Here is a 57,671-nt window from a genome sequence, read left to right on the forward strand (position 1 = left end):
GCGAGCATCTTTGTTGTAAGTAATGAAGAGCGTACGGTGGATGCCTTGGCACCAGGAGCCGATGAAGGACGTAGGAGGCTGCGATAAGCCTCGGGGAGCTGTCAACCGAGCTGTGATCCGAGGATGTCCGAATGGGGAAACCCAGCACGAGTGATGTCGTGTTACCCGCGCCTGAATATATAGGGCGTGTGGAGGGAACGTGGGGAAGTGAAACATCTCAGTACCCACAGGAAGAGAAAACAACCGTGATTCCGTGAGTAGTGGCGAGCGAAAGCGGAAGAGGCTAAACCATGGGTGTGTGATAGCCGGCAGGTGTTGCATTCGTGGGGTTGTGGGGTTCATTTTGTCTGTTCTGCCGAGCAGGCCAACAGTAAGAAATCACAGGGTTAGTGGAAGTGGTCTGGAACGGCCTGTCGTAGAGGGTGAGAATCCCGTACACGAAAACTTTGTGACTGTTGTAATGGAAACCCAAGTAGCACCGGGCCCGTGAAATCTGGTGTGAATCTGTCGGGACCACCCGATAAGCCTGAATACTCCCTGGTGACCGATAGCGGACTAGTACCGTGAGGGAAAGGTGAAAAGTACCCCGGGAGGGGAGTGAAATAGTACCTGAAACCGTGCGCTTACAATCCGTCAGAGCCTTCGAACAGTTTACTGTTGGGGGTGATGGCGTGCCTTTTGAAGAATGAGCCTGCGAGTTAGTGGCATGTCGCGAGGTTAACCCGTGTGGGGTAGCCGTAGCGAAAGCGAGTCCGAATAGGGCGATCGTAGTGGCATGCTCTAGACCCGAAGCGGAGTGATCTACCCATGGCCAGGTTGAAGCGACGGTAAGACGTCGTGGAGGACCGAACCCACTTAGGTTGAAAACTGAGGGGATGAGTTGTGGGTAGGGGTGAAAGGCCAATCAAACTCCGTGATAGCTGGTTCTCCCCGAAATGCATTTAGGTGCAGCGTCGCGTGTTTCTCACCGGAGGTAGAGCTACTGGATGGTCTAGGGGGCCCACAAGCTTACCGAAATCAGCCAAACTCCGAATGCCGGTGAGTGAGAGCGCGGCAGTGAGACTGCGGGCGATAAGGTTCGTAGTCGAGAGGGAAACAGCCCAGATCGCCAGCTAAGGTCCCTAAGCGTGTACTAAGTGGAAAAGGATGTGGGGTCGCGAAGACAACCAGGAGGTTGGCTTAGAAGCAGCCACCCTTGAAAGAGTGCGTAATAGCTCACTGGTCAAGTGATCCTGCGCCGACAATGTAGCGGGGCTCAAGTACACCACCGAAGCTGCGGCATTCACGCAATAGCCCCCAGTTGATCCAAGGATTTTCTGGCAGGTGTGTGGATGGGTAGGGGAGCGTCGTGTGGCCATGGAAGCGGCAGGGTGACCTAGCCGTGGAGGCCACACGAGTGAGAATGCAGGCATGAGTAGCGAAAGACGAGTGAGAAACTCGTCCGCCGAATGACCAAGGGTTCCTGGGCCAGGTTAATCCGCCCAGGGTGAGTCGGGACCTAAGACGAGGCCGACAGGCGTAGCCGATGGACAACGGGTTGATATTCCCGTACCCGTGTGAACGCGCCCATGGTGAATCAGTGATACTAACCATCCTGAAGCCACGAGAAGACCTTCGGGTCTCGAGTTGGTGGATGCATGGGACCTGATCTGGTAGTAGCCAAGCGATGGGGTGACGCAGGAAGGTAGCTGAGCCAGTCAGTGGTAATACTGGTGTAAGCGTGTAGGGCGTGACCTAGGCAAATCCGGGTCACACATAGCCTGAGACGTGATGCGTAGCCGATTGAGGCGAATTCAGTGATCCTATGCTGCCGAGAAAAGCCTCTAGCGAGCTTTCACACGGCCCGTACCCCAAACCGACACAGGTGGTCAGGTAGAGAATACTAAGGCGATCGAGATAACTATGGTTAAGGAACTCGGCAAAATGCCCCCGTAACTTCGGGAGAAGGGGGGCCCTGTCTGGTGACGACATTTACTGTCTGAGCTGGGTGGGGCCGCAGAGACCAGTGAGAAGCGACTGTTTACTAAAAACACAGGTCCGTGCGAAGTCGTAAGACGATGTATACGGACTGACGCCTGCCCGGTGCTGGAAGGTTAAGAGGACCGGTTAGTTCCTTCGGGAGCGAAGCTGAGAATTTAAGCCCCAGTAAACGGCGGTGGTAACTATAACCATCCTAAGGTAGCGAAATTCCTTGTCGGGTAAGTTCCGACCTGCACGAATGGCGTAACGACTTCTCAGCTGTCTCAACCGTAGACTCGGCGAAATTGCATTACGAGTAAAGATGCTCGTTACGCGCGGCAGGACGAAAAGACCCCGGGACCTTCACTACAGCTTGGTATTGGTGTTCGGTTCGGTTTGTGTAGGATAGGTGGGAGACTGTGAAACGGTGACGCCAGTTATCGTGGAGTCGTTGTTGAAATACCACTCTGATCGAATTGGACCTCTAACCTCGGACCATGATCTGGTTCAGGGACAGTGCCTGGTGGGTAGTTTAACTGGGGCGGTTGCCTCCCAAAATGTAACGGAGGCGCCCAAAGGTTCCCTCAGCCTGGTTGGCAATCAGGTGTCGAGTGCAAGTGCACAAGGGAGCTTGACTGTGAGACTGACAGGTCGAGCAGGGACGAAAGTCGGGACTAGTGATCCGGCACCGGCAAGTGGAAGCGGTGTCGCTCAACGGATAAAAGGTACCCCGGGGATAACAGGCTGATCTTCCCCAAGAGTCCATATCGACGGGATGGTTTGGCACCTCGATGTCGGCTCGTCGCATCCTGGGGCTGGAGTAGGTCCCAAGGGTTGGGCTGTTCGCCCATTAAAGCGGCACGCGAGCTGGGTTTAGAACGTCGTGAGACAGTTCGGTCTCTATCCGCCGCGCGCGTTAGAAACTTGAGGAAGGCTGTCCCTAGTACGAGAGGACCGGGACGGACGAACCTCTGGTGTGCCAGTTGTTCCGCCAGGAGCACCGCTGGTTAGCTACGTTCGGAAGGGATAACCGCTGAAAGCATCTAAGCGGGAAGCCTGTTCCAAGATGAGGTTTCTCACCCCCTCGAGGGGGTAAGGCCCCCGGCAGACCACCGGGTTGATAGGCCAGAACTGGAAGTGCAGTAATGCATGCAGGTGACTGGTACTAATAGGCCGAGGACTTACCACAAAGAAGCTACGCGTCCACTGTGCGGTATCTGAAACAACACACAGATACTGATGAGAAACTCTGTTTTCTCCGTCATCCATCCACCCGGTAACGGGTTCGGGTTGGTGCACGGTGAAACCAGGTGATCAGAAGTTGGTTACTGTGACAGTTTCATAGAGTTACGGCGGTCATAGCGAAGGGGAAACGCCCGGTCCCATTCCGAACCCGGAAGCTAAGCCCTTCAGCGCCGATGGTACTGCACTCGACAGGGTGTGGGAGAGTAGGACACCGCCGAACACAAATTAAGAGAAGCCCCCCAACCAGTGATGGTTGGGGGGCTTTCTCGTACCCAAAACACCCCACCCCGCATCGAGTGAACGACACACTCACCCTCTCAGACGAGGGGAACGATACGTTCACGCCATTGGGGGCGGGAGCACGACTGACGACGACAGGCGCTCTGCCCGGATCAGCCGATGCCGTCGGCGGTGGCAGTTGCATACTTCGGCCGGCCAATCGGCACATACCGCTGGATCGTCACGCCCTTTGGTGTGGCTCGAGATTCGGCCAGTTCGAGTGCGATATCCGGTCCGGTGTCGGGAAAGAGTCGCGTGCCCTGGCCTACGACCACCGGAACGATCAGCAGGATCATCTCGTCGACGAGATCGTTCGCCAGAAGCCAGCGGCACAATTCGCCACTGCCGTGCACCTGAAGCTCGCCGCCGGGTCTGGCTTTCAGTTCGCCGATCGCTGCGGCGGTGTCACCTGAAAGGGCCGTGGTGTTCTTCCATTGCGGATAGGTGACCGTTGTCGAGGCAAGATACTTGGGCCGCGTATTCAAGGCGCTTGCGATCGGGTTGACCTCTGGATTCTCGAACGCGCCCCAATAACCGGCGAAGATGCCATAGGTCCGCCGACCGAACAGGAAGGCGTCGGCGCGCTGGTAGACCTGGACGAGGTAAGACATGGCTTCTGTGTCCACCAGTGGCGCGGACCATCCGCCACGTTCGAATCCGCCGCGTCGATCTTCATCCGGCCCACCGAGTCCTTGCATCACCCCGTCGAGAGTGACGATGGTAAATGTCGTCAGTTTCATAGTCGTACCCATCTCCCCGGCATCGTCGGATTTCCGCTGTTTCGATATAGACCGTCGGGAAGCGGGAAAGTCATCGAGCGAACGTGGCGTTCATCGCCTTGGATCGACCGAACGTGCCGTTCGCTCAAGGTGGGCGGTGAGATCAGGGCTGAACGGGCACAGAGTCTGCCGGGATGGTCTCGGACTCCAAGGCGTCGCAGGGAACCGCGAGCTCGGTCTGTTCGAGGCGGCCACGAAGGGTGATGTTCTCGGTGATCGACCACTGTGCGGCTTCGGCGCTGTCAGCGGCGGCTACAGCCCGTCCGGACGCGGCGAGGTTACCCGGGACCGTCTTGGCGACCTCGGACAGTCGCGCTGCTTCGTTGACGGGATCACCGATGACGGTGTACTCGAACCTTTCTCGCGCACCGACGTTTCCGGCAACGGCAATTCCCGCAGCGACGCCGATACCCGCGCTCACTTCCGGAACTTCGGCACGCAGGCGCTGCTGAATCTTGCGGGCGGCGGCGAGTGCACTGCCGGCGTGATCGTCGAGTGTCGTCGGCGCTCCGAAAATCGCCAGCGCTGCGTCGCCCTCGAACTTGTTGACGAATCCGCCGTGTGCATCTACCTCGTCGACGATGACGTCGAAGAATCGATTGAGTAGAGCGACCACCGCGGTAGGGGAGTTGGTGGCCGCGATCGTGGTCGAACCGATGACGTCGACGAAGAGAACGGCAACGTCGCGTTCTTCACCGCCGAGTTCCGGGTTTCGGCGAACCGCGTTTGCGGCAACCTCGTGTCCGACGTGGCGCCCGAAGAGGTCGCGAATCCTCTCGCGCTCGCGCAGGCCCTCGGCCATGCGATTGAAGCCGGTCTGCAGCAGTCCCAGTTCGGTCCCGTCGTACACGACGACGGACGCGGTGAGGTCGCCACGGGTGACTTGTTCCATGCCTCGGCGTACGGACCGAATGGGGGCCGCGGCTGATCGGATGTTGATGTACGTCAGCCCGAGTCCGACGCACAGAGTGATCCCGCCGATGACGAGGATCGCGGTCGCGAGGGCTTGCCACGAAGCAGGTCGGATGAAGCTGAAGACCGCTACGAGCATCAAGCCGGTGACGGGGACCCCGCTTCCGAGCAGCCAGACGAGGATTGTCCGGCCGGTCAGTCCGAGAACGGCAGCCTTGCGGGGTGCTCCGGATTCGAGTGCACGCGCAGCAATCGGGCGGAGTGCGAACTCGCTGAGCAGGTAGCAGAAAGCGCAGGTGGTGATACCGCTGAAAGCCACGGTGAACAGAACTTTCGGAATGGTGTCGGGGTCGACGATTCCGTACATGGTCGTGAAGGTGATGAGCGCGGCCGTCCACAGGACGGCTTGCACTCGGGTCAGTCGCCACGGCCCGCGCAACGCCGCGCGTTGATTCTGCTCGGTTGGCCGGTGATCCTCGGTGGCCCACCGGAGATCCCTCATGAGGCGTTTGGTGCCCCACAGAAGTCCGATGAGAAAGACACACCCGATGAAGACGGGCACGGCAAGAAAGTTGATCCACGCGAATTCGGGGTGGATGATCTCGGGTCCGGGAACCACGAATCCGACGAGCACGATCGCCAGCACCGCTCCGATCAGGTTGGTGACCAGGAGAGGGGCGGTGAGTAGTGCCTGGACGCGGATTCGGCGGCGCCTGGGGCTTTCGTCGGTGGATCCGAGCAGCCACGACCCCAGGGGCGCACTCGGGACACGGCTTCGCTGCATAGTGTGTCGAGAGTAGTCGTAATGATCGCTTAGGGTGGTCCGGTGCGCCTAGTTATTGCTCGTTGCCGTGTCGATTATGTGGGACGCCTGACCTCCCACCTCCCTACCGCAAGACGACTGCTGTTGGTGAAGGCCGACGGCTCGGTCAGCATTCATGCCGACGATCGGGCGTACAAGCCGCTGAACTGGATGAGTCCGCCGTGCTGGTTGGTCGAGACCACCGGCGACAGCGACGACATCTTGTGGGTCGTCACCAACAAGGCGGGCGAGGAGCTTCGGATCACTCTCGAAGAGGTCGAGCACGATTCGTCGTATGAACTCGGTCTCGATCCGGGATTGATCAAGGACGGAGTCGAGGCACACCTTCAAGAACTTCTGGCGGAGCATGTCGAGACACTCGGCCCCGGCTACACATTGGTACGACGCGAGTACATGACGGCCATCGGGCCGGTCGACCTTCTGGTCCGTGACGCGGACGGTGCATCGGTGGCGGTGGAGATCAAGCGCCGCGGCGAGATCGACGGCGTCGAGCAGTTGACGCGGTACCTGGAGTTGCTCAACCGCGATCCTCTGCTCGCGCCGGTCACGGGAGTTTTTGCAGCGCAACAGATCAAGCCGCAGGCAAAGACTTTGGCCAACGACCGTGGGATCCGTTGCCTGGTCTTGGACTACGAGGCCTTGCGTGGTACAGAAAGCACCGAGTTCCGACTTTTCTGACGCTGTTTAGACTCGAACCATGCCGCGCCGCAAACCTTCGCCGAAGCAATCCCGTCGAACGGATACTCGGCGTGCTCGGAATTCGGGCGCGGAATCGCAGTCACCCAGTGGTGTGTTGTTCGGCGGGGCGCTGGTCCGGGAGGAACCGGGGCCGGGCGGTGAAATGTACATGGTGAGGCCGATACCCGGCTCCAACGCGACGAAGTTCTATCGGTGCCCCGGTTGTGATCACGACATCAGGCCCGGTGTCGCCCATGTAGTGACGTGGCCTTCGGAACCGGGCGGCGCGAACGAACGTCGACACTGGCACACCGGATGCTGGTCAGGCCGCGGAACTCGCAGCCTGACCAGACGGTGGTCCTGAGCGTCGATCAGTTCCGGGACTGGGCTCGCTGCTCGACGGCGCGGGTGTCGATCTCGGCGGTGTTGGTCTCGTCCGAGTCCTCGAGAACATCGTCTTCGTCGATACTCGGTTCTGAGTCGACCGGATCGGAGTCGGCCTTCTTGTCTTCGATCTCGAGATTTTCCTCGGCTTCGACGATGACCGGAGCGGGCGGTGCATCGAGGAGTTCGCTCTCCCGGTTGACCGATGCGAGCATGGCCGGAACCGAATCGAGTTGTCCCCGAATGCCCAAGAGCTGAGCCAGGATTCGACCACGGAGAACACGCAGTTCTTCGGTGAGTTCCTTCGCGTGAGCGATCTTGCGCTCGGACTGATCGGTGGCGGCCTGCAGCCTGCGCTGAGCCTCGTGCGACGCATCGGAGAGTCGACGCTCGGCCTCTGCCTTGCTCGACGACTCCAGGTCGTTGACGGCGGCGACGACCTTGGCGCGACGCTCGGACATCGAGATGTCGAAGTCTTCGCGGATCTGAGTGCGCTTGGCCTCGGACTCGGCAGCCAGGCGATCCCGCTCGGCCTGTGCGGCTTCGACGATCCGGGCGGCTTCGGTACGGGCCTGCGCCATGGTCTGCTCGTGCATGGTTTCCATCGCATTGCGACGGTCCTCGAGTTCGGCGATCAGCGACTCGTAGTGTCCGCGCAGTCGGGCGCCGTCCTGTTCGGCGATGGAGGTCATCTCGGCTGCGTCGGCCTCGGCCTTCGCGCGCACCTCGGAAGCCTCGTCGGAGGCAAGGCGCAGCATGCGGCTGATGCGATCGCTCATGCCCTCCGCAGTGGTGGGCGGTACCGAGAGGCGGTCGACGTCCTTGCGGAGGTCGTCGATGTCGTCGCGTGCATCGTCGAGCTGCTTGGCAAGGTCGCGGGCCTGCGCAGCGGCAGCATCACGATCGGCCGCGGTAACTCGCAGCTCCGCGTCGAATCGCTCGAAGTAGTTACGTACCTCGTCGCGGTCGTATCCCTTCCGTGCGATCTGGAACGGAAGTTGGATCGAACCGCGGTCCTGCTCGTATGCCATGGCGACAATCTACCTGGCATACGAGCTGGAGTCGGGTCTGCTAGTGGCTCGCGTCGGGTTCGACCAGTTCCACCAGGACGCCGCCGGCGTCCTTCGGGTGAATGAAGTTGATGCGCGAGTTGGCCGTACCGCGCCGGGGAGCGTCGTACAGCAACCGAACGCCGCGCTCGCGAAGCTCGGCGGAGATGGCGTCGATGTCGGTGACCCGGTAGGCGAGCTGCTGCAGTCCGGGGCCGCTTCGGTCGATGAACTTGGCGATGGTCGAGTTCTCGTCCAGTGGTGCGAGCAGCTGAACGGCAGTGGATCCGGCGGGGGAGCCGACGACGGAGAGCATGGCTTCGCGCACGCCCTGCGATTCGTTGATTTCCTCGTGGGTCGACACCATGCCCAGGTGCTGCGTGTACCACGCGATTGCCGCGTCGAGATCGGGCACCGCGATTCCGACGTGATCGATCGCGACGACGAGGTCGGACGACAAAGGTGCGAGTGCAGAACTGGGGGAGGTCTGTGTCATACCTTTCACGGTAGCGCTACCGTTTGAGGAGTACACGTCGGGATGTGACTTGGCTCTTAGGCCGCACGGAACCGACGACTATGTCTCTTTTGCAGCCGGAGGAAATCGTGACCAGTTCTGTGATTGTTGCGGGAGCTCGTACCCCGATGGGTCGACTCCTCGGATCGTTGAAAGACCTCTCCGGGTCCGACCTCGGCGGCATCGCCATCAAAGGCGCCCTCGACAAGTCCGGAGTCGCCCCCGAACAAGTCGACTACGTCATCATGGGACAGGTCCTCACCGCCGGCGCCGGCCAGATGCCCGCCCGCCAAGCCGCCGTCGCCGCCGGCATCCCCATGAACGTCCCCGCCCTGAGCATCAACAAAGTGTGCCTCTCCGGCATCGACGCCATCGCCCTCGCCGACCAACTCATCCGCGCCGGCGAATTCGACATCGTCGTCGCCGGCGGGCAGGAATCGATGTCCCGCGCACCCCACATGCTCGAAAAAAGCCGCGAAGGCTTCAAATACGGCGACGTCACCCTCCGCGACCACATGGCCTACGACGGCCTCCACGACATCTTCACCGACCAGGCCATGGGCCTGCTCACCGAACAAGTCAACCAACAAGAAACCGCCCACATCACCCGCGCCGAGCAGGACGCCTTCGCCGCCGCCTCACACCAGAACGCGGCCCGCGCCTGGAAAGACGGCTACTTCGACAACGAAGTAGTCCCCGTCTCCATCCCCCAACGCAAGGGCGAGCCGATCGTCTTCGCGCAGGACGAAGGCATCCGCGCCGACACCACCACCGAATCCCTCGGCAAACTGCGTCCCGCGTTCAGCAAGGACGGCACCATCACCGCCGGCTCCGCCTCCCCGATCTCCGACGGCGCCGCCGCCGTGATCGTGATGAGCAAAACCAAAGCCGAAGAGCTCGGCCTGACCTGGATCGCGGAAATCGGCGCCCACGGCGTCGTCGCCGGACCCGACTCCACCCTCCAGTCCCAACCCGCCCGCGCCATCGCCAAGGCCTGCGCCAAGGAAGGCATCGACCCCACCGACCTCGACCTCGTCGAAATCAACGAAGCGTTCGCCGCCGTCGGGATCGCATCCACCCGCGAACTCGGCCTCGACCCCGCCAAGGTCAACGTCAACGGCGGCGCCATCGCCGTCGGACACCCCCTCGGCATGTCCGGCGCCCGCATTGCCCTGCACCTCGCCCTCGAACTGCAACGCCGCGGCGGCGGCATCGGCGCAGCCGCACTCTGCGGCGGCGGCGGACAAGGCGACGCACTCATCATCCGCGTCCCCAAGGCGTGAGTGTCTAAATACACCTGAACGAGCGCTCTCGCTCTGCGACGCCCCGTGGTTTTGCTCACACAACTACGGGGCGTCGTAGTTGTTCGGGCACAATGGCCTCATGGCGAACATCTTTGACGTATCCACTCCCGCGAAACGCTTCCGTCTGGTGGCGTGGTGGGAAGCTGTGACCTGGGCGGCCTTGCTGGTTGCCATGTTCTTCAAGTGGGTCCTCGGACACGAAGAAGCGATTCGCATCCCCGGAATGGTCCACGGCACCGCGGGCTTCCTGGTGTTCATCGTTGTTGCTCTGCTGACTGCGTGGTCGCTCAAGTGGGATATCAAGACCACGATCCTTGCGCTGATCTCGAGCGTTCCCCCGTTCGGCACCGTGATATTCGAACGCTGGGCAGTGCGAAACGGCAAGCTCGGTGAGCTGTCCACGGAGTTCGAGGCGTCCAAGGGCAACGCGGCGCTCGTCTGAGTGCTGCATCCCTCTACGTAGCTTCGCGCAACTCGTGACAAACTGGGAGTCGTGACTCGACCAGGTTCCAGGCCCCCCGCGCGTTCGTCCGCAGTTGCTGCCGCCATGAGCGGCGCAGTCGACTTGTCCGCCTTCAAAGAGCGGGCCACGGCCCCACCACCGCCGCGTAACACCAGCGGCGACGGGGCCGTTTCTGCTGTCTCCGGGGCAGTGATCGAGGTGACCGAGGAGAACTTCGAAAGCGAAGTCCTGCTGAAGTCGAGCCAGGTGCCGGTCATCGTCAACATCGGTGGCCGCGCATACGAGCCCTCGGTCGTGTTCACCGAAGTTCTCGAATCATTGGCGGCGCGCGCCGGCGGCAAGTGGATTCTTGCCAACGTCGACGTCGACGTGAGTCCTCGCATCGCGCAGGCATTCGGTGTCCAGTCGGTGCCGACGGTTGTTGCCGTCGCAGCTGGTCAGCCGTTGGCCGATTTTCAGGGCGCTCAGCCAGAGGCGCAGCTCAGTCAGTGGTTCGACGCAGTGCTCCAAGCTGTCGAGGGCAAGTTGAGTGGGCCGGTGTCCGACGGGGACGAACCGGTGGAGGAGGTCGAGGATCCTCGCTTCGTGGCCGCTGAAACCGCGCTGGACGAGGGCGATCTCGACGCCGCCATCGCTGCGTACCAGGTGATTCTCGACGCCGAACCCAACAACGCGGAGGCCAAGAGCGCTGTCCGCCAGGTGAAGTTCATGGCTCGGGTTCAGGGCGTCGATCCCGAGTCGATTGCGGCTGCGGATGCTGATCCGTCCAATCTCGAACTGCAGTTCGCTGCGGCCGACCTGGAAATGTTCGCCCAGCAACCCGAGGCTGCGTTCGCTCGCTTGATCTCGGTGGTATCGCGAACTGCCGGCGACGACAAGGCCGCAGCGCGGACGCGCCTGCTCGAGCTGTTCGAACTGTTCGACCCGGCAGAACCGATCGTCATCGCGGCCCGGCGTAAGTTGGCTTCCGCTCTCTACTGACGTGTGGACCGGCAGCCGCTACTCCGTGTAGCGGCTGTCGCACACTTCCCGGCCACCCAGTACACCGGTCCGGAACGCGTCTACGCGTGCAAACCCGCTCGGCACCGTCTCACCATTGACGTCACTGGCGGCGAGGCCGTCGGTCAGCAGCCCCGATACGGCTTCGTCGAGGTCGCCGGGGGAGAGTGTGACTTGAGCTCCGGACGCCGCAGCGTTGGTGGGACTGAGCGCTGCGGTGATGACGCCGGACAGGCAGGCGGCGCGCAAGGCAGTCTGCGGAGTGTCGAGCGATTGGCCGTTCTCCTTCTGCATCGCGAGGGTGTACCTCGACGCGAGCAGGACGTAGGCGTTGTAGTCGCCGGTGATGTTGGTCTGGATCAACTCACGTCGACCGACGCGACCCGGCGTGCCGCGCTCGGCCAGGTCGTCGACGCTGATTCCGATGGTGTTCGTCGACGGGCAGTACGAGACGGGCTCGGTCGCAACGGCGTCGCTGCACCCGGTGTCTGCGCCGGTGAACACGACCTTCGGCGGCTCGGGTAGATCGAAGATTGCTTGGAATGTCTTCACGAACTCGTCGAGCGTTGCCTCGGTGACAGGCAGTTCTCCGGAGTCGTTGCCTTCGGCGAACTGTTGCGGGAGGTCTGCGCGTCGTGACTCGATTTCGTCGGCGTCCATCTTCGCGCAGGCGCCGGCGCCGTCGGTGAAGCCGATCTGAGTGGCGGTGACGCGCTCGAACGCCGAACCATGGTGGCTCTCAGGATCATTAGGGTCTTCGTCGCGGATGGCGACCGCCGAGGCCAACACCTTGTTGAGGCCGTCGGAGGTGTTCATCGTGAAGTGTGCGGCCTTGTCCTCCGCGACGTGCCGCAAGAAGGCACCACCGAAACAGTCGGCTTGCTGTTCTCGCACCAGGGCCGCATCTCGTTTGCCGCCGACGATCCCGGCTTTGCGTTGAACCGCGTGGCCGTACTCGTGCGCGAAGATGAAGGCGACGGCCACTTCACCGAACTTCTCTCGTACCTCGGGCAGCAGCAGTTCGCGATCCCAACCGATTGTGTGATCGATGCTGCAGTACCCGGCGTTGATGAGTTCTTCGGTGGTCTCCTCGCAGAAGTCCGGGCCGTTCGATTCGGTGGGGTCCCACGAGATCAGCTCGTCGACCGGTTCGAAGGGCTTGTCGAACAGAGCCGGGTACTCGGCGGCCCAGTAGGTTTCGATGTCGGTGATGGCGTTGGCCGCCAGGGCGTCGATGTCCCCGCCGTCGGTGCCGGTGATTGCTCGGTCGGCATTGGGGGCTCCGGGGCGCAATCCGCTGGGGCCTGCTGTTGCGTCGAGTCCGGCGACGCGGAACGGATCGTGATAGATCGAGACGGCGTGCCCGTTCGTTCCGCTGGCACAACCGGCGAGCAGTGCGGCCACTGCGAACAGTGACGACGTGACAATGACTACTCGCCGGCCGACCATCAACGCTCCAGACTTATCCAAATCGCTCCAGCAGCTGGCAGCGCCACCTGTGCGGAGGCTGGCCGACCGTGCCACGAACGCGACGTTGCCGTGACCGCTCCGAGGTTCCCGACTCCGGAGCCGCCATACACCTCGGCATCGGTGTTGAGAATTTCCACCCATCGGCCGGGCTCTGGTAGCCCGACGCGGTAGCTCGAGTGCTCGCTGCCCGAAAAGTTGAACAGGCAGGCGACAATCGAACCGTCAGTACCGTAACGCAGAAAACTGAGGACGTTGTTCTCGGTGTCGTTGGCGTCGATCCAGGAGTATCCGCCGGGGGAGGTGTCGAGGGTCCACATCGCCGGATGGCGTCGGTACGCGGAGTTGAGATCTCCGACCAGTCGCTGGACGCCGCGGTGGAGAGTGCCGGTGTACTGATCGTCGAGTTGCCACCAGTCGAGGCCGCGTTCTTCGGACCATTCCGCGCTCTGACCGAACTCCTGTCCCATGAACAGCAGTTGCTTGCCCGGATGCGCCCACATGTACGCAAGCAGTGAGCGCAGGCCGGAAGCCTTGGCGAAGTCGTTGCCGGGCATCCGGGTCCACAGAGTTCCCTTGCCGTGCACCACTTCGTCATGGCTGATCGGTAGCAGGTAGTTCTCACTCCACGCGTACATCAGCGAGAAAGTGATCTCGTGATGGTGGTAAGTCCGGTGCACCGGGTCGTGACCGAGGAATCCGAGGGTGTCGTGCATCCACCCCATGTTCCATTTCATGTTGAACCCGAGGCCACCGACATTGGTCGCCCGAGTGACTCCGGGCCACGCCGTCGACTCCTCGGCGACGGTGACGACTCCTCGGTGGTTCTTGTGGACGGTGGCGTTCATCTCCTGCAGGAACGCAACAGCTTCGAGATTCTCGCGGCCACCGTGAATGTTGGGAGTCCATCCACCTTCCGGACGTGAGTAGTCCAGGTACAGCATCGATGCGACGGCGTCGACGCGCAGTCCGTCGATGTGGAACTCCTCGAGCCAGAAGAGCGCGTTGGCGACGAGGAAGTTTCGGACCTCGCGGCGACCGAAGTCGAATACGTATGTGCCCCAGTCCAACTGCTCGCCGCGACGCGGATCGGCGTGCTCGTACAACGGCGTTCCGTCGAAACGGGCAAGCGCCCATTCGTCTTTGGGGAAGTGTGCAGGAACCCAGTCGACGATGACGCCTATCCCTGCGGCGTGCAGGTGGTCGACGAACCAGCGGAAGTCGTCCGGGGTGCCGAAGCGGGAGGTCGGTGCGTAGTACGAGGTGACCTGGTACCCCCACGATCCACCGAACGGATGCTCGGAGACGGGCAGCAGTTCGACGTGGGTGAATCCGGTTTCGGTGACGTATACGGCGAGTTGCTCGGCCATCTGCCGGTAGTCGAGTCCCGGACGCCACGATCCGAGGTGCACCTCGTACACGCTCATCGGGGACTGCGAAGGGTCGACACCAGCGCGGGTTTCCAGCCAGGCCGCGTCGTTCCATTCGTGCGAACTGGTGGTCACTCGCGACGCCGTCGCCGGCGGTACCTCGGTACCGAAGGCCATGGGATCGGCCTTGTCGCGAACCGAGCCGTCGTGGCCGTGGACCCGGAACTTGTAGAGCGAACCGACTGCGATGTCGGGCAGGAAGAGTTCCCAGACCCCGGTGGAGCCGAGGACTCGCATGGGGGCGAATTGCCCACTCCACCCGTCGAAGTCGCCGACGACGGTCACGCCGCGGGCGGCCGGAGCCCAGACGGCGAACGAGGTGCCGTCGACGGGTCCGTCCGGTGTCTCGTACGAACGCGGATGTGCGCCGAGGATGTCCCACAGTCGTTCGTGCCGACCTTCGCCGAACAGGTGAAGGTCGAGTTCACCGAGAGTCGGCAGGAATCGGTAAGGGTCGGCTGCGAGAACTGTGTGGCCACCCGGGTACGTCACGGAATAGCGATAGTCGATCAGGTCGGGGTGGGGGACCAGGGCCGCGAATATTCCGTGCGAAACATGTTCGAGAGGAAAGGTTTTGCCGCCGATGACGGCGCTGACGGACTCGGCGTTGGGACGCAACGCTCGGAGAACGGTGCCGTCGGCGTGGGGATGGGCGCCGAGGACACTGTGCGGATCGTGATGTTCACCGCGCGCCAACAGTTCCAGATCGTGATTGTCCGGCGCGATACCCGAAGGGGACTTTTCGGTTGGCATCACTTGCCTCCACCTGCGCGGTGCGCATTGCGAGCTTGGTAGGCCAGAGAGATCCGGGCCGGATACGGAACGGGTGGGAGCGCGAGGATGTGCGCCACCGAACGCCAGGGCTCGAGCCGGACGAAATTGGCCTGGCCCCAATTGAACTGCTCGCCGGTAACCTCGTCGAGCACGGTCATGTGGTCGTGCCATTCGCGTCCGAGCGCCGGCATGTCCAACCAGACGGTGCCCTCTTCTGCCGCGAACGGGTTGAGGTTGATCACCGTCAGGACGGCGTCACCGGTCGAGGCGTCGAACTTCGAGTAGGCGATCAACGCGTCGTTGTCGATGTGGTGAAAGTGCAGGTTCCGCAACTGCTGCAGGGCCGGGTGTGCACGCCGGATGCGATTGAGTGCGGTGATCCACGGCTCGAGAGATTCGCCTCGCGCTGCCGCTTCGGCGAAACGGCGCGGACGAAGTTCGTACTTCTCGGAGTCGAGGTATTCCTCGCTGCCGGGGCGAACGGCTTGATGTTCGTAGAGTTCGTAACCGGAGTAGACGCCCCACGTCGGCGCCAGGGTGGCGGCGAGAGCTGCTCGCAGTGCAAACATTCCGGGCCCACCGTGCTGGAGGGACTCGTGCAGGATGTCCGGTGTGTTCACGAAGAGGTTCGGTCGGGCCTCGTCGGCCTTTGCCGCCAGCTCGTTACCGAATTCGGTGAGCTCCCACTTTGCAACTCGCCAGGTGAAGTACGTGTACGACTGCGTGAACCCGCGCCTGGCAAGGCCGTACATGCGCGCCGGACGAGTGAAAGCCTCGGCGAGGAACAAGACGTCGGGGTCGGTTTTCTTGACCTCCGAGATGAGTGTTTCCCAGAAGTTGGGCGGCTTGGTGTGCGGGTTGTCGACACGAAAGATCTTGACTCCGGCGTTGATCCAGTGACGGACCACGCGCAGGATTTCCTTGTCCAGACCGCGAGGATCGGTGTCGAAGTTGATCGGGTAGATGTCCTGATACTTCTTGGGCGGGTTCTCGGCGTAGGCGATGGTGCCGTCGGGAAGGACGTTGAACCACTCCGGATGCTTCTGAGCCCATGGATGATCCGGGGCGCACTGCAGCGCGAGATCCAGTGCCACTTCGAGATCCAGCTTGCGGGCCGCAGCGACGAAGGCCTTGAAGTCCTTGAGCGTGCCGAGTTGGGGGTGAACAGCGTCGTGCCCGCCGTCGGCAGAGCCGATCGCCCACGGCGAACCAACGTCGCCGGGTTCGGGGGTGAGGGTGTTGTTGCGTCCCTTGCGGTTGATCTCGCCGATGGGATGGATCGGAGGAAGGTAGACGACGTCGAAACCCATTGCGGCGATGCGGGGCAGGTCTTCGGCAGAGGTACGGAACGTGCCGTGCTGCGGTACTCCGTTCTCGTCCCATCCACCGGTCGAGCGGGGGAAGAACTCGTACCAGGAGCCGAACAGTGCACGGTTGCGATCAACGACGACGGGGTGGGACTCGCCCTTGGTGACCAGTTCGCGAAGCGGAGTGGCGCGGAGCAGTTCGGCGACGTCGGAGGCGAAGGCCGGAGCGACGCGAGCAGTCAGCGCCTGATCGCTGCGCAGCGACGCCGTGACGGCCTCGAGCCTGGACCTGTTGCCCCGCGGCACTTCGTGCGCGGCCTTTTCGAACAGGCGCGCACCGATTTCCAGGTCGTTGGCCAACTCGGCCGCCCCTTGCCCGACGGCGAGCTTTGCTTCCACGGCGTGCTTCCAGGTGGCGATGGGATCGCTCCACGCCTCGATCCGGAACGACCACATACCTTCGGCGGACGGCGTGAACACCGCGTCGACGGTGTCCGGTTCGGTCCCGGGATCCATCGGAATGCGCAGCGGCTTGGTACCGCGCGGACCACGCACGACAAGAGTGGCGGAAATGGCGTCGTGGCCTTCTCGCCACACGGTGGCGTGCACCGGGAAGACTTCACCGACCACGGCCTTTGCCGGATAGTTACCCGAGATCTCGGGTACCACGTCGTCGATACCGAGGCGTCCTGACACGGGAAGCTCCATTTCTGATGATGGATCGCGGTAAAACTTTCTTTCGCCGGGTTCAACCGTAGTGGGTGCGACGCTGGAGTGCTGATAACGACGAATTCGGGTCTGTCGGTGGTCAGGTCGGCTCGGGCGTTCGGTTCCACCGGACAGAGTGCAAGGAACTCGACTAGGGTTCGCGGGGTGAAAGCCTTGCGTCGGTTCACTGTCCGAGCCCACATTCCGGAGCGCCTTGCCGCGCTCGGCCCCCTGTCCACCAACCTTCGGTGGTCGTGGCATCCCGAGACACAGGATCTGTTCTCGCGACTCGACCCCGAACTCTGGCAAGCAGTCCAGTTCGATCCGGTCCGCATGCTCGGGGAAGTCAACCCCACCCGTCTCGACGAACTCAGCAGTGACGAGGCATTTCTCGGTGACCTCGACACTGCAGCAGCCGATCTCGATGCCTATCTGAGCACGCCGCGCTGGTATCAGTCCCAGCAGGCCAAGGGCACATCGTTGGCTGGCGGAATTGCGTACTTCTCCATGGAGTTCGGAGTCAGCGAAGTTCTGCCCAACTACTCCGGCGGATTGGGCATCCTCGCGGGCGATCACCTCAAGGCCGCGTCCGACCTCGGGCTGCCGCTCATCGGCGTCGGACTGCTCTACCGATCCGGCTACTTCCGCCAGTCGCTGACCGCCGACGGTTGGCAGGCCGAGCACTACCCGCCGCACGACCCTCAAGGGTTGCCTCTTCGTTTGCTGACGGACGCAGGCCCGACTTCCGACGACGGATCACCGGTTGTCATTCACGTCGCGATGCCCGGTGGACGAGTGCTGCGTGCGCGAGTGTGGATCGCTCAGGTCGGACGAGTGCCGTTGCTGCTGCTCGATTCCGACATCTCCGAGAACGACGCGGATCTGCGCGGCGTCACTGACCGTCTTTACGGTGGGGACCAGGATCACCGCATCAAGCAGGAGATCCTCGCAGGTATCGGCGGCGTCCGCGCGGTGCGTGCCTACACCGCGGCGTACGGATTGCCCGATCCCGAGGTTTTCCACATGAACGAGGGGCATGCCGGATTCCTCGGCATCGAACGGATTCGGGAACTTGTGACCACCAGCGGTCTGGACTTCGATTCGGCTCTGGCCGCGGTCCGCGCCGGAACGGTCTTCACGACGCATACTCCGGTTCCCGCCGGAATCGACCGCTTCCCGGCGGATCTGGTCCGTCACTACTTCGGCGGAGCGAACGGCGAGAACGAATCGAGTTTGCTTCCCGGACTGACCGTCGACCGCATCGTCGGGATGGGGCGCGAATCCGATCCGTCGATCTTCAACATGGCGCACATGGGTCTTCGCCTGGGCCAGCGAGCCAATGGCGTCTCGAAGTTGCACGGCATCGTCAGTCGCGACATGTTCAACGGTCTCTGGCCGGGATTCGACGCCGACGAGGTGCCGATCGGATCTGTCACCAACGGTGTCCACGCTCCGACGTGGGCGGCGCCGGAGTGGATGGACGTGGCCAGGCGGATCGTGGGGCAGGAGCAACTCGAAGAAGCGCGAGGTTGGGAGCGCCTACACGAGTTGTCGGCCACCGAACTGTGGGAGACACGTAATGCGTTGCGCGGCAAGTTGGTCGACGAAGTCCGTCGTCGCGTCCGAGCGTCGTGGCTCGAACGCGGCGCGACCGAAGCTGAACTCGGCTGGACCACTGGAGTTTTCGATCCCAACGTCTTGACTGTCGGATTCGCCAGGCGCGTGCCTACGTACAAGCGGTTGACGCTGATGCTGCGTGATCCCGAGCGTCTGCGTGCGATGTTGCTCGACGAGAAGCGTCCGGTGCAGTTGGTGGTGGCCGGTAAGTCGCACCCCGCCGACGACGGCGGTAAGGCACTCATCCAGCAGGTCGTCCGGTTCGCCGACGAAGCGGATGTGCGTCACCGCATCGTCTTCCTGCCCGACTACGACATGTCGATGGCCCGGTACCTCTACTGGGGCTGCGACGTGTGGCTCAACAACCCACTTCGCCCACTCGAGGCGTGCGGCACTTCCGGCATGAAGTCCGCGCTCAACGGTGGACTCAACCTCTCCATTCGCGACGGATGGTGGGACGAGATGTACGACGGCGAGAACGGGTGGGCCATTCCGACGGCCGACGGTGTTCTCGACGACGTGCGGCGTGACGATCTGGAAGCCAGCGCGCTCTACGAACTTCTCGAGCACGCGGTACTGCCGACGTTCTACGACCGTGATGCAGCCGATCTGCCGACACGCTGGGTCGAGAGGGTTCGCCACACCCTCGAGAATCTGGGCCCGAAGGTGTTGGCATCACGCATGGTTCGTGACTACGCCGTCGACTACTACGCCCCTTCGGCGGAATCAGCTCGAGCGGTAGTGGCGGACGATTTTGCCGGCGCGCGTGAGGTGGCCGAGTTCCGTCGTCGCATCGAATCGCAGTGGCCGTCGGTCGCCGTCGAGCAGGTGGACGGTTCCGGCTTGCCGGACACTCCGGAGATCGGTGCGACCATCTCGTTGAAGGCCAAGGTCCGCCTCGGCGGCTTGTCGGTCTCGGATGTCCAGGTCCAGGCAGTCCTGGGACGCGTCAGTCCGGGCGAGGAACTCACCGACGTGGTGACGTTCCCGATGACACACTTCGGCGCCGAGGAAGGAACCGAGATCTTCGAAGCCGAGGTTGCGCTTCCGGTCTCCGGTTCCGTGGGATACACCGTGCGGGTGCTGCCGCATCACCGGTTGTTGGTCGATGCGTCCGAACTCGGGTTGGTGACCACTCCGAGCGTCTGACGTATTGCATTCTGCCCCGGTCCGTTCGGTCGGTACCGGGGCAGAATTGTGTCCGCGTGAGAACTGGCTCAGGGACGTGAGTCGCGGATGCGGGTGAGCGCCTTGCGGACGACTTCGGGGTTGGTCGTCTCCCAGAAGGGCGGCAGCGATGCGCGAAGGTAACCCGCGTATCTCGCCGTGGCCAGACGCGGATCGAGCACGGCCACCACGCCCTTGTCGTCGGTGCTGCGAAGCAGGCGACCCACGCCCTGTGCCAGGAGCAGCGCCGCGTGATTGGCCGAGACGCTGAGAAAGCCGTTACCGCCATGGGATTCGATGGCTTGTTGGCGAGCCATCAACAGTGGATCGTCCGGGCGCGGGAACGGAATCCGGTCCAAGATGACGAGGCTCAGCGATGGGCCAGGGACATCGACGCCCTGCCACAGGGACAACGTGCCGAACAGTGACGTGGGTTCGTCCTTGGCGAAGGCCTTGACGAGGGTGCCGGTGGCGTCGTCGCCCTGGCACAGGATCGGGGTGTCGAGGCGTTCGCGCATCGCCTCCGACGCGGCTTTGGCGGCGCGCATCGAGGAGAACAAGCCGAGGGTGCGTCCGCCGGCGGCCTCGACGAGTTCGGCGATCTCGTCGAGATAGACCGGGGAGAGGCCGTCTCGGCCGGGCGTGGGCAGGTGGCGGGCGATGTAGATGATGCCGGCCTTGGCATGGTCGAAGGGCGACCCGACGTCGAGTGAGTTCCAGCGGAAAGCCGAAGCGTCAGAAGGTGCTTCGGTGCCGATGGCCGTACCCGAGTCAGGGCGCACCGACGATTCCGCAGGAAGGCCCCAGTTGACGGCGAGACCGTCGAACGATCCGCCGACGGTCAGCGTCGCGGAGGTGAGAACGACGGTGGATTCGGCGAACAGTCGCGAGCGCAGCAATCCACCGACGGAGAGCGGAGCCATCCGGACGGAGCGCCGAACCGATCCGCGGAACTCGTCCGAGGACAGCCAGACGACGTCCTTGCGCTTGGCCGGGTCTGGTTCGTCGAAGGCGGTGAGAATACGCACGGCACTGTCGTGGACGTCGTCGACGGACGAGAGCGCAGCGTTGCGGGCTGCAGCGGCTTCGGGGTCTGCGGCTGCCATGCCCGGTTTGGCCGGACCGATCGCGGTGCGCAGCGACCAGGCCGCATCGCGTATCGCGGCCAGTGCGGGGGCTGCCCCGTCCGGGAGGCCTTCCCATCGACCTGGACGCAATTCCTCGAGGAGTCCCGCCCAACCCTCGCCGGCAGCTTCGAGTCGGTCGGCGTCCTGCTCTTCGGCGATCTTGCCGCAACGCCTGGCCGCGGCACTGATCGACGAAGCTGTGAGATCGGCCGTGGCAACGCCGGTGACGCGGTCGACCAACTCGTGGGCTTCGTCGATCACCACGACGTCATGGTCAGGGAGGATCTGGATGCCGGTGATGGCGTCGATAGCGAGCAGTGCGTGGTTGGTGACGACGACGTCGGCCTTAGACGCCTCGACGCGGGCGCGCTCGGCGAAGCAGTCCTCACCGACCGGGCACTGGTTCTTTCCGATGCACTCGCGGGAGGTGACGCTGACCTGCCGCCACGCCTGATCGGATACGCCCGGTACCAATTCGTCACGATCACCGGTTTCGGTGTCGGAGGACCATTCGGTGAGGCGGACGACCTCCCGGCCGAGACGCGAGACCGTGAACGGATCGAACAACTCGTCCTCGGGTGGCTGTTCGGACGCGCCGGTGTGGATCTTGTTCATGCACAGGTAGTTGTTGCGGCCCTTGAGGATTGCGAACTCGGCGCGCCGGCCGAGTGGCTTCTTCAGTGCATCGGCCAGCCGTGGCAGATCTCGATCGACGAGCTGGCGCTGAAGCGCGATGGTGGCGGTGGACACGACCACAGTGCGCCCAGACTCGACCGCATGGCGCAGGCTCGGAACGAGGTAGGCGAGTGACTTACCGGTACCGGTGCCGGCCTGGACGGCCAGATGCTCGCCCGTGTCGATCGAGTGCGCCACGGCCGACGCCATCGTCAGCTGACTGGTTCGTTCGGCACCGCCGAGCGACCGCACCGCTGTCTGGAGCAGTTCGGGAACGTTCGGGAGTTGATCGGCCACCCACGAAGGTTAATGGATCCCTACGTCAGAAACGTCCACGGATGATTCCCGGGGTAGTTCCCCGGCATTCGAGTCTTCTTCCGACGACGCCTCGTCTCGCCCGATCAGCTGCACTCCCGCCTCCTGCATCTGTACCAATGCCGACTCGATCGTGGCAGTCGACACACCTGCGGTGAAGGGGAGAAGGACCGTCGTGGCGAATCCCGCGCGCGCCGCGTCGATGGCCGTGGCCTTGACACAGTGATCTGTGGCAATGCCGATCACGTCGACGTCGGTGATCTTGTGGGCGCGGAGCCAGTCCTCGAGCGTCGTGCCGTCCTCGGCTGCTCCTTCGAAACCGGAATAGGCCGCGCTGTAGGCGCCCTTGGAGAAGATCGCCGAACCGGCGACGGAAGCGTCGAACGCCGGGTGGAACTCGGCGCCGGCCGTCCCGACGACGCAGTGAATCGGCCAACTGTCGACGAAGTCTGGGGTCTCGGAGAAATGCGCCCCAGGATCGATGTGGAAATCGCGAGTCGCGACTACGGCGTCGTACTCGTGGGAGTTGACGAAATCGTTGACGGCCGCCGCAACCGCAGCGCCGCCGTCGACCGCGAGAGCGCCACCTTCACAGAAATCGTTCTGAACGTCGACGACGATCAGTGCTTTTGCACTCACTGGTGCTCACCTCCGGAGAATCGAACGGGCACAGCCGAGTCTCCGCGCGAGAGCTTGAGTCCTTCCCACGGCAGGCTCACGAGCCCGGCCTTCAGAACTGCGCGGCTCTCTTCGAGCGTCGGTGCGCTCTCGACGACCTTGCCTTCGCGAACCAACGGGATCAGCAGTTCGGTCGCGCCGTCCGCCTCGGAAACCGGAGCGGGCGAGCCGGCAGGGTAGATGACTTCTTCGACGATCGTTCCGGTCGGGCGAACCACGCGCAGTGCCTTCTTGGCGCCGCCGCGAGATGCCTTGTTGGTGCTTCTCTTCTCGACCGCGATTCCGTCGACCTCGACCAGCTTGTAAACCATGCCTGCGGTGGGTGCGCCTGATCCGGTGACCAGTGAAGTACCGACGCCGTACGAGTCGACGGGTTCGGCGCGCAGAGCCGCGATCGCGTACTCGTCCAGGTCGCCGGAGACGACGATGCGTGTCTTGGTAGCACCGAGATCGTCGAGTTGTTGGCGTACCTGACGAGCAAGAACGCCAAGATCGCCGGAGTCGATGCGAACCCCGCCCAGCTCGGGACCGGCAACGGCGACAGCCGTTTTCACACCCTCGGTGATGTCGTAGGTATCGACGAGCAACGTGGTGGATACGCCGAGTGCCGCGACCTGACCGCGGAATGCCGCTGCCTCGTCCGGACCGTCTTCGGTGGTGTGCAGGAGAGTGAAGGCGTGTGCACTGGTACCCGCGCTGGGTACGTCGTGACGCCGCGCGGCTTCGAGGTTGGAGGTGGCGTCGAAGCCGGCGAGATACGCGGCACGTGAAGCGGCGACGGCGGCCTGTTCGTGTGTGCGACGCGAGCCCATCTCGATCATCCGTCGACCGCCCGCTGCGCTCACCATGCGGGCTGCGGCCGAAGCGATCGCGCTGTCGTGGTTGAGGATCGAGAGAATCAAGGTTTCGAGGATGACGCACTCGGCGAACGTTCCGCGGACCGAGAGGATCGGTGAGCCGGGGAAGTAGAAGTCGCCCTCGCGGTAGCCGTCGATGTCACCGGTGAATCGATAGTTGCGCAGCCACTCGACGGTCGTGTCGTCGAGGAATCTCGCAACGATCGCCAGTTCCGGTTCACCGAACCGGAACTGCTCGAGTGCGTCGAGAAGGCGTTCGGTACCGGCGACGACGCCGTAGCGACGACCGTCTGGCAGCCGCCGTGCGAATACCTCGAAACTGCAGTTGCGGAAGGCAGATCCGTCGGCGAGAGCCGCCGAGAGCATGGTCAGTTCGTACTGATCGGTGAGCAGTGCGGTGCTGGCACCGGCGTCGCGGATGTCGGAAATTTGCGTAGGCACGCACACAACTCTATGCGCGAGACGACGTGGGTGGGTGTTGTCGCCTCTCGTCGCGCCGTACCCTGGATACATGGTTTTCGGCGGCGCGACCGTGTCCGGCACTTACTCGGCGAACGTAACGATGAGAGGCGCTACGGCTTCCTCTCCTCAAGCCACGCCCGAGCAGTCGGAGGCTGTTGCGACCATCGAAGCCGCAGATCGGCCCTGGGTGACCATCGTCTGGGACGACCCGGTCAATCTCATGCATTACGTGACTTACGTGTTCCAGAAGTTGTTCGGTTACAGCAAAGCCAAGGCCACCGACCTGATGATGCAGGTCCATTCGGAGGGCAAGGCCGTGGTCTCGAGCGGTTCGCGCGACAAGATGGAGGCCGATGTTCGTCGCCTCCACGCTGCCGGTCTATGGGCCACGATGCAACGCGACGACACCTGAGAAAAGCACTTTTTCGACCGATTTGTTCGCCTAACTCGTAGACGGGAGTCCGACGCGTGCGGACGTGGAGTAGGAAGAGTTCACTCGGCGGAGTGAAGTTCAAGTCCGAGATGGACGGCCACGAGGCGGCGGTTCTGCGCTCGCTCGTGGAGTCGGTGACCGGGCTTCTCGACGAGCGCGCGTCTTCGGCGCCGCAAGACGAGCTCGCTGCCCTGACGGGCCTTCGTACCGGAAACTCGGAGACGCCCGACAATCCGGTGTTGGCGCGTTTGCTTCCCGACTTCCAGCGCACCGATCCGGACAAGGTCGCTCCGGACAGTGACGATCTCGACGACGCCGGCGCCAATGTCAACGGCGCGCTGCGTAGTTTGCACGAACCCGAGATCATCGACGCCAAGCGTGAGTCCGCTCGCATGTTGTTGGCTTCGCTTCCGGAGGCCGGCGGCAAGGTCGTTCTCACGCAGGAACAGGCCGATGCGTGGCTGTCCTCGCTCAACGACGTCCGTCTCGCGCTCGGAACCAATCTCGGCATCGACGCCGACACCCCGGAGAGCCTCGAACCCGACGACCCGCGCGCCCCGCATCTCGACGTCTATCACTGGTTGACGTGGATGCAGGACTCCCTCGTCCAGGCGCTCATGCCATGACCACGACGCGGACCGGGCCCACTGATTCACTGACAGATGTCGCCGGCCTCGCTGTCGGTCATCACCACAAGCTCGACGAGGGAGCCACTCTCGGAAGCGGCGCAGCCACCGGCTGCACGGTCGTGCTCGCGTCGGCCGGTGTGGTTGCCGGAGTCGACGTCCGCGGCGGCGGTCCGGGTACCCGCGAGACCGACCTACTCGACCCGAGCCATTCGGTCCAGCAGGTCAATGCCGTGCTGTTGACCGGCGGTAGTGCCTACGGACTTGCCGCGGCCGATGGAGTGATGCGCTGGCTCGAGGAACACGATCGCGGGATCGCGATGGGTGCTCCTGGTCAGGTGGTACCGATCGTGCCCGGCGCCGTGATCTTCGATCTGCCGGTGGGGGACTGGACCGTTCGTCCGACCGGAGACTTCGGATTCCTCGCTGCCGACACCGCTTCGCGCGAATTCGCCACGGGCACGGTCGGCGCCGGGGTAGGTGCCAGAGCCGGAGCGCTCAAGGGTGGGGTGGGAACGGCCAGCGTCGTGATCGCCGACGGCCCGGCCGAGGGTACGACGGTCTCCGCGTTGATCGTGGCGAACCCGGTGGGTTCGGTCTTCGATCCGAGAACAGGCTTGCCGTGGGGCGTCGGCTCGGACGGGGCGGAGTCGTTCGGGCTCAGGCTTCCCGACGCGTCCGAACTCGCGGCGGCCAACGCCGTTGCAGCCAAGGGAACAGTCCTCAACACCACGATCGGTGTGGTCGCCACTGACGCCGCCTTGACAAAAGCCGGGTGCCGACGCGTCGCCGTCGCAGGGCATGACGGTCTGGCTCGTGCGATTCGGCCCGCGCATTCGCCACTCGACGGCGACACGATCTTTGCGCTCGCCACCGGCGATCACACTCCGAATTCGGAGATCGCAGTTCCGGCCGCTTTCCCGAACGATCTGCCGATACTCGACGCGGTGTGTGCCGCCTCGGCGCAGGTTGTCGAACGTGCGATCGTCACAGCGATTCTCGACGCCACGTCGGTAGCCGGAATCCCGAGCTACCGCGAGCTCTTTCCGTCGGCATTTCTCTAGGCAGCACTCCTGGAATCGGCGGTAATCTCGAATTGAGCCTGGTCGCGAGTGACCGAATCAGAAAACCGGATCGACCGTGGAGGACGCACACGATGACGATGGATTTCAACAATCCGGACTTCGGCACCCGGACGCCGGCACCGAAATCCGGTCCGCCCTCGGTGTGGAAGCAGTCGGCCGTGTTGGTGGGCGGCTTCGCGATCCTGCTCTACGTGATCGAGATCGTGGATGTCATCTCCGGTCAGAACGTCCAGAACGCCGGCGTCACCCCGCGCACGCTCGACGGCCTGTGGGGAATCCTGTTCGCCCCGGTCCTGCACGACGACTGGGCTCACCTGATTGCCAACACCATTCCGGTCCTGATCCTCGGGTTCCTCGTGCTGGTGTCGGGAATTGCGCGCGGACTCGCGGCGACCGGCATCATCTGGGTGATCGGCGGTGTCGGGACCTGGTTGTTCGCCGGCTCGAACTCGAATCACGTCGGTGCGTCCGTGCTGATCTTCGGCTGGGTCACCTACCTGCTGGTGCGCGGGTTCTTCACGCGGAGCTTCACACAGATCCTGATCGGCGTTGCCGTCTTCGTCGTGTACGGCGGAGTGCTGTGGGGCGTTCTCCCGAGCGATCCACGGGTTTCCTGGCAAGGACATCTGTTCGGAGCGATCGGCGGCGTGGTGGCAGCCTGGGCGCTGACGTCGGGGGAGAGGGCCAAGCGCGCAGGGTCGGCGCCGGCCGTCCGACCACCGAGTTTCTGAACGGACGTGGGTCACACCCTCGCTGCGGTGTGACTTCGACGCGCCAAAACCACCAAGAGCTTTTTTCCAGACGGGTAGACGTGGCAGCATGACCGGTATGCGCATGACCGTCCTGGGGTGTTCCGGCAGCGTCACGGGTCCGGATTCACCGGCTTCGGGATACCTGCTCACGGCACCGGGAACTCCGCCGCTCGTGATCGACTTCGGCCCGGGAGTTCTTGGGGCGTTGCAGCGATACGCCGATCCGGGCGAGGTGACGATCCTGCTTTCGCACCTTCATGCGGACCACTGTCTCGACATGCCCGGTCTGCTCGTCTGGCGTCGCTATCACCCCAACCCACCGGTCGGGCGGGCTCTGGTTTACGGCCCCACCGACACGGCCTGCCGCATCGGAGTGTCCTCCGCCGAGTGCGCCGGCGAGATGGATGACATCTCCGACACCATCGACGTCCGGCTCTGGGCCGAGAACGAGCCGGTGAGGTTCGGAGAACTGAGCGTCGTCGCCCGTCGGATGAATCATCCTCCCGAGGCTTACGGTTTCCGGATCACCGGCGCCGACGGCCGCGTGCTCGTCTACACCGGTGACACGGGTATGTGCGACAACGTCGTCGAACTCGCCCGTGGAGCGGACGTGTTGCTCTCCGAAGCTTCGTGGACCGACAGTCCGGATCGCCCCGAGGGCGTTCACCTCTCCGGTAAGGAAGCCGGCCGTGTGGCTGCCCTCGCCGGCGTCAAGGAACTTCTCCTCACACACATCCCGCCGTGGACCTCCCGCGAAGACGTGATCGCCGAAGCGAAATCCGAATTCTCCGGACCGGTCCATGCCGTCTCCGCCGGAAGCGTCTACGACATCTGATTCCCCTCACATTCGATGCAGTGCCGACCGGGCGACCGCTAGGCTCACGAAGGTGACTACACGAGAAGACGGTAGGGCGGACGACGAGCTCCGCACGGTCAAGATCACCCGCGGGTTCACCAGTCATCCGGCCGGATCCGTTCTGGTCGAGTTCGGGAACACTCGCGTCATGTGCACGGCCAGCGTCGAAGAGGGTGTACCCCGCTGGCGCAAGGGCTCCGGCTTGGGTTGGCTGACAGCCGAATACGCGATGCTTCCCGCCGCCACGCACACACGCAGTGGCCGCGAATCGGTCAAGGGCAAGGTCGGCGGCCGTACGCAGGAGATCAGTCGACTCATCGGCCGATCACTTCGGGCCTGCATCGATCTCGCCGCGATCGGCGAGAACACCATCGCCCTGGACTGTGATGTCCTCCAGGCCGACGGCGGTACCCGCACCGCGGCAGTGACGGGGGCGTATGTGGCCCTGGTCGACGCCGTGACGTACCTGCGCGCAGCCGACCTGCTCTCCGACCCTCAGCCCATCTCGTGTGGCATAGCGGCCGTCAGCGTCGGCGTCGTGGACGGACGAGTGCGCCTCGATCTTCCGTACGAAGAGGATTCGCGCGCCGAGGTCGACATGAATGTCGTGGCCACCGATACCGGCACGCTGGTGGAAATCCAGGGAACCGGTGAGGGCGCCACGTTCCCACGCTCGACGCTGGACAAGCTGCTCGACTCCGCTCTGGCTGGTTGTGAGCAACTTTTCGAGATCCAGCGTCAAGCGTTGGCCGAGCCGTATCCCGGGGTGCTACCCGAACCGAAGAATCCGGAACCCAAAAAGAAGTTCGGTGCCTGAGCTGTGAGCGTACGAGTACTGGTTGCCAGCCGAAATGCCAAGAAACTGAAGGAACTTCACCGGGTGCTCGACGCCGCTGGAGTGAACGGAATCGAACTGGTCGGGCTCGACGAGGTGCCGCCGTTCCCCGAAGCCCCCGAGACCGGGGCGACGTTCGAGGAGAATGCACTCGCCAAGGCACGTGACGGCGCGGCGGCAACCGGAATGCCTTGCATCGCAGATGATTCCGGTGTCGAGATCGATGCACTCAACGGTATGCCCGGCGTGCTGTCCGCGCGATGGTCGGGCACTCACGGCAACGACGGCGCCAACACGGCGCTTGTCCTGGCTCAGCTGGGAGACGTGCCAGACGAGCGGCGCGGCGCGGCATTCGTCTCCGCCTGTGCACTGGTGATCCCCGGCGGCGACGAGACTGTCGTGCGCGGCGAATGGCGCGGGGTGATCGGCCGAGAACCAGCCGGCGACGGGGGCTTCGGATACGACCCCATCTTCCGTCCGGACGGCGACACCCGCTCTGCCGCAGAACTCACCCCGGCCGAGAAGGACGCGGCGTCACATCGAGGGAGAGCGCTCGTACAGCTCGTTCCGGCGCTGGCGGCACTGGCCGGCTGAACCGAATCCGAAAAGTAGAGCCCTGAACGCGTCTGCGTTCAGGGCTCTACTTTTTGAAACTCTCAGAGCTGATAAGCCTGCTTCACCTGGGCAGTCCGCTTGTGCTCGAACACGAACGACAGGAACGGGATCGTGCCGGCGAGCGCGGTGGCAACAGTCGTACCGGGCTTCCACCGGGCCTTGATCGCCAAGTCGATCGTGAACACGAGATAGAGCATGTAGAACAGGCCGTGGATCTGACCGATGTAGAACAACCACGACGGTGCATCCGCCGAATTGTCGAGAATCAGGTACTTGTAGACCATCTCACCGGTCAGGAACAGCAGCCAGAGGCCGGTGATCCAGGCGAGAACGCGGTATCGGACGAGCGCCGACGCAACCTTCTTCTGCTTTTCTGCGTTGACTGCGGGGGTAGCGATGCTCGCTTCCGAACCGGTACTCACGTCGTGCTCCTATCGGACTCGCGAGCGGCGAGCTGCGCAAGGTAGTCGTTGTATTCCAGCATTTGGCGGGCTTCAGGGTCGTCGACGTCGAGGTTCACATCGTCGAACTCGGCCTGCGGGCGTTGCGGCAAGAGGTCGGCGGGAATCTCACGCGGCTCCGCGGCGGCTTCCTCGGCTTCGGCCTCTTCGGGGTCCACGTCTTCGAGCTGAACGAACTTGCGATACGCGTACACGACAAACGCCGCGAACAGCGGCCACTGGAACGCGTACCCGAGATTCTGTCCCGAGCCTCCGACGGCTTCGAAGCGCTCCCACTGCCACCAGCCGAGCGCGAGGCAGCCGGCAGCTGACACGATGACCAGCAGAATCAGCGCAGGTCGGCGTTTAGTAGCGTTCTTGGACACACTAAGACGGTACCTGAGAGCTATAGTGCCTCGCCCTGCGATCTCCGACACGGTGTCGTAGAAGCCGTGCCACGGCGTGTCGTAGAAGCCGTGCCACGGCGTGTCGTATAGGCCGTGCCACAGCGCCTGTGCGCTATGCCCATCCTCACCCGCAACGCCAGGCACTGAACACATTTTCCCAGCTGTGCTGCATCGATAACCTCGGGCGTATCCGAAAGCAGGGGAGTGTTTCATGCACATCAGAGTGATTCGCCCGGTCATCGACACCACACTGACTCCGGCGGTGACAGACGAGGTGGAGCACTGGGCGGCGCCCGGCACGACGGTCGATGTCGTGTCACTGCTCTCTGGCACGGCGAGCATCGAGTCCGAGTACGACGAGGCACTGGCCGGCCCCGGGATCGTGCAGCGGGTCGAAGAGGCGGCAGTCGACGGCGTCGACGGTGTATTCATCACGTGTTTCGCCGATCCCGGAGTGCATGCCGCCCGAGAGATCATCGACGCACCGGTGGTCGGCGGCTTCGAGCCGTCATTTCTGACAGCGATGAGTCTGGGCGATCGCGTCGGTGTCGTGACCATCCTGCCGAACGTCGTGCCGATGCTCCGATCGCTCACTCGGCGGTATGGACTCGATAGTCGGCTGGGCAGTATTCGAGTCGTGGACATGCCGGTGCTGGGCCTCACCGATCGGGAGGAACTGATTGATCGACTGGCCGCTCAGGCGTCTGCGGCAGTGCAGAACGGCGAGGCCGATTCCGTCGTTCTCGGTTGCACCGGGATGCTCGGTGTGACCAGTGCAGTCCGAGACAGGCTGCATGGCAAAGGGATTCACGTTCCGGTTGTGGATCCGACGGCGTCGGCGATCACGTGGTTGGAGAGCTCGGTCCGTCTGGGGCTGACGCCGAGTCGGACGACGTACATGACCCCGCCGGTCAAGGCTCGAAAGCGCTGAGCCTGATCAAGAACTGAAAAAGCCCCGCCGGATCTGATCCGGCGGGGCTTTTTCGTTGTGCGCGAGGGGGGACTTGAACCCCCACGTCCTGAGACACTGGAACCTAAATCCAGCGCGTCTGCCAATTCCGCCACTCGCGCGCGGAATTCAAAGGATACGCGAGTGGAATCGCTCGCGGGCACACCACCCTGGTCGGGATGCGCCCGCCCGCTCTCAGGCCGTTTCGGCGAGTGGATCCGCTGCGGGCGGCGTGGTGGATTTCTTCGACCGGCGCGGTTGCTCGGCCGTGCGTTGATACCGCCACGCAGCGTGGGTGAGTGTTGGAACATCGACATCGAGATGTTCGGCAACCGCAACGAGCAACTCGGCTGCGTCGGTGCTCGACAACAATTCCTCGCTACTGCTTGCTTCGGTGGCGAACCGTGCAAGTAGATCTATCGAAGTTGCCGTCAACTTCCCAGACAGGAACACCAGCGTCTCGAAGGTCCTGGGGCCCAGGCCTGGAACGGAGACGACTGCCGAACGGAGGCCTTCGGTGTCCTCGACGTCGGCACCGCACCGGCAACCGGCGTCGGCGAGCGCTTTGGCCGCACGAGCCGCACCCTCGGCTTTGGTGAAGTAGTTGCCCGGCACGCGCTGGCGATTGCCGAGAATCGTTGCGAGCTCGTCGCCACGGTCGGTGAAGGCGGCGAGAGCGGACAAGCTGTCGAGGTGTTCGCCTGCGGCTACCGAGCGGTGTGTGCGCCAACGGTCGAGGACGGCGCGGACTCCGGTCTTCGGTGTTCCGTAGGCGGCGCGCGACGAGAAGATCGCATCGAGAAGGGCGGCTTCGGACTCGCGCGGCCATCCCTGATTCCAATGCGGCCACGCCTCGCGCGGAAGCTCAGCGCCGATGAATTCGGCCGCTCTGACTACGTCTGTGTCTTTCATGATTTCTCCCCCCGAGAAGTCGTCCGGTGTGGACGCGCTGAACGTAGCGAGGGGGTCCGACAGATGGTGGCCCGGAACGCACGGGATCGACCGTCCGTCAAGGAGGTCACGAATTGGTAACAATAAATATGAGGGGTTCCTCAGGTTTCTGAAAATCCCGGTAACAGTCCCAGGCAGGGCGTTCGCGACCTACTCGCGAGTCACTTTCTCGAAGTCTCGTGAGGAAGATCACGGCCTCGAAAGTCCAGATTTCCAGGGTGCCGACAAACGTGAGGAAATCCTCATGATTCTGTGTAAACCTTGTCTTGCACGAACGCCCTGACTCCGTCGATTCTCTCGACGAATTCGCGAGCACTTCAGCCGGGCAGCACACCGCAAATCCCACCTCGCCGCAGAGGTGACCAGGAGAGGACGTACGCGTGACGATCGATGACACGACACCTACAGGAAACGGACGCGACTCGAAGGGTGGACGCCGTTTCGGCGTCGATGGGGGACAGTCCCGCACGACCAGCAAAGGTGCCCTCGTCGATTCGCTGAACAACGGCGTTTCCTACGCAATCGCTTTCGGTGGACAGGGCGCTCCCTGGCTCACCTCGCTCGAGGAGCTCAGCCGTGACAACGGCCTGGAGCCCGTTCTGACCGATCTGGTCAATGACGCAGCCGCACGCCTCGCGCCCGTCGCACAGGATCTCCTCGTGGTTCGCCCGGTCGGATTCGATCCGATCGCGTGGATGCTCGAAGCCGAGATCGTCGACGAAGAAGAAGGTGAGAAGTCCGCCGGGCCTTCCGCTGCCGCGCTCACCGCAGCTCCGGTGTCACTCCCCGGCGTCTTCCTCACGCAGCTTGCGGCGTTGCGTGCACTCTCCGCTCAGGGTCTGGATGTAGCCGGTAACCCGCCTGCTGCCGTCATCGGCCACTCGCAGGGCCTGCTGGCCACCGCTGCCGTAGCCGCGCAGGGCAACGACGACGGTGAACTCCTCGCCGTCGCACAGCTCGTCGGTGCTGCTGCCAGCCTGGTCGGCCGTCGCCGCGGCGTCATCGCCGGCGCCTCCGCGAAGCCGATGGTTGCGGTCTCGGGCGTCGATCCCGAGCGTCTCGCCGCCATCGTCGCCGAGCTTGCCGAGGGTGTTGCCCCCGAACGCGCGGCTGTCCTCGCCATTCGCAACGGCCGTCGCCGCGTCGTTCTCGCCGGACCGCCCGCTCAGCTGGCACGCGTGCAAGAGCGTTGCGAGCAGATCGAAGCCGAAGAAGCTCGCGAGCGAGAGGGCAAGAAGCGTGGCGGTTCCGTCTTCGCTCCGTCCTTCGATCCGCTCGACACCGAAATCGGCTTCCATCACCCAGCATTGGCCGAGGCCGTCGAACTTGTCGGCAGCTGGGCAACCCGTTGCGGTCTCGATGCCGACCGTGCGCGTGAACTTGCACAGGGTGTCCTCGTCGATCCGGTCGACTGGGTCGAGGCTGTCGACGGCGCAATCTCCGCCGGCGCCAAGTGGATTCTCGATCTCGGGCCCAGCGATCAGCTGACCCGTATGACGTCCTCTTCGCTGCGTGGGCAGGGCATCGGCATCATCGCCGCCGCCACCCGCGGCGGACACCGCAATCTGCTCACCCCCGGTGCTGCGCCTGAGGTCTCACGTTCGTGGAGCGAATTCGCGCCGAAGCCTGTTTCGCTTCCCGGTGGCCGCATCGGCGTCGAGACGGCGTTCACGAAGCTGACCGGTCGTTCACCCATCCTGCTCGCAGGCATGACGCCGACGACGGTCGACGCCAAGATCGTTGCCGCAGCAGCCAATGCCGGTCACTGGGCTGAGCTCGCCGGTGGCGGACAGGTCACCGAGGAAATCTTCGAAGACCGTGTCGCAGAGCTGAAGATGTTGCTCGAGCCGGGCCGCGCGGTCCAGTTCAACTCCCTGTTCCTCGACCCGTACCTGTGGAAGCTGCAGCTCGGTGGCAAGCGCCTGGTGCAGCGTGCCCGTACTGCCGGCGCTCCCATCGACGGCGTCATCGTCACCGCCGGTATCCCGGAACTCGAAGAGGCCGTTGCCCTCATCGACGAGCTGTCCGAGATCGGCATCACCAACATCGCGTTCAAGCCCGGCACCGTGGCGCAGATCCGCTCCGTGATCCGCATCGCCAACGAGGTTCCGAACTTCCCGGTCATCGTCCACATCGAAGGCGGCCGCGCCGGCGGACACCACTCGTGGGAAGACCTCGACGACCTGCTCCTCGACACGTACGCCGAGCTGCGTACACGTCCGAACTTGGTCATCTGCGTCGGCGGCGGCATCGGAACCCCCGAGCGAGCAGCCGATTACCTCACCGGTCGCTGGTCTGCCGCAGCCGGTTTCCCGGCCATGCCCGTCGACGGCATCCTGGTCGGCACTGCAGCCATGGCGACTCTAGAGGCCACCACCTCGCCCGAGGTCAAGCAGCTCCTCGTCGACACGCCCGGAACACCGGATTGGGTCGGTGCCGGTACCGCTGAAGGCGGAATGGCCTCTGGCCGTAGCCAGCTCGGTGCCGACATTCACGAGATCGACAACGCGGCTTCGCGCACCGGACGCCTCCTCGACGAGGTTGCCGGCGATTCCGAGGCAGTGGCCGAGCGCCGCGACGAGATCATCGCCGCCCTCGACGTCACCGCCAAGCCGTACTTCGGCGACGTCGAGACCATGACGTACGCACAGTGGCTGCGCCGCTACCTCGAGCTCACCGTCGGCATCGACGCGGCGAAGGAATTCGATTGCGGCGCAGATCTTCAGGACGCCATCGTCGAGGCGACCTCGAGCCCGTGGCTCGACATCACCTGGCGTGCTCGCTTCGGCGAGATGCTCCAGCGCACCGAGGCGCGTCTGCACCCGGTCGACCGTGGCCCGATCCCCACACTGTTCGGCGACGCCGAGACTCTCGAGCGCCCCGAGGCTGCGATCTGCGCACTGCAGGCGTCGTACCCGGACTACTCGACGACGGTTCTGCATCCCGCAGACGTCTCGTTCTTCACCTCGTTGTGCAAGACGCCGGGCAAGCCGGTCAACTTCGTTCCCGTCGTCGACGGCGACGTCCGCCGTTGGTGGCGCAGCGACTCCCTGTGGCAGGCACACGATCCCCGCTACACCGCCGATCAGGTTTGTGTCATCCCCGGCACCGTTGCCGTCGCCGGCATCACCCGTGTCGACGAGCCGGTCGGTGACCTGCTCGATCGCTTCGAGAAGGCGACCTACGACGAATTGGTTGCTGCCGGAACCGCTCCGGTTGCACTCGCGAGCCGCCGCCACCAGGATTCCGCACCCGGACTTCTCGACGCCGTCCTCTCGGCTCCCGACCTCCAGTGGGCCGGCCGCCTGACCCAGAACCCCGTCCGTCGTCTCGGTGACCTCGACGAGTGGAGTGCAGAGTCTGCCGACAAGGCAGTTCACGGCACCACGGGGTCCAGCTTGACCGTCGTCGATTCCTCGCACGTGCTGCTCTCGGTTCCGTTGGTGGCAGACAAGTCGGTCGACATCACGATCACCATCCCCGAGTCCGTCGTAGACGGCGGCGCTCCGGTTGTCACCGAGGCAGACGCCGAGGGTGCGATGTCCGCGCTGCTGGCAGTTGCTGCCGGACAGGAACTTCCGACAGTCAAGAACGGCAAGGCCCGCCTCAACGTCGCGTGGGTTCCCGATCGCATTGCCGATCACGCCGGTGTCACCGGTTCGGGTCTGCCCGCCACGCTCAGTGTCAGCGGCAAGGCTGTTCCGGACGTCGTCGTCGGAGCATGCTGGCCTGCAGTGTTCGCAGTCCTCGGCGCAGCCAAGCTCGACAGTCTTTCAGTCATCGAAGGCATGCTCGACCTGGTCCACCTCGACCACACCGTCGACTTTGTCGGTGAGCTGCCCTCCGAGACAAGCATTCTCGTGGTCAATGCCGAGGTCGCCTCGGTTCTCGACACCGACCTCGGTCGCGTCGTCGAGGTCAAGGTCGAGGTCGGTGCCATGCTCGGCGAGGGCCTCGACGCCCCCGCAGTCGTCACCATGACCGAGCGTTTCGCGATCCGCGGACGCACGGGCGCTGGCGAACTCGCCGACCCGGCTCGCGCCGGTGGATCGATCAGCGATGCGGCTGTCGACACCTCGCGTCGTCGTCGCCGTGACGCGAAGATCCTCGCGCCGGTCAGCATGGGCGCGTTCGCTCAGGTTTCCGGTGACCACAACCCGATTCACACCTCCGACAACGCCGCTCTGCTGGCCGGCCTCGGAACCCCGATCGTGCACGGCATGTGGCTCTCCGCCGCAGCGCAACAGGTAGTCACCGCAGTCGACCCGGCCGAGACCCGCGTCCCGCCGCGCCGCCTGACCGCCTGGACCGCCCGCTTCCTCGGGATGGTTCGCCCCGGCGCCGAGATCGACGTCCGCGTCGACCGTGTCGGCATCGACCAGGGCGCAGAAATCGTCGAGGTCGGCTGCCGCATCGACGGCGAACTGGTGATGGTCGCCACCGGCCGCACTGCCGCACCGAAGACCGTCTACGCCTTCCCCGGCCAGGGCATCCAGCGCCCGGGCATGGGCCTCGACGCTCGTGCACGCTCCAAGGCCGCCCGCGACGTCTGGGAGCGTGCGGACAAGCACACCCGCAAGGCGCTCGGATTCTCGATTCTCGCTGTCGTGCGCGACAACCCGGTGACCGTCAAGGCGCGCGGTGTCGAGCACAAGCATCCTGACGGTGTCCTGCACCTGACTCAGTTCACCCAGGTGGCCATGGCCGTTCTCGGTGTTGCCCAGGTTGCCGAGCTGCGCGAGTCCGGAACATTCATCGAGGATTCCCTTCTGGCCGGTCACTCGGTCGGTGAGTACAACGCACTCGCTGCTGTCGCCGAGGTTTTCCCGCTCGAAGCACTTCTCGAGGTCGTCTTCCAGCGTGGCTCCGCCATGCACCAGCTCGTTCCCCGTGACGAAGCCGGTCGCTCCGACTACCGCATGGCTGCTATTCGCCCGTCGCAGATCGGTGTTTCCGACGACGACGTGCAGGGCTTCGTCGCCGGTGTCGCCGAGGCTTCCGGTGAGTTCCTCGAAATCGTCAACCTGAACCTGCGCGGCAGCCAGTACGCCATCGCCGGTTCGGTAGCCGGTCTCGACGCACTTGAGGTCGAAATCGATCGTCGCCGAGCAGAATTCGGTGGCAAGCGGGCATACATCCAGGTTCCCGGCATCGACGTGCCGTTCCACTCCACCGTCCTTCGTGGCGGCGTGGCGGACTTCCGCGTGTGCCTGCAGGACTTGCTCCCGCACGACATCGATCCGGACATCCTGATCGGCCGCTACATCCCGAACCTGGTTCCGAAGCCGTTCTCGCTGCGTCGTGACTTCGTTCAGGAAATCGCCGACCTGGTGCCGTCCGAGCCGCTGCAGGAAGTCCTCGCAGATTTCGACAGCTACGCAACGCGCACTCACGAGTTGTCCCGCATCATCCTGATCGAGCTGCTGGCTTGGCAGTTCGCCAGCCCGGTCCGTTGGATCGAGACGCAGGACCTGCTCTTCGGTGACGAGTCCGAAGGTGGACTCGGGGTCGAACGCTTCGTCGAGATCGGTCTCGGCGCTGCCCCGACCGTTGCGAACCTCGCGTCGCAGACCCTCAAGCTGCCGGGCCGCTTCGGCTACCCGGTCGAGGTTCTCAATGTCGAGCGCGAAGCTGCGATCGTCTACGGCACCGACGTCGACCCCGCCGTCGATGACGACGACGAGATCGAAGCGCCTGCTGCGCATGCTGCATCGGTTGCCGCGGCCGCTGCTCCGGTTGCAGCTGCTGCGCCGGCTGCACCCTCGGGTGGACCGCGTCCGGACGACCTCACCTTCAAGGCGCCCGACGCCACGAAGGTCCTGATCAGCCTGTGGACCAAGCTCCGTCCCGATCAGGTCGGCCCCGCCGACACGATCGAGGCACTGTGCGACGGCGTCTCCTCGCGTCGTAACCAGCTTCTGGTCGACCTCGGCTCCGAGCTGTCCCTCGGCGCCATCGACGGTGCCGCGGATGCCGACATGGGCTCCTTGGGAGCAACCGTCGACAAGCTCGCCCGTACGTACAAGCCGTTCGGACCGGTGCTCTCCGATTCGATCAACGATCACCTGCGCAAGGTCTTCGGCCCCTCGGGCAAGCGTCCCGGCTACATCGCCGACCGCGTCAAGAAGGTCTGGGAACTGGGCGACGGCTGGGCGCACCACGTCACCGCAGCAGTGGCTCTCGGCACCCGTGACGGCGCCAGCATCCGCGGCGGCGACCTCGGTGGCCTGAGCTCCGGCGCACTGGCCGACGCCGCAGCGGTCGACGCAGTCATCGACAGCGCAGTTGCCTCGGTCGGCTCTGCACGCGGAGTCAGTGTCTCGTTGCCGGCTACCGGCGGCGGAAGCGGCGGAACCGTCGACGCAGCCGCCCTGGGTGAGTTCACCGAGAACATCACCGGGCGCAACGGCGTTCTGGCCTCGGCTGCACGCCTGGTGCTCGAGCAGCTCGGACTGAACGAAGAAGCGGCAGTCGCGACGGTCGAGGACACCGAACTGGTCGACCTGGTCTCGGCTGAACTCGGCTCCGACTGGCCGCGTCTGGTTGCTCCGGCATTCGACGCACAGAAGGCCGTGCTGCTCGACGACCGTTGGGCAAGTGCGCGTGAGGATCTCGCTCGTATCTGGCTCGGTGACACCGCGTTGTCGGTCGAGAACTTCATCGGTGCCGGTTCCACCGTCGCCGCACAGGCCAAGTGGTGGGCCACCCGTGCAACCGACGAGGGCCGCACGGTGCTCGCCGAGGTCTACACCCGCATCGTTGATGCGGCCGTGACGACAGAATCCGACGCACCCGAGTGGGCAGGCGAGGTCGCAGTAGTGACCGGCGCCAGCAAGGGTTCCATCGCGGCAGCGGTCACGGGCAAGCTACTCGCCGGTGGCGCAACGGTATTCGTGACCACCTCACGACTCGACGGTCAGCGTCTCGGCTTCTACCGCGACCTGTACCGCGAGAACGCTCGCGCCGGTGCAGCCCTCTGGGTGGTTCCCGCGAACATGGCGTCGTACACCGACGTCGACGCACTGATCGACTGGATCGGCAACGAGGCCACCGAGAATGCAGGTGGCGCAAAGAAGCTCATCAAGCCGGCCATGACGCCGACGATGCTCTTCCCGTTCGCAGCTCCGCGTGTCGGCGGCGAACTCTCCGACGCCGGCGCTCGCGCCGAAATGGAAATGCGCGTGCTGCTCTGGTCGGTGGAGCGCCTCATCGGCGGTCTGTCGAAGATCGGTTACGACAGCGATGTCGACACGCACCTGCACGTAGTGCTGCCCGGTTCGCCGAACCGCGGAACGTTCGGCGGCGACGGTGCTTACGGTGAGGCCAAGGCTTCGCTGATTGCCGTGGTCAACCGCTGGAAGGCCGAGCGGAACTGGGCCGAGCGGGTCACGTTGGCACACGCGGTCATCGGTTGGGTTCGCGGAACCGGACTCATGGGTCACAACGATCCGATCGTCGACGCGGTCGAAGCTGCGGGCGTCCGCACCTGGTCCACCCAGGAGATGGCGACCCAACTGCTGAAGACGGCAACCCGCGAGTCGCGGCGCGCTGCAGCAGAGGCTCCGCTCGAGGTCGACCTGACCGGCGGACTGTCCGAGGCCAACCTGGATCTGGGTGCTTTGGCCAAGGAAGCTGCCGAGGTTGCCGAGATCGCCGAGGCTGTCGACGAAGCAGTGGACGAGTCCAGCATCCTGGCGCTGCCCACGCCGGCTCGCATCGACGACTCGGTCAAGGCTCCGAGCTGGCCCGAACTGGACGTCACCCCCGCGGACCTCGTGGTCATCGTGGGTGCCGGAGAGCTCGGACCCTACGGTTCCTCGCGTACCCGCTTCGAGATGGAGGTCGACGAGCAGCTCTCTGCCGCAGGCGTTCTCGAATTGGCGTGGAACACCGGACTCATCGTCTGGGAGAACGACCCCAAGCCGGGCTGGTACGACGTCGAATCCGGTGACCTGGTACCCGAGGCGGAAATCGCCGACAAGTACCACGACGCAGTCGTCGAGCGTTGCGGCATCCGTCGCTACGTCGACGAGGGCGCGATGATCGACAACACCGCTCCGCTGCTCACCTCCGTGTTCCTGGACAAGGATCTGAGCTTCGTGGTCGGCAGTGAGGCAGAGGCTCAGGCCTTCGTCGAATCCGATCCGGAGAACACGACGGCGACGGTTTCCGCCGAGTCCGGAGACTGGACGGTCACCCGCCGGGCAGGCACCGAGATCCGCGTCCCGCGCAAGATGAAGCTGACTCGCAGTGTCGGCGGCCAGATCCCGACCAACTTCGACGTCACCAAGTGGGGCATCCCCGCCGACATGGCAGATTCGGTCGACCGCGTCGGACTCTGGAACATCGTCGCAACGGTGGACGCCTTCCTCACCGGCGGCTTCACTCCGAGCGAACTGCTCCGCTGGGTACACCCGAGCCTGGTCGCCAACACGCAGGGCACCGGCATGGGCGGCATGACCTCCATGCGGAGCCTGTACATCGACACGCTGCTCGGCGAGAACCGTCCGAACGACATCCTGCAGGAAGCGCTGCCGAACGTCATTGCAGCGCACGTCGTTCAGTCGTACGTCGGCGGTTACGGCGCGATGGTTCACCCCGTCGCCGCCTGCGCCACGGCAGCGGTATCCGTCGAAGAAGGCGTCGACAAGATCCGACTCGGCAAGGCGCAGTTGGTTGTTGCCGGCGGGTTCGACGATCTGAGCACGGAAGGCATCATCGGCTTCGGTGACATGTCGGCCACTGCCAAGACCGAGGACATGCACGCCAAGGGCATCGAGGATCGCCGCTTCTCGCGGGCCAACGATCGTCGCCGCGGCGGATTCGTCGAGTCGGCCGGTGGCGGAACGATTCTCCTCGCTCGCGGAGACCTGGCACTCGAGATGGGCCTGCCCGTCCTCGGTGTGGTCGCCTGGGCCGGATCGTTCGCCGACGGTGTCCACACCTCGATCCCGGCACCGGGACTCGGAGCACTGGGCGCCGGACGTGGGGGAGCGGATTCGCAGCTCGCACTCTCGCTCAACGCTCTCGGCGTGAGCGCCGACGACATCGCCGTGATCTCCAAGCACGACACCTCCACTGCCGCCAACGATCCGAACGAGGCAGAGCTGCACGAGCGCCTCGCCGGGGCATTGGGACGCAGTGAAGGTGCGCCGATGTTCGTGGTCTCGCAGAAGAGCCTGACCGGTCACGCCAAGGGTGGTGCCGCAGCCTTCCAGCTGATCGGGCTCTGCCAGGTACTGAGCCAGGGCATCGTCCCGCCGAACCGCAGCCTCGACTGCGTCGACGACAAGATGGCCGAGTTCGAGCACCTCGTGTGGGCACGTCAGCCGCTCAAGTTCGGTGATCAGCTTCCGCTGCGTGCCGGCCTGCTGACCAGCCTCGGCTTCGGTCACGTCTCCGGCCTGATCGCAGTCGTGCACCCGCAGGCATTCGTCGAGTCGGTTCCGGCCGACAAGCGCGCCGACTATGTTGCTGCGGCGCAGCAGCGGACGATCGACGGTCAGCGCCGCCTCGCCAAGGCGATGTGCGGTGGCGACAGCCTCTACGAGCGCCCGGCGGATCGTCGCCTCGGTGCCGACGGAACGCCGGCAAAGGCGTCGCGTCAGCTCGAAGCGGACATGCTGCTGAGCGAGGACGCACGACTCGGCGCAGATCTGGTGTACCGCTCGAATCTGCCCGGCTGCAAGTAATAATCACGGTATGGGAGTTCTGGGTATCGGCTTCGACCTCGTGACGGTGTCGGAGTTCGCCGAGCAATTGAACAGGCCGGGAACGGCAATGCTCGACAACTTCACACCGGGCGAGCGTCGAGACGCCGCTACCCGGAGCTCCGAACCGGCACGACATTTCGCCGCCCGGTGGGCAGCGAAGGAAGCAGTGATCAAGGCATGGTCAACTGCTCTCTTCGCCAGCCCGCCGGTGCTGGGGGAGATGATCCACAATCAGATCGAGGTCATCTCGGACGCCTGGGGTCGCCCGGGCATCCGGCTTCGCGGTGACGTGGCCAAACACCTCACCGGAGTGAAAATTCATATCTCGCTCACCCACGACGGGGACATGGCGGGCGCTTTCGCGGTCATCGAATCCGACCCGGAGTAGCACTGCCGGACACGAAAGAGCCGGTCTCCCAAGGGGAGACCGGCTCTTTGTCGTTCGACTAGTCCTTCGTGCGGGATTCCTTCTCGGCGACGAGGAGATACGCGATCATCAACCTTTTCAGTTCGGCGACGGCGTCGGCATGCGACTGACCGTCCTGAACCGAGAAATTGAGCATCGAATACACCACGTGGACAAGAACTTCCGCCATCATCAGGCGACGATCTCGCCGCGTACGAGGCGTCAACGGACCGAGCATTTTCGCTACGGTCTCGGCGAATTGCTTTTCGTGAATGACTCCGGTGGCCCGCGTGGACGGCGTCGACTGCATCGCCAGCCAGACCTCGCGGCGCGATGGATCGGACGTCCACAGTCCGGCCATGTGATCGACGAAACTGTTCAGGAACCGCAACCAGTCGAGCGAGGGTACTTCGCCGCCGAACTGCGCAAGCTCGTGCTGGACCCCGACGAGGTCCTGGCGGTTCAATTCGCACACGATGACGTACTTGTTCGCGAAGAATTGGTAGAGCGTCCCGATCGGGACGTCAGCACGTGCCGCGACCTCTTCGCAGGTGAACGATTCGAAACCGACATCGGTGAGGAGTTCCCGTGACGCTGCCAGGAGTGCGTCGAATTTACGCTGGCTGCGCTCTTGCGTCGGACGCTTGCGCGGCAGCAGTTCCTGCGGTTCTTCGAGGCTCTGAGGATTCTCCAGTGCTGGGTCGACTCGTCGCCGCGCGCGGTTACGAGTCGTGGGCTGCACGTCTTCCAGGCTATCGGTGTTTTCTGTCGAATTTGGGACTTGTGCATTATCCGGTGTCATCGGCCACCTACTTCGGCGGTCGTGATCGGTCGAAACGCACCGCGCAGGTGCGCGCACACGAGTCCCGATGCTGTTGCCACACCTCGATACTAGGTGACCACCTGTCCAGTAGCTGAAGAGGTTGCTGCGCGGTGTGGCGCAACGGCGATCCTGCCGACTCCCTACGCCCGATTCGGGCACACTGAGATTCTTCGGGCACACCGAGGTTCGATGCCGAGGAGAGGGAGACGATGACGGAAGAACTGCGAACCGCGGTACGTGAACTCATGCCGCGTGCCCATGAGGATCTGAGTGCACTTGTGGCGATGAAGTCCGTCGCAGATGCACGGCAGTACCCGCCGGAAGAATGCGCAGCCGCGGCACATTGGGTCCTGGAGGCATTCCGCGATCAGGGTTTCGCCGATATCGAGGCGATCGAGACCCCCGACGGCTCGGCCGCCGTCGTCGGTCGTCGACCAGGTCCAGACGGTGCTCCGACCGTTCTGCTGTACTGCCACTACGACGTTCAGCCGCCGGGAAACGAAGAGCTCTGGGGCTCGCCGCCTTTCACACTCACCGAGCGGGGTGGACGGTGGTACGGACGCGGCGCTTCCGACTGCAAGGGCAACGTCGTCATGCATCTGACAGCTCTGCGAGCGCTCGCCGCTGCCGGTGTGGATCCGAGCGCACATCTGACGATCGTCGCCGAAGGATCCGAGGAGATGGGCACTGGCGGTCTCGAGGATCTGGTGCGAGAGCGGCCCGAACTTTTTGCGGCCGACATGATCCTGATCGCCGATACCGGCAACACCGAGGTGGGGGAGCCGACGATCACGACATCACTGCGCGGGATCGCCAACGTGGTGGTCCACGTGTCGACGCTCGAGGGTGAGATTCACTCCGGTGTCTTCGGTGGACCGGCACCCGATGCGATCACCGCGCTGGTGCACATTCTCTCGACGCTGCACGACGGCGCCGGAAACACCACTGTCGAAGGCTTGACCAACGACCAGGAGTGGGAGGGAGTCAGTTACGACGGCGATCAGTTCCGCTCCGACGCCGGGGTACTCGAAGGGGTACAGCTGACTGGTTCCGGTTCGGTCGCCGAGCAGGTGTGGGCTCGTCCGGCGCTGACCATCCTGGGTATCGACTGCCCGCCGGTCGTGGGTTCTGCGGCGGCAATCACGCCCCGTGCATCCGCACGCCTGAATCTTCGTGTCCCGCCTGGCACGGATCCGGCGCAGGCACAGAAGTTGTTGACTGACCACCTCCGCGCAGCGGCGCCGTGGGGCGTCCACATCGAGGTCGTACCGGAATCGACGGGATCACCGTTCTCGTCCTCGACGGAAGGAACGGGATTCGCGCAGCTGAAGTCTGCGCTGACCGATGCCTACGGCCGCGAAGTGGGGTTTGCCGGCCAAGGGGGATCGATTCCGCTGTGCAGTGCGTTGGCCGAGCAGTTCCCCGACGCGGAGATCGCGTTGATCGGCGTCGAGGAACCGCAGTGCCGCATTCATGCACCTGACGAAAGCGTCGACCCGTCGGAGACCGAGAATCTCGCTTTCGCGGAGGCGCTGTTCTTGAGCAGGTACGGGAGTTAGACGGATAGATCGCGTCGTAGCTTGGCGACGTGGCCGGTGGCCCGGACGTTGTACTGGGCCACCTCGATCTTGCCTTCCTCGTCGACGAGGAACGTCGAGCGGATGACGCCCTGGACCGTCTTGCCGTACATCTTCTTCTCTCCGAATGCGCCCCAGGCTTCGAGCGTCGCCTTCTCGGGGTCGGAGAGCAGCGGGAAGGTCAGCTCTTCGGTATCGCGGAACTTCGCGAGTTTTGCTGGCTTGTCCGGCGAGATTCCGACGACCTCCAGCCCGGCGCCGTTCAATTCGGCGAGGCTGTCGCGGAAGTCGCAGGCCTGCTTGGTGCACCCCGGGGTGCTGGCCGCGGGGTAGAAGTACACGATGACCTTGCGGCCGCGGTAATCGTGAAGCGAAACCTCGTTGCCGTCGGCGTCTGGGAGCGTGAAATCCGGCGCGACGTCGCCGGCGGACAATCTACTGTTCTCGGTCACGGGAATCGAGGTTAGTCGAGAAATTGCGCGGCAGGTGGGCGCGAGGGCATTCTGCTCCTCTACGGTAGAGCGAAGTGTCGGCGCGCTGCGTCCGCACAGCAGACCCGCACACAGAGCAGCAGAACACAGACAAGTTGGAGGACACGTGCCCAGGGACACCGAGAGCATCGAACGCGAGATCGAGAAGGCGCGTAACCAGCTCGCGAGCACACTCGACGAACTGACGGTCCGCACCAACCCGAAGCGGCTGGTCGAGAACACCAAGAAGACGGTGCTCGCCAAGCTCAACGAGCCGGCAGTGAAGTACGCGCTGATCGCAGTTGGTTCCGTGGTGGGACTACTCGTGGTCCGGAAGATCATTCGCTGACCCGAGTTTTCGAAGGCAGAACATGAAGAAGGCCCCCACCTGGTGAGGTGGGGGCCTTCTTGCAAGTGCGCCCACAGGGACTCGAACCCCGGACCCAGTGATTAAGAGTCACTTGCTCTACCAACTGAGCTATAGGCGCTCGCTCTTGCGAGACAGAACATTAGCCGACAGGCTCAGGAGTTTGCAAAACGCGTGTTCATCGTGGTGACGATGGTTACATCGCTTCCGGAATTCACGAGTGTGGCGGGCGTGAATCCGGCCAGCGGACGGTGCTTTCCAACTGCTGTGCGACGGCGAGAATCGCCGATTCGCCACCGCTTCGCGCAACCAGTTGGACGCTCAGGGGGAGTCCATGTTCGGAGAAGCCGGCGGGTACCGCGGCCGCCGGGTTGCCGCAGACATTCCAGATAGAACAGTAGGCGGCGATCGGCAACGCCTTGCGGACTGCGGACAGAAGGCCGGTTCCTTCGAGTTGTCCGATCGGGCGTGGCAGCGCGGGCGTCGTCGGCATCAGGACAAGGTCGAAGGTGTCGAAGACCTGGTTGACCGTCGCTGCAATTCGCTGACCTTTGCGGTAGGCGAATTTGCCGACGCGCGCGGGTGCAGCTATCCGGCCGATCGAGGCGAGCGCTCGCGTGCGCTTCTCGAGAAGCGCTGGATGATCGACACGAAGCGCTTCGTCGCGGACACCGCCGAGTACCTGCGGGAGAAAAGCGGCAGTGGCGTCCGGGTACTCGGGATCGTGTTCTTCGACGTGATGTCCCAACGCGCTCAACATCTCTGCGATCGAGAGCACCGCGGCAACGATCTCCGCTGACGGGCGGACGCCCCGGACCGGACTCCGGGTGGACACCGCGATGCGAAGCGGCCCGGGTGCCGAGACGGCCGCGTCGGCAAAGCTGGTTCGGAGCGTTTCGGCTGTGTAGTCGTCGATCTCGGTGGTACCGGTGATTGCGTCGTATACGAGCGCGCTGTCCTCGACCGAACGAGTGAGAGGCCCGAGTGTGCCGAGTGCGCGCCAGAGGTTTCGGTTCGGCGCGGTGCTCACCCGACCGCGTTGCGGCTTGAGCCCGAACAACCCGCAGAACGCCGAAGGCAATCGTATGGAACCGCCGCCGTCGCCGCCTATTGCCGCCGCGACCATTCCCGACGCGACGGCCGACGCAGATCCTCCGCTCGATCCGCCGGTGGATATGCCGGTGTCCCAAGGGTTTCTCGTGTATCCGTTTGCGGCAGTCTCGGTGAAGGGCCAGATGCCGAACTCGGGCATCGTCGTCTTGCCGACGATCACCGCACCCGCTTCGCGCAACCTGCGGACAACCTCTGAATCGGCCGATGCGATGCGCGTTGCTGCCGCACCGCCGTACGTCGTCGGCGTTCCGGCGACGTCGTTCTCGTCCTTGATTGCAATCGGGACTCCGTGCAGTGGGCCCAGGGTTTTGCCGTCGGCCTGACGTTGATCGAGCCGTGTCGCCTCGTCGAGTGCTTCGTCCGCGAGAACTCGTGCAAATGCGTTGAGCGTCGAATCGAGGCGCTCGATACGGCGAAGTGTGGTCTCGGTGAGTTCGCGGGCGGACAAAGCTCCGGACCGGATCAGAGCTGCCTGACCTGCCACCCCGGCAAATGCCAGTTCGCCGCCGGGCGTGAATTCGCGCTCAGTCATCAGACCTCCAGGCCGTGGTTCCGGTAACTGTGAAGTCTATTCACCACGACCTGTCCACCAAGCCACAAAGAAAAATCCCCACCTTCCGAAGAAGGTGGGGACCTTTGCAAGTGCGCCCACAGGGACTCGAACCCCGGACCCAGTGATTAAGAGTCACTTGCTCTACCAACTGAGCTATAGGCGCTCGCTCTTGCGAGACAGAACATTAGCCGAATCGCCGGTTCGGGAGCAAATCGCCAGGTGGCGGCCTCGCTGCCGTAGTCCAATCGGAGGAAATCCGCTGAAAGCGGTAACAAAACGGACGGTTCGGAGCGATTGATACTTGAACGTTACTGACGGCGTGGCCCTTCATGACCGTTGGTAACGAGCGCGCCTGGCATCATTGGTGCAGCGCAGTCATACCGCAAGTCCCACTTGCCTTCCGGTAAGTGGGATTCGCATGTGATGCGGAAGTTAGTCGGAGAAATTGTGAAGCGGAGTCGAACGATGAGTCGTCAAAGGTGGGGTCTGTCCGTGCGCGGGGGGAACGGTCGAGTGTCGAAGAGTGCGGCGATGATCGCGGTGTCTCTCGGTGCGCTCGTTCTGGTCACCGCGTGCACGTCGGGTGGCAAGGACGTCAGCACCGAGGGATCGGCGCCGATCGATTCCAATCCGCTCACCGAACTCATCAAGCCGAAGCTCACCTCGACCGCCGCCGACGGCGCTGTCGGCTTCTCGCCGGGCGACCCGGTCAAGATCAACGTCGCTGACGGCGCCCTGTCCGACGTGACGATGGTCAATCAGGACGGCAAGGCAGTTGCCGGCGCGATTGCTGCCGACGGTGCGTCGTGGACGACCACCGAACCGCTCGGCTACAACCGCAAGTACAAAATCGAAGCCCGCGCATTCGGATTGGGCGGCGCCAGTACGACGGTCACGTCCTTCACCACCAGCGCGCCCGGCAACGTCACCAAGCCGTATGTCTTGCCGAACGAGGGCGACGTGGTCGGCATCGGTCAGCCCATCGCGGTGCAGTTCGACGAGAACATCCCCGATCGCAAGGCTGCCGAAGCCGCGATCACCGTCACCACGACTCCGACCGTCGAAGGTGCGTTCTACTGGGTCAACAATCGTGAGGTCCGTTGGCGTCCGGAGAACTACTGGGCACCCGGCACCAAGGTCGACGTGAGCGTCAACGTGTACGGGCGCAATCTCGGCAAGGGAGTCTTCGGGCAGGAAGACGCGAAGAGTTCCTTCACCATCGGTGATGCCGTCATCGCCACGGCGGACGACAACACCAAGCAGGTCACTTTCCAGGTCAACGGTGAGACCGTCATGACCATGCCCACCTCCATGGGCAAGGACAGCACTCCCACCGACAACGGCGTCTACATCATCGGCGACCGCTTCGCGAACATGATCATGGACTCGTCCACGTACGGCGTCCCGGTCACCTCGGCGCAGGGTTACAAGACCCCCGTCGACTGGGCGACCCGAATGTCCTACAGCGGTATCTTCTTCCACTCGGCGCCGTGGTCGGTCGGGCAGCAGGGCTACTCCAACACCAGTCACGGCTGCCTCAACCTGAGCCCGTCCAACGCCAAGTGGGTCTACGACAACACCAAGCGTGGGGACATCGTCGTCGTCAAGAACACCGTCGGCGGAACGCTCTCCGGCACCGACGGCCTCGGTGACTGGAACATTCCCTGGAGCGTCTGGAAGACCGGCAACGCGGACGTCTGAGTGCGTCCCTGAAGCACTGAACGTCAGAATGCCCCCGACCGTCCGGTTGGGGGCATTTCTGCATCAGTATTCCTTTTGTGAGCGAAAGTGCCTCTTGGTCTATCTGAGGCGACGGGAGGTACGTTCGCTCGGCGTCAGCGTCGACCGAAGGCGTCCACTCCGGTCATTTCAGCGGACAGTGCCCACAATCTGCGTGCGTCGTCGCGATCGGTAGCCCAAGGCTTCACGCCGCCGACGCTCATGTCATCAGTCTGCGCGACGTCCGCGATGTTGCAGTCCTGGAGGTACGCGCCGGAGTGATCGGCGAGTATCGGTGCCGTCGCTGCCAACACCGTTGTAGCGGCGCCCTGGGAGGGAGTCTTGAATCCCGGCACGGCGTCGCCATTCGACGTCGTCCATCCGAGATCGTGTTTCTCCGATGCAGAGAAGTGACGTTGAAGGGGAGTGAGGATGCTCCCGGGATGGACGGAGAACGCAGTGATACCGCGTGAAGCACCGGCGCTCGCCAGCTGTACAGCGAATAGAGCATTTGCAGTCTTGGCTTGACCGTACGCAAGCCAGCGGTCGTAACCGTTGCGGAAATGTATGTCATCCCAACGCACTCCCGACAGAAAATGTCCCGCCGACGAGACAGCGACTACGCGAGAACCGTTTGCGGGTATGGCTGGCACAAGCAGGTTCACCAGTACAAAGTGCCCGAGGTGATTGATCGCGAATTGCGATTCCCAGCCCGAGCCGACACGGAGTTCCGGGCAGGCCATGACCCCCGCATTGCAGATGATGATGTCCGGGGTGATCCGGGATTCGAGAATTTCTCGCGCACACGATCTGACACTGCTCGGGTCCGACAGGTCGCACGCTCGCACTTCGATACCCGGAAGGTCGGCCACCGCGCTCCGTGCCTGTTCTGGTCGGCGGGCAAGAACTACAACTCGCGCGCCGACCGAAGAAAGTGACCGCGAAATCTCGTATCCGAGTCCGGAGTACCCGCCAGTGACCAATGCAGTTGTGCCGGTTAAATCTTGTCCGGCAAGTACGTCGTCGGCAGTGGAGATTCGGGAGAATCCGGTGTTGATTTTGCGCTGAATGGAATTCATGGCCGCGACCGTAAAATCTGGAGTGCACTCCAGGTCAAGGAAAGGTAGACGGGCAATGCGTGAACTATCAATCGGTGACGTAGCTGTCGAGACCGGAATCAGCATCGATTCCCTTCGATACTTCGAACGTGAGGAATTGCTCGTTCACGAGGTTGCGCGCTCGGCAGGTGGGCGTCGGGTCTACGCCGAAAACGATGTCGCTTGGTTGAAGCTGTGCAATCGATTCCGAGACTCGGGTATGCCGATAGCAACGATTCGCGAATTCGCCGCACTCGTCAGGTCAGGGCCGGGAAACGAGAAGGAACGGCTTTCACTTCTACAAAAGCATGAGGTGTTGATTCGATCCAGGATCTCTGCGCTGCAGGACAACCTGACCGTCATCCACGACAAGGTTTCGGCATACGAGCGACACGTTCGCGAGGGGACCGTCGCAGGTGTCTGGGAGCCGCAACCGTCGCCCGAGTGATCGACGGCTGGGCCATTTGCGGCGATTTCCAGCTACCCCCATGTGAGCGAAAGTGGCTTTCGGTCTATCTGAGGCGACGAGAGGTACGTTCGCTCGGCCCGGGCACGGGTTACTCGGGAGCGGGCGATTTGTCGCGGTCGCCACCCCACCCGGCTGTGGAAGGGGAGATTCGGGCCGGCGCACAAACCAAAAGAACCCCCGAAAATGTCTTTCGACATCTTCGGGGGTTCCGCTTGGGTGAGCGACGGGACTCGAACCCGCGACAGCCAGGATCACAACCTGGTGCTCTACCAACTGAACTACGCCCACCATTGCCTCGGCCACCGGTTTGACCCGGCTGCTTTGACGAAAGAGATACTAGCGCGAAAGTCGGTCAGGAAGCCAATCGGCAGGTCAGGCGGGACCCAAGCCCTCTACGACGGCTGCGATCTCCGCGCTCGACGGTCCGGGCGCCGCGACGAATGCAGTGCCGCGGTAGTACTTGAGTTCGCGGATGGATTCCTTGATGTCGGCGAGTGCCCGGTGGGCGAGACCTTTTTCGGGCTGGCCGAAGTAGATTCGCGGGTACCAGCGGCGGGAGAGTTCCTTGATGGAGCTGACATCGATCATCCGGTAGTGCAGGTATGTGTCCAGCGCCGTCATGTCACGCGAGATGAATCCGCGGTCGGTGGCGATGGAATTACCTGCCAGGGGAGCCGTACCGGCGACGGGAACGTGCTTGCGGATGTACGCGAGCACCTCTTTCTCCGCCTCGGCGAGGGTGACCGTCGACTTACGAACCTCTTCGGTCAGTCCCGACTTCGCATGCATCTTCTTCACGACGTCGGGCATTGCAGCCAATGCGTCGTCGTCGGCGTGGATGACGATGTCCACACCTTCGCCCAAGATGTTCAAGTCGCTGTCGGTCACCAGAGCCGCAATCTCGATGAGTTTGTCCGACTCGAGTCGCAGCCCGGTCATTTCACAATCGATCCATACCAATTTGTCCTGCACCAGGAACACAGTAGTGCGCGCGGGCGCGGGATAAGGTCTGCGGTGGAAACTCGACGTGTGTAAGACGGCGTTCGGGTGATGACAAGAACTGCGCCGCATTGCAACGAGGAGGGCTTTTCGATGACCGTGGATCCGAAGGAAGGAGCCGCGCCGCTGACGCCGGCGGAGAAGGCGAAAGCTGCCAAGGCTGCCGCTGCCGAAGCCGCTCGGATTGCAGCTGAAGCCGCTGCGGCAGCTGAGGAAGCCGAGAAGGAAGCGGCTGCCGCTGAGGCCGAAGCATCGGCCGGAGCCACCCCCGCCACCCCCGCTGCTCAGGCGCCGTCCGGTGCTGCAGCTGAAATCGCGGCGGGCTATTCATCCGAGGGGCGGGCACTCGAGCTCGGCTCGGTGGTGATCGACGGAGTGGCAGATCCCACCGCGCGGGTGCGGATTCCATTGGCGACGATCAACCGTCACGGTCTGATTGCCGGTGCGACGGGTACCGGCAAGACCAAGACGTTGCAGGGCATCGCCGAGCAGCTGTCCGCCGCGGGTGTGCCGGTAGTGATGGCCGACGTCAAGGGCGACCTCTCGGGTCTGTCGAAGGCGGGGGATCCGAGCGAGAAGATGAAGGCTCGCGCAGTCGAGACGGGCGACGATTCGTGGACTCCCGCTGGGATGCCAGTCGAGTTCTTGTCGTTGGGAACGGACGGAATCGGTATCCCGGTGCGCGCGACCATCACCAGTTTCGGGCCGATCCTGCTCAGCAAAGTGTTGGGCCTCAACGAGACCCAGGAATCGACTCTCGGACTGATCTTCCACTGGGCCGACACTCAGGGCCTGGCCCTGCTGGACCTCAAGGATCTGCGTTCGGTCATCGCCCACCTGACGAGCGCTGAGGGCAAGGCGGATCTGAAGGGTATCGGCGGAGTTTCCTCCGCGACGGCGGGAGTGATTCTGCGCGCGTTGGTCAACCTCGAAGCCGACGGCGGTGACACCTTCTTCGGCGAACCGGAACTCGAAACCGAGGACCTGCTGCGTGTCGTCGGCGGTGCCGGTGTGATCACGCTGTTCGAACTCGGTGCCCAGGCCGCGCGTCCGGCAATGTTCTCCACCTTCCTGATGTGGGTGCTCGCGGACCTGTTCCAGACGCTGCCCGAAGAGGGAGATCTGGACAAGCCGAAGCTGGTGTTCATCTTCGACGAGGCGCACCTTCTGTTCGCGGACGCGTCGAAGGCCTTCCTGCAGCAGGTCGAACAGACGGTCAAGCTGATTCGCTCCAAGGGCGTCGGCGTGTTCTTCTGCACGCAACTTCCGACCGACATTCCCAATTCGGTGCTGTCACAGTTGGGCGCGCGCGTCCAGCACGCCCTACGCGCATTCACGCCCGACGATCAGAAGGCGCTCAACAAGACCGTTCGTACCTACCCGAAGACCGAGCACTACGACCTGGAAAAGGCACTGACTTCACTCGGCATCGGTGAAGCCATCGTGACCGTGCTTTCGGAAAAGGGTGCGCCGACGCCGGTGGCCTGGACCAAGATTCGTCCTCCGAGGTCGCTGATGGACACCATCGGCAACGACGCGATCAAGGCGGCAGCGTCGTCGAGTCCGCTGAATCAGAAGTACGGCCAGACCATCGACCGCGAGTCGGCGTACGAGAAGCTGACGGCGAAGGTGGCCGGTGCTCCGACGGCGGATCAGTCCGTGGATCTTCCGTCGCTGCCCGATCTGCCGCCACCGCCGCCGGCCGAACCTGAGGGCCCCAACATCGCCGAGCAGATCTTGGGTAACTCGGCCGTGAAGAGCTTCCTGCGTTCTGCGGCTTCGGCTGCAGGGCGGGAGATTTCGCGAAACATCTTCGGTACCGGTAGCCGTCGCAAGCGCTGAGGCTTAGGCGCCCGCGAGGTCAGATGCCGACCTCGCGGGCCAATAGGTCGTTGATCGATTCACGCCTGATCAACGGCCGCGCAATCCCGCCCAGCACAGCGACGACCGGCGGCCGGCCGACGCTGTTGTAGGTGGAGGCCATGCTGTGGTGGTATGCGCCCGTACACGGCACTGCCAACACGTCACCTTCATGTAGGTCGGCGGGAAGCCTTGCTCCGACGGCGATTTCGTCGCCCGATTCGCAGTGCCGCCCGGCGACGGTGACTTCCTGGAGCGGTGCGCTCGAATGCCGGTTCACCAGTTCGACGTCGTAGTGGCTGTCGTACAACGACACCCGAGGGTTGTCGCTCATCCCACCGTCGACGGAAACGAAGGTTCGACCGCCGCTGATCGACTTGATGTTCTGTACGCGATATAGCGTGACTCCGGCGCGCGCGGCGATCGCTCGGCCAGGCTCGAGCACGATTTCGGGGCGAGGGAAGCGGTTTCGGGTGCACGCGTCGTCGAGAGTTTCGTCGATGACGTGAGCGAGGCGGGTCAGATCCAGTTGGGCGTCTCCCGGCATGTATGCGATCCCATGGCCACCGCCGAGATCGAGTTCGGTGAGGATGATTCGATGCGTGCGTCGTATGTCGTCCATCTGTGCGATCATCGTCTCGATCGCGGGGCGGAAGAGTTCGGGATCGGTGATCTGGGAGCCGAGATGGCAATGCAGGCCGATGAGTTGCAGGTGCGCCGCGTTGGCGACGACGGATACCGTACGTTCCAGTTCTTCGGAAAACGCTGGTAGGCCGAACTTTTGGTCCAAGATGCCTGTGGACACTGCCTTGTGTCCGTGTATGTCGATGCCGGGTGTGACTCTGATCAACACCTTCTGTCGGTGGGTACACACCGACGCGAGCCGTACCGCTTCGCTGGGGGAGTCGAGGACGATCCGGCCCACACCCGCGTTGACCGCCGCCCTCAGTTCGGAAACCGATTTGGCATTGCCGTGCAGGATGATTCGGTGGGGGTCCACGCCCGCGGCGAGCGCGACGGCGAGTTCACCGGCGGAACAGACATCCACCCCGAGTCCCTCGTCGGAGACCCAGGTAGCCATCGCTCGAATCATCAGTGCCTTGCCGGCGTACACGATCTCCGAGTCGGGGAAGATCTCTCGATACGTGCGGCAGCGGTGCCGCACGTCCGCCTCGTCGACGACGTACGTCGGTGTGCCGTACTGGTCCGCGATCTCTTCGAGGGAGACGTCGCCGATGCAGACACGCCCGCTGTGGTCGTGGCGAGTACTGATGGGCCACAACGCAGGATCCATACGCGGTGTCATTGCGCCGCGTAGGGAGGGGAAGATTTCGAGTAGCGTCACGTCGATCTCCTGAAGGTGACCCGCCGTGTTGCGGGCTACCTTCAGATCTACTCCCGAAGATCACCGGTGGGGCGGTTCTTGACGCTTACTTGACGCGCCGCCGAACGAGGTTGACGCGGCCCTGACGGGGCTCGAATCACTGTGCCTGTCGAATCACTGTGCTCGCCGGCGCTTCCATCCGAACCAACCGAGCACCGCGAGCAATGCCACCGCGGCGCCTCCGCCGATGACCGCCGATCTGTCGGCGGACACACCAACGGACGGAGTTCCGCCGGCGCTCGGGGCGTAACCGGCGCCGTACACGGACTCGACCGCCGCTTGGATGTCGAACCCGGTTTCGGTAGCCGGCCCGCAGCTGTGCCCCTCGTGCTCGGCGTCGACGTCGTACGGCGCAGAAACGAACATCAGCTGCTCGGTGCCGAGCACGTAGCTTGTGCCACAACCGTTCCCGTTCGCGAGTGTCCCCACCGACGTCACCGATGCCAGATCGCCTTTGTAGACCCGGCTGACGTCGAACAGGTAGGTGTCCTCGAACCCGTCCGAAGTTTTCTCCGTCGGAGTCCCGAGGAAAACGGTGCTGGAGACGCTCACGGCTTCTTCCGGGGTAGCCGATGATGCGCACGAACATGCATTCGCTGCCGTGGGCAGCAGTAAGGGCAACCCTCCGGTCAAAAGAAGGATTGCCCCGACTGCCAGTGTTCTTCGCATCGCCATTAACCGACTATATGGTCTGCTATGGCCTGCTCTGAGAAGTTTGCGTGAATCAGCCGCCGAGCTTCTTGTAGAACGTGCCCACGATGGGCGCAACGACGGCACGCGGGCTGTAGCCGCCCGCGACGGACATCGCCTTGCTCAAGATGCCCGGTACGACGCGCATCTTGTTCTCGGCCAGGCCGTCGAGCGAGACCTTGGCGGTGTACTCGCTCGAGATCCAGAAGAAGTCCGGGACGAGCTTGTCGACGATCGACGCTTCGGCCGGGTCCGGGGTTTCGGTGCGTACTGGGCCTGGGGCGAGCAGGGTGACGTTCACTCCGGTGCCCTTGAGTTCACCTCGCAACGATTCCGCGAAGGTGTTCACGAACGCCTTCGTGGCGGCGTACGTCGCGTTGTTGGGGATCGGCATGTTTCCGGCCGCGGACCCGACCATCAGGATGGCTCCGGACTTGCGTGCGAGCATGCCGGGCAGCACGGCCAGCGTGAGATCGTGCACTGCAACGGCGTTGAGCTCGACCTGGTCGCGCTCGTATGCCGGGTCCAGCTCGGCGATCGGCCCGAAGGTGGCGATACCGGCGTTGTTGCACAGGATGCTGATGTCGCGGCCACCGAGTTCCTCGACCAGAACGGCACGCGCCGCGCTGTCGGAGAGGTCCGATGCACGGACCTCCACCTCGACGCCGTGCGCGGCGCGAAGCTTCTCGGCGAGGACCTCCATGACCTCGCCACGACGGGCAACGAGGATCAGGGAATGTCCGCGTGATGCCAGATCAGCGGCCAGTGCCTCTCCGATGCCGGAGGAGGCGCCGGTCACTACGGCGCGGGCTGTGGTTGTGGGTGTCGGCAGGCTCACGATCAGTCAGCGTAGCCGGTCAGATCTTCGCGGCCAGTCGTGTGCCCTGTTCGATGGCACGCTTGGCGTCGAGTTCTCCTGCCACGTCGGCGCCGCCGATGATGTGGGTCACCACGCCCGCGACGGTCAGTTCGTCCACGAGATCGCGAACCGACTCCTGCCCGGCGCAGATGACGATGGTGTCGACCTCGAGAAGTCGGGGCTTCTCGTGCTTCTCACCGAAGGTGATGTGCAGGCCGGCGTCGTCGATGCGCTCGTAGTTGACGCCCGAGAGCTCGTGGACGCCCTTGTTCTTGAGGGCCGCCCGATGGACCCAGCCGGTGGTCTTCGCGAGGCCGGCGCCGATGCGTCCTGGCTTGCGTTGGAGGAGGTAGACCTCCCGCTCGGAGAGCTCCGGTACCGGAGTGGTTAGAGCGCCCGGGGCCATTTCGGGTTCGGTGACGCCCCATTCCTGCTTCCACTCCTTGAGATGAAGAGTGGGGGAAGTGGGGTGCGTGAGGAATTCGCTCACGTCGACGCCGATGCCGCCGGCGCCGATGACGGCGACGGACTTGCCGACGGGCTTGCCCTCTCGGACGACCTCGGCGTAGGTCAGCACCTTCGAGTTCTCGATGCCGGGGATCTTGGGAACGCGCGGTGTCACGCCGGTGGCAACCACCACTTCGTCGAAGGATCCGATGAGATCTGCCGGTGCGACGCGGGTTTCGAGCTTGACCGTCACTCCGGCCACGTCCAGCATGCGGGTGTAGTAGCGAATGGTTTCGGCGAACTCTTCCTTACCCGGAATGAGCTGTGCGATCCCGAACTGTCCGCCGATCTTGTCCGAAGCCTCGAACAACGTGACCGAATGACCACGCTGAGCAAGATTGAGTGCTGCGGAAAGTCCGGCAGGACCGGCACCGACGACGGCGAGGTTCTTGGTCCGCCGAGTGGGGGAGAGGATCAGTGTGGTTTCGCGGCCCGCGCGCGGGTTGAGCAGGCAGGAGACCTGCTTGTGAACGAAGGCGTGGTCGAGGCAGGCCTGGTTGCAGGCAATGCACGTGTTGATCTCGTCGGACGCTCCACGTTCTGCTTTGTTCACCCAGTCGGGATCGGCGAGCATCGGCCTGGCCATCGAAATCAATTGTGCGTCACCGCGGTTGAGGATCTCTTCGGCAGTCTCGGGCATGTTGATCCGATTCGAGGCGGCTACCGGAATGTCGACGTGCTTCTCGAGTTTGCCGGTGATGTCGACAAAGGCTGCTCGGGGAACCGAGGTGACGATGGTGGGCACCCGTGACTCGTGCCACCCGATGTCGGTGTTGATGATCGTGGCGCCGGCGGCTTCGACTTCCTTTGCCAGTGAGACGATTTCATCCCAGGTCTGACCGCCCTCGACCAGATCTGCCATCGACAGCCGGAACACGATGATGAAGTTCGGGCCGACAGCCTTGCGTGTGCGTCGCACGATTTCGACTGCCATGCGTCGACGGTTCTCGGAACTGCCGCCCCACTGGTCGGTGCGCTTGTTCGTGCGCTCGCAGAGGAACTGGTTGATGAAGTAGCCCTCACCGCCCATGATTTCGACGCCGTCGTAACCCGCGGACTTGGCCAGGCGCGCGCAGCGAACGTAGTTGCGGATCTGCCAACGCACCCCACGGCCGGTCAGCTTGCGCGGACGGAACGGGTTGAT

At 63.7% G+C, this 57,671-nt stretch carries 43 protein-coding genes, 4 tRNA genes and 2 rRNA genes (1 of these 49 only partly in view); 23 read left to right on the forward strand and 26 right to left on the reverse strand.

The features are described 5' to 3' along the window. Nucleotides 1–13 precede the first annotated feature (13 nt). Nucleotides 14–3,148 (forward strand): 23S ribosomal RNA (locus tag H351_RS13510). Nucleotides 3,149–3,307: 159 nt separating this feature from the next. Further along, nucleotides 3,308–3,424: ribosomal RNA gene (gene rrf / locus H351_RS13515) — 5S ribosomal RNA — on the forward strand. Between the two features lie 172 nt (nucleotides 3,425–3,596). Here the strand turns inward: rrf and H351_RS13520 are convergent. Then, nucleotides 3,597–4,235, reverse strand: coding sequence for a dihydrofolate reductase family protein (locus H351_RS13520; protein WP_244891488.1), 639 nt, complete (start codon nucleotides 4,233–4,235; stop codon nucleotides 3,597–3,599). A 130-nt stretch (nucleotides 4,236–4,365) separates the two neighbouring features. Further along, a complete protein-coding gene (locus H351_RS13525; protein ID WP_029255701.1) occupies nucleotides 4,366–5,958 on the reverse strand; it encodes an adenylate/guanylate cyclase domain-containing protein in 1,593 nt (530 codons plus the stop codon). A 42-nt stretch (nucleotides 5,959–6,000) separates the two neighbouring features. Between H351_RS13525 and nucS the strand changes: the two genes are divergently transcribed. Both nucS and H351_RS32525 read left to right on the forward strand, forming a co-directional pair. Continuing rightward, the gene (gene nucS, locus H351_RS13530) at nucleotides 6,001–6,675 is read left to right on the forward strand and encodes an endonuclease NucS (RefSeq protein ID WP_003945160.1); all 675 of its coding nucleotides are present in this window, start codon (nucleotides 6,001–6,003) and stop codon (nucleotides 6,673–6,675) included. Nucleotides 6,676–6,694: 19 nt separating this feature from the next. Next, nucleotides 6,695–7,039, forward strand: coding sequence for an ATP/GTP-binding protein (locus H351_RS32525; RefSeq protein ID WP_080656789.1), 345 nt, complete (start codon nucleotides 6,695–6,697; stop codon nucleotides 7,037–7,039). A gap of 7 nt (nucleotides 7,040–7,046) precedes the next feature. On the opposite strand, the gene H351_RS13535 is transcribed toward H351_RS32525, so the two are convergent. Together H351_RS13535 and mce are read right to left on the reverse strand one after the other, a co-directional pair. Next, entirely contained in the window at nucleotides 7,047–8,090 is a 1,044-nt protein-coding gene (locus H351_RS13535) for a hypothetical protein (protein ID WP_029255700.1), read from the reverse strand. Between the two features lie 40 nt (nucleotides 8,091–8,130). Continuing rightward, nucleotides 8,131–8,604, reverse strand: a complete 474-nt coding sequence (gene mce, locus H351_RS13540) for a methylmalonyl-CoA epimerase (RefSeq protein ID WP_020723660.1) — start codon at nucleotides 8,602–8,604, stop codon at nucleotides 8,131–8,133. 107 nt (nucleotides 8,605–8,711) lie between these two features. On the opposite strand from mce, the gene H351_RS13545 reads away from it, so the two are divergent. From H351_RS13545 to H351_RS13555, 3 genes are all read left to right on the forward strand, one after another. After that, a complete protein-coding gene (locus H351_RS13545; protein WP_029255699.1) occupies nucleotides 8,712–9,905 on the forward strand; it encodes an acetyl-CoA C-acetyltransferase in 1,194 nt (397 codons plus the stop codon). Nucleotides 9,906–10,005: 100 nt separating this feature from the next. Then, nucleotides 10,006–10,368 carry a DUF3817 domain-containing protein gene (locus H351_RS13550; RefSeq protein WP_020908283.1) on the forward strand — a complete coding sequence of 121 codons (363 nt, stop codon included), beginning with the start codon at nucleotides 10,006–10,008 and terminating at the stop codon, nucleotides 10,366–10,368. 105 nt (nucleotides 10,369–10,473) lie between these two features. Continuing rightward, the gene (locus tag H351_RS13555) at nucleotides 10,474–11,370 is read left to right on the forward strand and encodes a tetratricopeptide repeat protein (RefSeq protein ID WP_020970043.1); all 897 of its coding nucleotides are present in this window, start codon (nucleotides 10,474–10,476) and stop codon (nucleotides 11,368–11,370) included. Nucleotides 11,371–11,388: 18 nt separating this feature from the next. Here H351_RS13555 and H351_RS13560 read toward each other — a convergent pair whose 3' ends face one another. Genes H351_RS13560 through H351_RS13570 form a run of 3 tightly spaced genes read right to left on the reverse strand, consistent with a single transcriptional unit; the run spans nucleotide 11,389 to nucleotide 17,062 of the window. Next, nucleotides 11,389–12,837, reverse strand: coding sequence for a neutral zinc metallopeptidase (locus tag H351_RS13560; RefSeq protein ID WP_020970042.1), 1,449 nt, complete (start codon nucleotides 12,835–12,837; stop codon nucleotides 11,389–11,391). Next, on the reverse strand, nucleotides 12,837–15,038 hold the full coding sequence (gene glgB / locus H351_RS13565; RefSeq protein WP_029255698.1) for a 1,4-alpha-glucan branching protein GlgB: 2,202 nt from the start codon (nucleotides 15,036–15,038) through the stop codon (nucleotides 12,837–12,839). Before glgB ends, H351_RS13560 begins: the two co-directional genes overlap by 1 nt. Beyond that, nucleotides 15,038–17,062, reverse strand: coding sequence for an alpha-1,4-glucan--maltose-1-phosphate maltosyltransferase (locus tag H351_RS13570; protein WP_029255697.1), 2,025 nt, complete (start codon nucleotides 17,060–17,062; stop codon nucleotides 15,038–15,040). The genes glgB and H351_RS13570 overlap by 1 nt, the downstream gene beginning before the upstream one ends. A 177-nt stretch (nucleotides 17,063–17,239) precedes the next feature. Between H351_RS13570 and glgP the strand changes: the two genes are divergently transcribed. Further along, the gene (gene glgP / locus H351_RS13575; RefSeq protein ID WP_020970039.1) at nucleotides 17,240–19,840 is read left to right on the forward strand and encodes an alpha-glucan family phosphorylase; all 2,601 of its coding nucleotides are present in this window, start codon (nucleotides 17,240–17,242) and stop codon (nucleotides 19,838–19,840) included. Nucleotides 19,841–19,908: 68 nt separating this feature from the next. Here the strand turns inward: glgP and H351_RS13580 are convergent, their stop codons facing one another. Genes H351_RS13580 through H351_RS13590 form a run of 3 tightly spaced genes read right to left on the reverse strand, consistent with a single transcriptional unit; the run spans nucleotide 19,909 to nucleotide 23,951 of the window. Then, nucleotides 19,909–21,957: an ATP-dependent DNA helicase gene (locus H351_RS13580; RefSeq protein ID WP_019749155.1), complete on the reverse strand. Its 2,049-nt coding sequence runs from the start codon at nucleotides 21,955–21,957 to the stop codon at nucleotides 19,909–19,911. Between the two features lie 9 nt (nucleotides 21,958–21,966). Further along, complete coding sequence (locus H351_RS13585) at nucleotides 21,967–22,614, reverse strand: isochorismatase family protein (protein ID WP_021333460.1); 648 nt, start codon at nucleotides 22,612–22,614, stop codon at nucleotides 21,967–21,969. Then, nucleotides 22,611–23,951 (reverse strand): nicotinate phosphoribosyltransferase, encoded by a 1,341-nt coding sequence (locus tag H351_RS13590; protein ID WP_029255696.1) that lies wholly within the window; start codon nucleotides 23,949–23,951, stop codon nucleotides 22,611–22,613. Before H351_RS13590 ends, H351_RS13585 begins: the two co-directional genes overlap by 4 nt. A 121-nt stretch (nucleotides 23,952–24,072) precedes the next feature. On the opposite strand from H351_RS13590, the gene clpS reads away from it, so the two are divergent. From clpS to rdgB, 7 genes are all read left to right on the forward strand, one after another. Continuing rightward, entirely contained in the window at nucleotides 24,073–24,384 is a 312-nt protein-coding gene (clpS, locus tag H351_RS13595) for an ATP-dependent Clp protease adapter ClpS (protein WP_029255695.1), read from the forward strand. Between the two features lie 56 nt (nucleotides 24,385–24,440). Further along, nucleotides 24,441–25,031 carry an oxidative stress transcriptional regulator AosR gene (gene aosR, locus H351_RS13600; RefSeq protein ID WP_003945318.1) on the forward strand — a complete coding sequence of 197 codons (591 nt, stop codon included), beginning with the start codon at nucleotides 24,441–24,443 and terminating at the stop codon, nucleotides 25,029–25,031. Further along, nucleotides 25,028–26,095 (forward strand): P1 family peptidase, encoded by a 1,068-nt coding sequence (locus H351_RS13605; protein WP_020970034.1) that lies wholly within the window; start codon nucleotides 25,028–25,030, stop codon nucleotides 26,093–26,095. The genes aosR and H351_RS13605 overlap by 4 nt, the downstream gene beginning before the upstream one ends. 92 nt (nucleotides 26,096–26,187) lie before the next feature. Further along, nucleotides 26,188–26,847, forward strand: coding sequence for a rhomboid family intramembrane serine protease (locus H351_RS13610; RefSeq protein WP_020970033.1), 660 nt, complete (start codon nucleotides 26,188–26,190; stop codon nucleotides 26,845–26,847). A 97-nt stretch (nucleotides 26,848–26,944) separates the two neighbouring features. After that, nucleotides 26,945–27,703, forward strand: a complete 759-nt coding sequence (locus H351_RS13615; protein ID WP_037119612.1) for a cyclic nucleotide-degrading phosphodiesterase — start codon at nucleotides 26,945–26,947, stop codon at nucleotides 27,701–27,703. Nucleotides 27,704–27,755: 52 nt separating this feature from the next. Continuing rightward, the gene (rph, locus tag H351_RS13620) at nucleotides 27,756–28,541 is read left to right on the forward strand and encodes a ribonuclease PH (protein ID WP_003945332.1); all 786 of its coding nucleotides are present in this window, start codon (nucleotides 27,756–27,758) and stop codon (nucleotides 28,539–28,541) included. 3 nt (nucleotides 28,542–28,544) lie between these two features. Further along, the gene (rdgB, locus tag H351_RS13625; RefSeq protein WP_019749148.1) at nucleotides 28,545–29,153 is read left to right on the forward strand and encodes an RdgB/HAM1 family non-canonical purine NTP pyrophosphatase; all 609 of its coding nucleotides are present in this window, start codon (nucleotides 28,545–28,547) and stop codon (nucleotides 29,151–29,153) included. A 62-nt stretch (nucleotides 29,154–29,215) separates the two neighbouring features. On the opposite strand, the gene H351_RS13630 is transcribed toward rdgB, so the two are convergent. Next, nucleotides 29,216–29,596: a DUF3817 domain-containing protein gene (locus H351_RS13630; RefSeq protein WP_003945334.1), complete on the reverse strand. Its 381-nt coding sequence runs from the start codon at nucleotides 29,594–29,596 to the stop codon at nucleotides 29,216–29,218. Beyond that, nucleotides 29,593–30,000 carry a hypothetical protein gene (locus H351_RS13635; RefSeq protein ID WP_021333455.1) on the reverse strand — a complete coding sequence of 136 codons (408 nt, stop codon included), beginning with the start codon at nucleotides 29,998–30,000 and terminating at the stop codon, nucleotides 29,593–29,595. The genes H351_RS13630 and H351_RS13635 overlap by 4 nt, the downstream gene beginning before the upstream one ends. A gap of 232 nt (nucleotides 30,001–30,232) precedes the next feature. Between H351_RS13635 and H351_RS13640 the strand changes: the two genes are divergently transcribed. After that, complete coding sequence (locus H351_RS13640; RefSeq protein WP_019749146.1) at nucleotides 30,233–30,952, forward strand: aspartate/glutamate racemase family protein; 720 nt, start codon at nucleotides 30,233–30,235, stop codon at nucleotides 30,950–30,952. Between the two features lie 58 nt (nucleotides 30,953–31,010). Here the strand turns inward: H351_RS13640 and H351_RS13645 are convergent. After that, nucleotides 31,011–31,092 (reverse strand) — tRNA-Leu (locus H351_RS13645). A 73-nt stretch (nucleotides 31,093–31,165) separates the two neighbouring features. Continuing rightward, nucleotides 31,166–31,882: a hypothetical protein gene (locus H351_RS13650; RefSeq protein ID WP_020970029.1), complete on the reverse strand. Its 717-nt coding sequence runs from the start codon at nucleotides 31,880–31,882 to the stop codon at nucleotides 31,166–31,168. A 419-nt stretch (nucleotides 31,883–32,301) separates the two neighbouring features. On the opposite strand from H351_RS13650, the gene H351_RS13655 reads away from it, so the two are divergent. Both H351_RS13655 and acpS read left to right on the forward strand, forming a co-directional pair. Beyond that, the gene (locus H351_RS13655) at nucleotides 32,302–41,613 is read left to right on the forward strand and encodes a type I polyketide synthase (protein ID WP_029255694.1); all 9,312 of its coding nucleotides are present in this window, start codon (nucleotides 32,302–32,304) and stop codon (nucleotides 41,611–41,613) included. Nucleotides 41,614–41,623: 10 nt separating this feature from the next. Next, nucleotides 41,624–42,022, forward strand: a complete 399-nt coding sequence (gene acpS / locus H351_RS13660; protein ID WP_020970027.1) for a holo-ACP synthase AcpS — start codon at nucleotides 41,624–41,626, stop codon at nucleotides 42,020–42,022. 58 nt (nucleotides 42,023–42,080) lie between these two features. On the opposite strand, the gene H351_RS13665 is transcribed toward acpS, so the two are convergent. Then, nucleotides 42,081–42,782 (reverse strand): TetR family transcriptional regulator, encoded by a 702-nt coding sequence (locus H351_RS13665; protein ID WP_019749142.1) that lies wholly within the window; start codon nucleotides 42,780–42,782, stop codon nucleotides 42,081–42,083. Nucleotides 42,783–43,072: 290 nt separating this feature from the next. Here H351_RS13665 and H351_RS13670 point away from each other — a divergent pair, with 290 nt between their 5' ends. After that, complete coding sequence (locus tag H351_RS13670) at nucleotides 43,073–44,422, forward strand: dipeptidase (RefSeq protein WP_029255693.1); 1,350 nt, start codon at nucleotides 43,073–43,075, stop codon at nucleotides 44,420–44,422. Here the strand turns inward: H351_RS13670 and bcp are convergent. Further along, nucleotides 44,419–44,892: a thioredoxin-dependent thiol peroxidase gene (gene bcp, locus H351_RS13675; RefSeq protein WP_019749140.1), complete on the reverse strand. Its 474-nt coding sequence runs from the start codon at nucleotides 44,890–44,892 to the stop codon at nucleotides 44,419–44,421. The two genes, H351_RS13670 and bcp, sit on opposite strands and share 4 nt — an antisense overlap. 145 nt (nucleotides 44,893–45,037) lie before the next feature. Here bcp and H351_RS13680 point away from each other — a divergent pair, with 145 nt between their 5' ends. Beyond that, nucleotides 45,038–45,259 carry a DUF3618 domain-containing protein gene (locus H351_RS13680; protein ID WP_003945299.1) on the forward strand — a complete coding sequence of 74 codons (222 nt, stop codon included), beginning with the start codon at nucleotides 45,038–45,040 and terminating at the stop codon, nucleotides 45,257–45,259. A gap of 66 nt (nucleotides 45,260–45,325) precedes the next feature. Here the strand turns inward: H351_RS13680 and H351_RS13685 are convergent. From H351_RS13685 to H351_RS13695, 3 genes are all read right to left on the reverse strand, one after another. Continuing rightward, nucleotides 45,326–45,398: transfer RNA gene (locus tag H351_RS13685), tRNA-Lys, on the reverse strand. A 93-nt stretch (nucleotides 45,399–45,491) separates the two neighbouring features. Continuing rightward, a complete protein-coding gene (locus tag H351_RS13690; protein WP_029255692.1) occupies nucleotides 45,492–46,922 on the reverse strand; it encodes an amidase in 1,431 nt (476 codons plus the stop codon). A 111-nt stretch (nucleotides 46,923–47,033) separates the two neighbouring features. After that, nucleotides 47,034–47,106 (reverse strand) — tRNA-Lys (locus tag H351_RS13695). A gap of 329 nt (nucleotides 47,107–47,435) precedes the next feature. Between H351_RS13695 and H351_RS13700 the strand changes: the two genes are divergently transcribed. After that, complete coding sequence (locus tag H351_RS13700) at nucleotides 47,436–48,644, forward strand: L,D-transpeptidase (protein WP_019749139.1); 1,209 nt, start codon at nucleotides 47,436–47,438, stop codon at nucleotides 48,642–48,644. A 134-nt stretch (nucleotides 48,645–48,778) separates the two neighbouring features. On the opposite strand, the gene H351_RS13705 is transcribed toward H351_RS13700, so the two are convergent. After that, nucleotides 48,779–49,741, reverse strand: coding sequence for an oxidoreductase (locus H351_RS13705; protein WP_029255691.1), 963 nt, complete (start codon nucleotides 49,739–49,741; stop codon nucleotides 48,779–48,781). Nucleotides 49,742–49,796: 55 nt separating this feature from the next. Between H351_RS13705 and H351_RS13710 the strand changes: the two genes are divergently transcribed. Next, nucleotides 49,797–50,207: a MerR family transcriptional regulator gene (locus tag H351_RS13710; protein WP_019749137.1), complete on the forward strand. Its 411-nt coding sequence runs from the start codon at nucleotides 49,797–49,799 to the stop codon at nucleotides 50,205–50,207. Nucleotides 50,208–50,443: 236 nt separating this feature from the next. On the opposite strand, the gene H351_RS13715 is transcribed toward H351_RS13710, so the two are convergent. Continuing rightward, nucleotides 50,444–50,516, reverse strand: a tRNA-His gene (locus tag H351_RS13715). Between the two features lie 84 nt (nucleotides 50,517–50,600). Then, on the reverse strand, nucleotides 50,601–51,200 hold the full coding sequence (orn, locus tag H351_RS13720) for an oligoribonuclease (RefSeq protein WP_024487359.1): 600 nt from the start codon (nucleotides 51,198–51,200) through the stop codon (nucleotides 50,601–50,603). Nucleotides 51,201–51,320: 120 nt separating this feature from the next. Here orn and H351_RS13725 point away from each other — a divergent pair, with 120 nt between their 5' ends. Next, nucleotides 51,321–53,069 (forward strand): helicase HerA-like domain-containing protein, encoded by a 1,749-nt coding sequence (locus tag H351_RS13725; RefSeq protein WP_029255690.1) that lies wholly within the window; start codon nucleotides 51,321–51,323, stop codon nucleotides 53,067–53,069. Between the two features lie 19 nt (nucleotides 53,070–53,088). Here H351_RS13725 and lysA read toward each other — a convergent pair whose 3' ends face one another. The 4 genes from lysA to H351_RS13745 form a co-directional block, all read right to left on the reverse strand. After that, on the reverse strand, nucleotides 53,089–54,432 hold the full coding sequence (lysA, locus tag H351_RS13730; RefSeq protein WP_021333447.1) for a diaminopimelate decarboxylase: 1,344 nt from the start codon (nucleotides 54,430–54,432) through the stop codon (nucleotides 53,089–53,091). 153 nt (nucleotides 54,433–54,585) lie between these two features. After that, on the reverse strand, nucleotides 54,586–55,023 hold the full coding sequence (locus H351_RS13735; RefSeq protein WP_029255689.1) for a hypothetical protein: 438 nt from the start codon (nucleotides 55,021–55,023) through the stop codon (nucleotides 54,586–54,588). A 172-nt stretch (nucleotides 55,024–55,195) separates the two neighbouring features. Further along, nucleotides 55,196–55,999, reverse strand: coding sequence for a mycolate reductase (gene cmrA / locus H351_RS13740; RefSeq protein ID WP_019749133.1), 804 nt, complete (start codon nucleotides 55,997–55,999; stop codon nucleotides 55,196–55,198). 19 nt (nucleotides 56,000–56,018) lie between these two features. Beyond that, nucleotides 56,019–57,671, reverse strand: the 3' portion of a protein-coding gene (locus tag H351_RS13745) for an NADPH-dependent 2,4-dienoyl-CoA reductase (protein WP_021333446.1). 378 nt of this gene lie beyond the right edge of the window; only the last 1,653 of its 2,031 coding nucleotides appear in the window; the start codon falls outside the window, past its right edge — the gene reads right to left on this strand; its stop codon occupies nucleotides 56,019–56,021.

It is taken from the genome of Rhodococcus erythropolis R138, assembly GCF_000696675.2.
In the GTDB taxonomy this organism is placed as follows: Bacteria; Actinomycetota; Actinomycetes; order Mycobacteriales; family Mycobacteriaceae; genus Rhodococcus_F; species Rhodococcus_F erythropolis.

What these genes read in the sequence shown, in the direction of transcription:
- H351_RS13520 (WP_244891488.1), bottom strand. Translation starts at nt 4,235, where the DNA reads ATGGGTACGACTATGAAACTGACGACATTTACCATCGTCACTCTCGAC.
- H351_RS13525 (WP_029255701.1), bottom strand. Translation starts at nt 5,958, where the DNA reads ATGCAGCGAAGCCGTGTCCCGAGTGCGCCCCTGGGGTCGTGGCTGCTC.
- H351_RS32525 (WP_080656789.1), top strand. Translation starts at nt 6,695, where the DNA reads ATGCCGCGCCGCAAACCTTCGCCGAAGCAATCCCGTCGAACGGATACT.
- H351_RS13535 (WP_029255700.1), bottom strand. Translation starts at nt 8,090, where the DNA reads ATGGCATACGAGCAGGACCGCGGTTCGATCCAACTTCCGTTCCAGATC.
- mce (WP_020723660.1), bottom strand. Translation starts at nt 8,604, where the DNA reads ATGACACAGACCTCCCCCAGTTCTGCACTCGCACCTTTGTCGTCCGAC.
- H351_RS13550 (WP_020908283.1), top strand. Translation starts at nt 10,006, where the DNA reads ATGGCGAACATCTTTGACGTATCCACTCCCGCGAAACGCTTCCGTCTG.
- H351_RS13555 (WP_020970043.1), top strand. Translation starts at nt 10,474, where the DNA reads ATGAGCGGCGCAGTCGACTTGTCCGCCTTCAAAGAGCGGGCCACGGCC.
- H351_RS13560 (WP_020970042.1), bottom strand. Translation starts at nt 12,837, where the DNA reads ATGGTCGGCCGGCGAGTAGTCATTGTCACGTCGTCACTGTTCGCAGTG.
- glgB (WP_029255698.1), bottom strand. Translation starts at nt 15,038, where the DNA reads ATGCCAACCGAAAAGTCCCCTTCGGGTATCGCGCCGGACAATCACGAT.
- clpS (WP_029255695.1), top strand. Translation starts at nt 24,073, where the DNA reads ATGAGAGGCGCTACGGCTTCCTCTCCTCAAGCCACGCCCGAGCAGTCG.
- H351_RS13605 (WP_020970034.1), top strand. Translation starts at nt 25,028, where the DNA reads ATGACCACGACGCGGACCGGGCCCACTGATTCACTGACAGATGTCGCC.
- H351_RS13610 (WP_020970033.1), top strand. Translation starts at nt 26,188, where the DNA reads ATGACGATGGATTTCAACAATCCGGACTTCGGCACCCGGACGCCGGCA.
- H351_RS13615 (WP_037119612.1), top strand. Translation starts at nt 26,945, where the DNA reads ATGCGCATGACCGTCCTGGGGTGTTCCGGCAGCGTCACGGGTCCGGAT.
- H351_RS13640 (WP_019749146.1), top strand. Translation starts at nt 30,233, where the DNA reads ATGCACATCAGAGTGATTCGCCCGGTCATCGACACCACACTGACTCCG.
- H351_RS13650 (WP_020970029.1), bottom strand. Translation starts at nt 31,882, where the DNA reads ATGAAAGACACAGACGTAGTCAGAGCGGCCGAATTCATCGGCGCTGAG.
- acpS (WP_020970027.1), top strand. Translation starts at nt 41,624, where the DNA reads ATGGGAGTTCTGGGTATCGGCTTCGACCTCGTGACGGTGTCGGAGTTC.
- H351_RS13670 (WP_029255693.1), top strand. Translation starts at nt 43,073, where the DNA reads ATGACGGAAGAACTGCGAACCGCGGTACGTGAACTCATGCCGCGTGCC.
- H351_RS13690 (WP_029255692.1), bottom strand. Translation starts at nt 46,922, where the DNA reads ATGACTGAGCGCGAATTCACGCCCGGCGGCGAACTGGCATTTGCCGGG.
- H351_RS13705 (WP_029255691.1), bottom strand. Translation starts at nt 49,741, where the DNA reads ATGAATTCCATTCAGCGCAAAATCAACACCGGATTCTCCCGAATCTCC.
- H351_RS13710 (WP_019749137.1), top strand. Translation starts at nt 49,797, where the DNA reads ATGCGTGAACTATCAATCGGTGACGTAGCTGTCGAGACCGGAATCAGC.
- H351_RS13725 (WP_029255690.1), top strand. Translation starts at nt 51,321, where the DNA reads ATGACCGTGGATCCGAAGGAAGGAGCCGCGCCGCTGACGCCGGCGGAG.